Source organism: Nocardia sp. NPDC005746 (assembly GCF_040630785.1).
Taxonomy (GTDB): domain Bacteria; phylum Actinomycetota; class Actinomycetes; order Mycobacteriales; family Mycobacteriaceae; genus Nocardia.
Window position 1 is genome coordinate 55,868 of the sequence record NZ_JBEXYE010000021.1, and the last position, 57,671, is coordinate 113,538.

45 protein-coding genes, 3 tRNA genes and 1 pseudogene are annotated in these 57,671 nt (G+C 68.7%); 22 read left to right on the forward strand and 27 right to left on the reverse strand.

What is annotated here, in order from left to right; all coding sequences use genetic code 11:
- Positions 1 to 57 precede the first annotated feature (57 nt).
- Positions 58 to 1,191, forward strand: a complete 1,134-nt coding sequence (locus ABZ412_RS30215; RefSeq protein ID WP_357286869.1) for a phosphotransferase family protein — start codon at positions 58 to 60, stop codon at positions 1,189 to 1,191.
- Positions 1,192 to 1,239: 48 nt separating this feature from the next.
- The gene (locus ABZ412_RS30220) at positions 1,240 to 2,328 is read left to right on the forward strand and encodes a TIGR03857 family LLM class F420-dependent oxidoreductase (RefSeq protein ID WP_357286871.1); all 1,089 of its coding nucleotides are present in this window, start codon (positions 1,240 to 1,242) and stop codon (positions 2,326 to 2,328) included.
- A 33-nt stretch (positions 2,329 to 2,361) separates the two neighbouring features.
- Here the strand turns inward: ABZ412_RS30220 and ABZ412_RS30225 are convergent, their stop codons facing one another.
- Complete coding sequence (locus ABZ412_RS30225; protein WP_357286874.1) at positions 2,362 to 3,675, reverse strand: family 1 glycosylhydrolase; 1,314 nt, start codon at positions 3,673 to 3,675, stop codon at positions 2,362 to 2,364.
- 125 nt (positions 3,676 to 3,800) lie between these two features.
- Here ABZ412_RS30225 and ABZ412_RS30230 point away from each other — a divergent pair, with 125 nt between their 5' ends.
- Complete coding sequence (locus ABZ412_RS30230; protein WP_357286876.1) at positions 3,801 to 5,123, forward strand: DUF2252 domain-containing protein; 1,323 nt, start codon at positions 3,801 to 3,803, stop codon at positions 5,121 to 5,123.
- Here the strand turns inward: ABZ412_RS30230 and ABZ412_RS30235 are convergent.
- Together ABZ412_RS30235 and hrpB are read right to left on the reverse strand one after the other, a co-directional pair.
- Positions 5,107 to 6,090, reverse strand: coding sequence for a zinc-binding dehydrogenase (locus ABZ412_RS30235; protein ID WP_357286879.1), 984 nt, complete (start codon positions 6,088 to 6,090; stop codon positions 5,107 to 5,109). The two genes, ABZ412_RS30230 and ABZ412_RS30235, sit on opposite strands and share 17 nt — an antisense overlap.
- 245 nt (positions 6,091 to 6,335) lie before the next feature.
- Entirely contained in the window at positions 6,336 to 8,816 is a 2,481-nt protein-coding gene (hrpB, locus tag ABZ412_RS30240; protein WP_357286882.1) for an ATP-dependent helicase HrpB, read from the reverse strand.
- 145 nt (positions 8,817 to 8,961) lie between these two features.
- Between hrpB and ABZ412_RS30245 the strand changes: the two genes are divergently transcribed.
- Together ABZ412_RS30245 and ABZ412_RS30250 are read left to right on the forward strand one after the other, a co-directional pair.
- Complete coding sequence (locus ABZ412_RS30245) at positions 8,962 to 10,497, forward strand: DUF4185 domain-containing protein (protein WP_357286885.1); 1,536 nt, start codon at positions 8,962 to 8,964, stop codon at positions 10,495 to 10,497.
- A 159-nt stretch (positions 10,498 to 10,656) separates the two neighbouring features.
- On the forward strand, positions 10,657 to 11,736 hold the full coding sequence (locus ABZ412_RS30250) for a HoxN/HupN/NixA family nickel/cobalt transporter (RefSeq protein WP_357287004.1): 1,080 nt from the start codon (positions 10,657 to 10,659) through the stop codon (positions 11,734 to 11,736).
- Positions 11,737 to 11,762: 26 nt separating this feature from the next.
- Here the strand turns inward: ABZ412_RS30250 and ABZ412_RS30255 are convergent, their stop codons facing one another.
- Positions 11,763 to 13,136 carry a cutinase family protein gene (locus ABZ412_RS30255; protein WP_357286888.1) on the reverse strand — a complete coding sequence of 458 codons (1,374 nt, stop codon included), beginning with the start codon at positions 13,134 to 13,136 and terminating at the stop codon, positions 11,763 to 11,765.
- 267 nt (positions 13,137 to 13,403) lie between these two features.
- On the opposite strand from ABZ412_RS30255, the gene ABZ412_RS30260 reads away from it, so the two are divergent.
- From ABZ412_RS30260 to ABZ412_RS30275, 4 genes and pseudogenes are all read left to right on the forward strand, one after another.
- Entirely contained in the window at positions 13,404 to 13,958 is a 555-nt protein-coding gene (locus ABZ412_RS30260; RefSeq protein WP_357286891.1) for an anthrone oxygenase family protein, read from the forward strand.
- Positions 13,959 to 14,246: 288 nt separating this feature from the next.
- Positions 14,247 to 14,393: pseudogene (locus ABZ412_RS30265) on the forward strand (TetR family transcriptional regulator); the annotation flags it as partial.
- Positions 14,394 to 14,402: 9 nt separating this feature from the next.
- Entirely contained in the window at positions 14,403 to 14,846 is a 444-nt protein-coding gene (locus ABZ412_RS30270; protein WP_357287009.1) for a TetR/AcrR family transcriptional regulator, read from the forward strand.
- Positions 14,847 to 14,889: 43 nt separating this feature from the next.
- Positions 14,890 to 15,996, forward strand: coding sequence for an FAD-dependent oxidoreductase (locus tag ABZ412_RS30275; protein ID WP_357286893.1), 1,107 nt, complete (start codon positions 14,890 to 14,892; stop codon positions 15,994 to 15,996).
- 28 nt (positions 15,997 to 16,024) lie between these two features.
- Here the strand turns inward: ABZ412_RS30275 and ABZ412_RS30280 are convergent, their stop codons facing one another.
- The 5 genes from ABZ412_RS30280 to ABZ412_RS30300 form a co-directional block, all read right to left on the reverse strand.
- Positions 16,025 to 17,251, reverse strand: coding sequence for a serine hydrolase domain-containing protein (locus ABZ412_RS30280; protein ID WP_357286896.1), 1,227 nt, complete (start codon positions 17,249 to 17,251; stop codon positions 16,025 to 16,027).
- A gap of 211 nt (positions 17,252 to 17,462) precedes the next feature.
- Positions 17,463 to 17,536 (reverse strand) — tRNA-Met (locus ABZ412_RS30285).
- A gap of 407 nt (positions 17,537 to 17,943) precedes the next feature.
- Positions 17,944 to 18,017, reverse strand: a tRNA-Met gene (locus ABZ412_RS30290).
- 64 nt (positions 18,018 to 18,081) lie between these two features.
- Positions 18,082 to 20,067, reverse strand: a complete 1,986-nt coding sequence (locus ABZ412_RS30295) for a YhgE/Pip domain-containing protein (protein ID WP_357286899.1) — start codon at positions 20,065 to 20,067, stop codon at positions 18,082 to 18,084.
- A gap of 95 nt (positions 20,068 to 20,162) precedes the next feature.
- On the reverse strand, positions 20,163 to 20,906 hold the full coding sequence (locus ABZ412_RS30300) for a protein phosphatase 2C domain-containing protein (RefSeq protein WP_357286902.1): 744 nt from the start codon (positions 20,904 to 20,906) through the stop codon (positions 20,163 to 20,165).
- Positions 20,907 to 21,074: 168 nt separating this feature from the next.
- On the opposite strand from ABZ412_RS30300, the gene ABZ412_RS30305 reads away from it, so the two are divergent.
- Positions 21,075 to 21,506 carry an SRPBCC family protein gene (locus tag ABZ412_RS30305; RefSeq protein ID WP_357286905.1) on the forward strand — a complete coding sequence of 144 codons (432 nt, stop codon included), beginning with the start codon at positions 21,075 to 21,077 and terminating at the stop codon, positions 21,504 to 21,506.
- A 140-nt stretch (positions 21,507 to 21,646) separates the two neighbouring features.
- Positions 21,647 to 22,591, forward strand: coding sequence for a LysR family transcriptional regulator (locus tag ABZ412_RS30310; protein ID WP_357286907.1), 945 nt, complete (start codon positions 21,647 to 21,649; stop codon positions 22,589 to 22,591).
- Positions 22,592 to 22,919: 328 nt separating this feature from the next.
- Here ABZ412_RS30310 and ABZ412_RS30315 read toward each other — a convergent pair whose 3' ends face one another.
- Positions 22,920 to 23,225 (reverse strand): transposase, encoded by a 306-nt coding sequence (locus tag ABZ412_RS30315; RefSeq protein ID WP_357286910.1) that lies wholly within the window; start codon positions 23,223 to 23,225, stop codon positions 22,920 to 22,922.
- Positions 23,226 to 23,787: 562 nt separating this feature from the next.
- Between ABZ412_RS30315 and ABZ412_RS30320 the strand changes: the two genes are divergently transcribed.
- Positions 23,788 to 24,543 carry a hypothetical protein gene (locus ABZ412_RS30320; protein ID WP_357286913.1) on the forward strand — a complete coding sequence of 252 codons (756 nt, stop codon included), beginning with the start codon at positions 23,788 to 23,790 and terminating at the stop codon, positions 24,541 to 24,543.
- Positions 24,544 to 24,727: 184 nt separating this feature from the next.
- Positions 24,728 to 25,642 (forward strand): Ig-like domain-containing protein, encoded by a 915-nt coding sequence (locus tag ABZ412_RS30325; protein WP_357286915.1) that lies wholly within the window; start codon positions 24,728 to 24,730, stop codon positions 25,640 to 25,642.
- Between the two features lie 435 nt (positions 25,643 to 26,077).
- On the opposite strand, the gene ABZ412_RS30330 is transcribed toward ABZ412_RS30325, so the two are convergent.
- Complete coding sequence (locus tag ABZ412_RS30330) at positions 26,078 to 28,021, reverse strand: cellulase family glycosylhydrolase (protein WP_357286917.1); 1,944 nt, start codon at positions 28,019 to 28,021, stop codon at positions 26,078 to 26,080.
- 34 nt (positions 28,022 to 28,055) lie between these two features.
- Entirely contained in the window at positions 28,056 to 28,661 is a 606-nt protein-coding gene (locus ABZ412_RS30335) for a hypothetical protein (RefSeq protein ID WP_357286920.1), read from the reverse strand.
- Positions 28,662 to 28,952: 291 nt separating this feature from the next.
- Between ABZ412_RS30335 and ABZ412_RS30340 the strand changes: the two genes are divergently transcribed.
- Positions 28,953 to 29,609: a TetR family transcriptional regulator gene (locus ABZ412_RS30340; protein ID WP_357286923.1), complete on the forward strand. Its 657-nt coding sequence runs from the start codon at positions 28,953 to 28,955 to the stop codon at positions 29,607 to 29,609.
- Between the two features lie 116 nt (positions 29,610 to 29,725).
- Entirely contained in the window at positions 29,726 to 30,589 is an 864-nt protein-coding gene (locus tag ABZ412_RS30345; protein WP_357286926.1) for an SGNH/GDSL hydrolase family protein, read from the forward strand.
- 34 nt (positions 30,590 to 30,623) lie between these two features.
- On the opposite strand, the gene ABZ412_RS30350 is transcribed toward ABZ412_RS30345, so the two are convergent.
- Positions 30,624 to 30,998: a nitroreductase family deazaflavin-dependent oxidoreductase gene (locus tag ABZ412_RS30350; RefSeq protein WP_357286928.1), complete on the reverse strand. Its 375-nt coding sequence runs from the start codon at positions 30,996 to 30,998 to the stop codon at positions 30,624 to 30,626.
- 122 nt (positions 30,999 to 31,120) lie between these two features.
- Here ABZ412_RS30350 and ABZ412_RS30355 point away from each other — a divergent pair, with 122 nt between their 5' ends.
- Positions 31,121 to 31,777 (forward strand): TetR/AcrR family transcriptional regulator, encoded by a 657-nt coding sequence (locus tag ABZ412_RS30355; RefSeq protein WP_357286931.1) that lies wholly within the window; start codon positions 31,121 to 31,123, stop codon positions 31,775 to 31,777.
- Between the two features lie 76 nt (positions 31,778 to 31,853).
- On the opposite strand, the gene ABZ412_RS30360 is transcribed toward ABZ412_RS30355, so the two are convergent.
- Both ABZ412_RS30360 and ABZ412_RS30365 read right to left on the reverse strand, forming a co-directional pair.
- On the reverse strand, positions 31,854 to 32,108 hold the full coding sequence (locus tag ABZ412_RS30360) for a hypothetical protein (RefSeq protein WP_357286933.1): 255 nt from the start codon (positions 32,106 to 32,108) through the stop codon (positions 31,854 to 31,856).
- Between the two features lie 384 nt (positions 32,109 to 32,492).
- A tRNA-Met gene (locus ABZ412_RS30365) sits at positions 32,493 to 32,566 on the reverse strand.
- Between the two features lie 532 nt (positions 32,567 to 33,098).
- Here ABZ412_RS30365 and ABZ412_RS30370 point away from each other — a divergent pair.
- Entirely contained in the window at positions 33,099 to 33,635 is a 537-nt protein-coding gene (locus ABZ412_RS30370; RefSeq protein ID WP_357286936.1) for a transglycosylase family protein, read from the forward strand.
- Positions 33,636 to 33,807: 172 nt separating this feature from the next.
- Here the strand turns inward: ABZ412_RS30370 and ABZ412_RS30375 are convergent, their stop codons facing one another.
- Positions 33,808 to 36,792 (reverse strand): UPF0182 family protein, encoded by a 2,985-nt coding sequence (locus tag ABZ412_RS30375; protein ID WP_357286939.1) that lies wholly within the window; start codon positions 36,790 to 36,792, stop codon positions 33,808 to 33,810.
- 180 nt (positions 36,793 to 36,972) lie between these two features.
- Between ABZ412_RS30375 and ABZ412_RS30380 the strand changes: the two genes are divergently transcribed.
- Positions 36,973 to 37,581, forward strand: a complete 609-nt coding sequence (locus ABZ412_RS30380) for a PPA1309 family protein (RefSeq protein ID WP_357286942.1) — start codon at positions 36,973 to 36,975, stop codon at positions 37,579 to 37,581.
- Between the two features lie 18 nt (positions 37,582 to 37,599).
- Here the strand turns inward: ABZ412_RS30380 and ABZ412_RS30385 are convergent, their stop codons facing one another.
- Positions 37,600 to 38,625: a PDZ domain-containing protein gene (locus tag ABZ412_RS30385; RefSeq protein WP_357286945.1), complete on the reverse strand. Its 1,026-nt coding sequence runs from the start codon at positions 38,623 to 38,625 to the stop codon at positions 37,600 to 37,602.
- Between the two features lie 85 nt (positions 38,626 to 38,710).
- On the opposite strand from ABZ412_RS30385, the gene ABZ412_RS30390 reads away from it, so the two are divergent.
- The 3 genes from ABZ412_RS30390 to ABZ412_RS30400 all read left to right on the forward strand — a co-directional run bounded on the left by ABZ412_RS30390 (position 38,711) and on the right by ABZ412_RS30400 (position 42,554).
- Positions 38,711 to 40,126: a zinc-dependent metalloprotease gene (locus ABZ412_RS30390; RefSeq protein ID WP_357286947.1), complete on the forward strand. Its 1,416-nt coding sequence runs from the start codon at positions 38,711 to 38,713 to the stop codon at positions 40,124 to 40,126.
- Between the two features lie 164 nt (positions 40,127 to 40,290).
- Positions 40,291 to 41,121, forward strand: a complete 831-nt coding sequence (locus ABZ412_RS30395) for a hypothetical protein (RefSeq protein WP_357286949.1) — start codon at positions 40,291 to 40,293, stop codon at positions 41,119 to 41,121.
- A gap of 44 nt (positions 41,122 to 41,165) precedes the next feature.
- The gene (locus ABZ412_RS30400; RefSeq protein ID WP_357286952.1) at positions 41,166 to 42,554 is read left to right on the forward strand and encodes an AarF/UbiB family protein; all 1,389 of its coding nucleotides are present in this window, start codon (positions 41,166 to 41,168) and stop codon (positions 42,552 to 42,554) included.
- 154 nt (positions 42,555 to 42,708) lie between these two features.
- Here the strand turns inward: ABZ412_RS30400 and ABZ412_RS30405 are convergent, their stop codons facing one another.
- The 6 genes from ABZ412_RS30405 to ABZ412_RS30430 all read right to left on the reverse strand — a co-directional run bounded on the left by ABZ412_RS30405 (position 42,709) and on the right by ABZ412_RS30430 (position 47,342).
- Positions 42,709 to 43,050, reverse strand: a complete 342-nt coding sequence (locus tag ABZ412_RS30405) for a WhiB family transcriptional regulator (protein ID WP_357286956.1) — start codon at positions 43,048 to 43,050, stop codon at positions 42,709 to 42,711.
- 113 nt (positions 43,051 to 43,163) lie between these two features.
- Positions 43,164 to 43,544 carry a hypothetical protein gene (locus ABZ412_RS30410; protein WP_357286959.1) on the reverse strand — a complete coding sequence of 127 codons (381 nt, stop codon included), beginning with the start codon at positions 43,542 to 43,544 and terminating at the stop codon, positions 43,164 to 43,166.
- Positions 43,545 to 43,649: 105 nt separating this feature from the next.
- Positions 43,650 to 45,806, reverse strand: a complete 2,157-nt coding sequence (locus tag ABZ412_RS30415; RefSeq protein WP_357286962.1) for an ATP-dependent DNA helicase UvrD2 — start codon at positions 45,804 to 45,806, stop codon at positions 43,650 to 43,652.
- A 212-nt stretch (positions 45,807 to 46,018) separates the two neighbouring features.
- Positions 46,019 to 46,483, reverse strand: a complete 465-nt coding sequence (locus ABZ412_RS30420) for a MarR family transcriptional regulator (RefSeq protein WP_357286965.1) — start codon at positions 46,481 to 46,483, stop codon at positions 46,019 to 46,021.
- Positions 46,480 to 46,923, reverse strand: coding sequence for an EVE domain-containing protein (locus ABZ412_RS30425; RefSeq protein WP_357286967.1), 444 nt, complete (start codon positions 46,921 to 46,923; stop codon positions 46,480 to 46,482). The genes ABZ412_RS30420 and ABZ412_RS30425 overlap by 4 nt, the downstream gene beginning before the upstream one ends.
- A complete protein-coding gene (locus ABZ412_RS30430; protein WP_357286970.1) occupies positions 46,920 to 47,342 on the reverse strand; it encodes an SRPBCC family protein in 423 nt (140 codons plus the stop codon). Before ABZ412_RS30430 ends, ABZ412_RS30425 begins: the two co-directional genes overlap by 4 nt.
- A 129-nt stretch (positions 47,343 to 47,471) precedes the next feature.
- On the opposite strand from ABZ412_RS30430, the gene ABZ412_RS30435 reads away from it, so the two are divergent.
- Entirely contained in the window at positions 47,472 to 47,723 is a 252-nt protein-coding gene (locus tag ABZ412_RS30435; protein ID WP_357286972.1) for a mycoredoxin, read from the forward strand.
- Between the two features lie 60 nt (positions 47,724 to 47,783).
- Here the strand turns inward: ABZ412_RS30435 and nudC are convergent, their stop codons facing one another.
- The 4 genes from nudC to ABZ412_RS30455 all read right to left on the reverse strand — a co-directional run bounded on the left by nudC (position 47,784) and on the right by ABZ412_RS30455 (position 57,551).
- Positions 47,784 to 48,704 (reverse strand): NAD(+) diphosphatase, encoded by a 921-nt coding sequence (gene nudC / locus ABZ412_RS30440; RefSeq protein ID WP_357286974.1) that lies wholly within the window; start codon positions 48,702 to 48,704, stop codon positions 47,784 to 47,786.
- 26 nt (positions 48,705 to 48,730) lie between these two features.
- On the reverse strand, positions 48,731 to 49,789 hold the full coding sequence (locus ABZ412_RS30445) for a potassium channel family protein (protein ID WP_357286977.1): 1,059 nt from the start codon (positions 49,787 to 49,789) through the stop codon (positions 48,731 to 48,733).
- Positions 49,790 to 49,908: 119 nt separating this feature from the next.
- Entirely contained in the window at positions 49,909 to 53,949 is a 4,041-nt protein-coding gene (locus ABZ412_RS30450; RefSeq protein ID WP_357286979.1) for an ATP-dependent DNA helicase, read from the reverse strand.
- Entirely contained in the window at positions 53,946 to 57,551 is a 3,606-nt protein-coding gene (locus ABZ412_RS30455; protein ID WP_357287007.1) for an ATP-dependent DNA helicase, read from the reverse strand. The genes ABZ412_RS30450 and ABZ412_RS30455 overlap by 4 nt, the downstream gene beginning before the upstream one ends.
- Positions 57,552 to 57,671: the final 120 nt, after the last annotated feature.

Below are 57,671 nucleotides of genomic sequence, written 5' to 3' on the forward strand. Positions count from 1 at the left end.
TGTGACGGGGAGGTCCACTGTTACCTCCAGCTTTCGCAATCCAGTCAGGAGTGACTCATGTCTCCGTCTCCCGATGATCAGGGCATGCGCCTGCAGCGCAGTAGCCGTGACACCGCCGCCCTGATTCCCCGCCTCACCGCATGGCTGGCCACGCAGCTGCCCGACGACGCGAATCCGGAGCTCACGCTGGGGTCCGGCATCGACAGCAACGGCATGTCCGCGGAGACGCTCACCCTCACCGTGCGCTGGCAGGAAGCCGGAACAGAGCAGATCAACGACCTGATCGCCCGGGTCGTCCCCGCCCCCGGCGACTTCCCGGTCTACGAGCGCTACAACCTGCGCGAGCAGTTCGACGTGATGCGCATCGTGGCCGACGCGAGCGACGTCCGCGTTCCCCTGGTGCGGTTCCTCGAACCGACCGGCGAGGTACTGGGCACACCGTTTCTCCTGATGGATCGGGTCGACGGCCAGGTGCCGCCCGATGTCATGCCCTACACCTTCGGCAACAACTGGCTCTTCGACGCAGATCCGGAGCAGCAGCGCAGCGTGCAGGAGAGCACGGTCGAAACGCTCGCGAAGATCCACGCGATCCCGGACGCGGCAACCACGTTCGCGTTCCTCGACCCCGCGCACCCCGGTGACAGCCTGCTCGAGCGGAACCTGAACCGCGCCCGGGCGTGGTACGAGTTCGCGGCACGCGACATCGGGCCATCACCGTTGGTGGAGCGAATCCTGAAGTGGCTCACCGACAATATCCCGGAGCCGTCGTCGTACGAGACCGTGCTGTCCTGGGGCGACGCGCGACTCGGCAACCTCATGTACCGGGACTTCACCCCGGTCGCGGTGCTCGACTGGGAGATGGCGACGATCGGCCCCCGCGAACTCGACGTCGCCTGGATCACGTTCGGGCACCGTGTCTTTCACGCCATCGCCGAGAACTTCGGCTTCCCCGGCATGCCGGACTTCATGCGCGTGGAAGACGTCCGGGCGAGCTACGCCCGGCACTCGGGCGTCGAACTCGCCGACCTCACCTGGTACACGATGTTCGCCGCCCTCAACTACGCCGTCGTCTTCCTGCGCGCCGGCGGCCGCCAGATCCATTTCGGTGAGATGGAGCGCCCCGAGGACATCGAGGTGCTGCTCCACCACCGAGCGATCGTCGAAGAACTGCTCACCGAACTCGGCGCCTGAAACCCGGCGTCCGCCTGTTTCGAAACCTATTAGGGAAGTACAACTCTCGTGACCGATCAACTGAACGAACTGTCCTACTACTGCATCACCCGGCATCCCGCCGACGCCCGCGTCCTGCTGCCCGAGGCCCGCGACGCCGAGCGAATCGGCCTCGGCTCGTGCATGATCGGCGAGCGCATGACGGTGAAGGACTCCGCCGTCCTGTCCGGCGGTCTCGCCGGATGCACCACCGACCTCGGAATCGCCGCCGCGGCAACCAATCACCACACCCGCCATCCCATGGTGACCGCGACCATCGGCTCGACCATGCAGGCGATGACCGAGGGCCGGTTCGCCATGGCCTTCGGGCGCGGGATGGCGGCGAACTGGAAGGCGATCGGGCTGCCCGCCGTCACCGAGGCGCAGCTGCGGGATTTCGTCGGCATCCTGCGCCGCCTGTGGGACGGCGAGACGATCGTGAATCACGATGGGCCCGCGGGCAAATGGCCCGTGCTGTACCACCAGAACGGCCTCGACGAAGCGCCGCCGATCGGCTTCGTCGCGGTGGGCCCGAAGACCATGGAACTCGCCGGTGAGATCGGTGACTTCGTCGTCCTGCACACCTTCTTCTCCGACGAGGCCACCGCGAACTCCGTCGCCGCCGTGCGGCGTGGTGCCGAGCGGGCGGGCAAGGACCCCGACAGCGTCCGCATCTGGTCCTGCCTGGCGACCGCGAGCGACGCGCTCACTCCCGAGGACCAGCTGCGGCGGCGGACCGGTCGCCTGGTGACCTATCTGCAGGCGTACGCCGACATCCTGATCAGCGCCAATGGCTGGGATCCGCAGGTGTGGGAGCGGATTCGCGGCACGCAGCTGTACCAGGACGCCGCGGCGGCGGGCCCCATCGACGCGTCCGCCTCGGTCGAGGTGCTGGAGCAGCTGGACGCGCTCATCCCGGACGAATGGCTCGCCTCGGCCGCCTACGGCACGCCCGAGCAGTGCGTGCGGAAGATCTCCCGCGAATACGACCTCGGCTGCCACTCGGTGATCATGCACGGGGCCAGTCCGCACGAGCTGGAATCGGTGGTGGACGCCTACCGGGCCAACCGGCCCACCCTGCGCCGGGCCGTGGCCGCCAACCCGGGAAAGTTCGCCTGAGACAGGGGTTCTCGCTGTGCGTCGAGCCGATGGTCAGCCATCGGCTCGAGGTGCGGCGACCGGGGTGGCGCAGCTGGCGGGTGGATCGATCAGGCGACAGTCGGCGACTGGACGCAGGGGCAGGTAGTCGGCGGAGACCCCGTCGTGCGCGATGATGGCGCGGTAGGTGACGACCGCGTCCGTGGGGATTCGGGTCAGGGCCGGATCAGTGCGCACGTTCACCGTGTAGAGACCGAATCTCGGTGTGTAGGAGCTCCATTCGTAGTTGTCGGTCAGGCTCCAGTAGTTGTAGCCGATGAGGTTCATGCCATCGGATCTCGCACGCTGGAGCCAGTAGACGGTGTCGCGGAGGTGATCCGAGCGGGTGTAGCCGTCCGCGCGGGGTCGAGCGTTCTCGGTCGGCATGCCGTTCTCCACGATCCACAGCGGCCTACCTGGAAAACGCTGTGAATAGTGCTGCAGCGCAAAGTAGATGCCCTCGGGACGGACGGGGAGATCCCACATGCCCGAGGGTGCGTTCGCGGCGGCGAGATCCGGCGGTTCGTAGCCGAAGTAGTAGTCGACGCCGATGACGTCGAGCCGGTCGCCGATCCGGTCCATCAGGGGTCCGTTGACCTGCGACTCCGCCCCGGCGACATAGCCGACATTGCTGGTCACGAGCGCGTTCGGCTGGATCTGGTGGATGTAGTCGTAGATGGCGTCGTGCGCCTGCGCCACGCTGTCGAGCATCTGATCGGCGTCGGTTCCGTTCTGGCGGACCTCGTGCATGATATACGCGATCGGCTCGTTGATGGTCACCCAGACCGGGTTGCGGGCGGCGTAACGGTCGACCACCTTACGCATGTTGGCGAGCCAGTCCGAGACCATGCCGGGATCGCGCCAGCCGCCGCGGTCGGCCGCCCAGCCGGGATACACCCAATGGTCCAGCGTCAACATCGGACGCATACCGGCGGCGACGATGGCCCCGATCACATCGTCGTAGTAGGCGAAGGCCGACGAATCCCACACGCCCGGTTGGGGTTCCAGTCGAGCCCATTCGATCCCGATACGGAAGACCTTGACGCCGAGGCTCTTGGCCAGGGCGATGTCGGACCGGTAGCGGGTGCGGAAATCGACGGAACCGCCGAGGCGATCCCAGCCCGGATCGGCGTCGATATAGCGCGTCCAATTGCTGTCGGGTGACTGACCCTCGGATTGGAATCCGGACGCCGCCACTCCCCAGAGGAAATCGTCCCCCAGCACCCCGGCGCGTTCCTCCGACGCGGTACCGGACACGCCGGGGACCAGGAGTAGTGCGGCGGCCGTGACGAGGGCGGACGCGACGAGACAGCGAAATCGAGTGCGCATGAGCACTTCCCCGGGACCAGTACTCGAAACGAGTGAATGCGGCTACTCACTCCTGGATAGCTGCGCATTGTTTCGAGCGCGCAGCGGGTCGATAGTGGTTTGGCACAATCCATTAGAGTCAGCCCATGTCGAGATCGAAGGCGGGGCGGGCGGTGCGCAAGCGGGTGCCGCGGCGGTCGCTGGGTGAGTGGAAAGCCGCGGTGGATCGGCCGGATCCGGTGGCGGTGCTGGAGCGGCAGGCCGCCACGCGGCTGCCCGAACTGATGGGGATCCGGTACGAGCGGATGGCGGCCGGACGGCTCCCGTTCTTCCGGGGCGCGCCCGCCATCATGGCCGGGGATCTGGCGAGCGGCGCGAACACCGGCCTGCACGTGCAGCTGTGCGGTGACGCCCACCTGTCCAACTTCGGGCTGTTCGCCTCGCCGGAACGGTCACTCGTGTTCGACGTCAACGACTTCGACGAGACGCTGCCCGGCCCCTTCGAATGGGATGTGAAGCGGCTCGCGGCCAGCGTGGCGGTGGCGGCACGGGCCAATGGCAGCGACGACGAAGAGGCCGGCGAGGCCGCGGTCTCGGCGGCGCGGGCCTATCGCGAGGCCATGAACCGGCTGGCCGAGCTCGGCGAGACCGACGTCTGGTACGAGATGGTCGACGCCGACAAGGTCGCCGCCCTGATGCGGCCGAAACACCGCAAGCTGACCGCCAAGGTGATCAGCCGGGCGCGGACACGGACCAGCCTGCACGCGCTGGACAAGCTCACCGAACTCGGACCCGACGGCGCACCGCGCATCAAGGCCGACCCGCCGCTGCTGCTGCCCGTTCCGAAAAAGGCACAGAAGCAACTGCTTTCGGTGCTGACGGACTACCGGGACACGCTGCCCGAGGAGCGCCGCATCCTGCTGGACCGCTACGAACTCCGCGACATCGCCATGAAGGTCGTGGGCGTCGGCAGCGTCGGCACCCGCTGCTACATCGCGCTGTTGACCGGCCGCAACACCGGCGACCCGCTGTTCCTCCAGGTGAAGCAGGCCGAGCCCTCGGTGCTGTCAGCACACCTGAGCCACAGCCAGTTCCTCCATCAGGGCCACCGCGTCGTACACGGGCAGCGGCTCTCCCAATCGGCCGGCGACATCTTCCTCGGCTGGGCCACCGGCCCCGACGGACGCTTCTACTACTGGCGGCAGTTGCGAGACATGAAGGGCTCCTTGAGCATCGACGACATGTCACCCGCCCAGTTGCGCGAGTACGCCGCCCTGTGCGGCCACACCCTGGCCCGCGGGCACGCCCGGTCCGGCGACCGGACGGCCATCGCGGCCTACCTGGGCGGCAAGGACACCTTCGATCGGGCCATGGGCGAATTCGCGCTGGCCTACGCCGACCAGACCGACGCCGACCACGAATCCCTGCTCACCGCAATCGAATCCGGGCGGATCACAACTGGGCGTTGACCGCCAGGACCAGTTTGCCCGTCGAGGAGCGGCCCGCCATCAGCCGATGCGCGTCGGCCGCTTCGGCGAGCGGGAACTCGGCGGTGATCGGCAAACGCACCTTGCCGGAGGTGGCCAGGTCGAAGGCGTGAGCGGAGATCTCGCGCAACACCTCCGGAGCCGAGCCGCTCAGGCCCAGGATGGAGAATCCGGCGACGGAACGGCCCTGCGGGAACAGTTCGGGCGCACCGACCTGCCACGGGGCCCCGCCACCGGCATTGCCGAATGAGACCAGGCGGCCGAAGCGGGCCAGCGACTCCAAGGTACGGCGGAAGGTGTCACCGCCGATCGACTCCAACGCCAGGTCCACCCCGCGGCCACCGGTGGCGGCGCGCACGTCGGCATCGAACGATTCGTTCAGGAACGCATCGTCATAACCGTATTCGCGCGCGTACTCGGCCTTGGCCGGGCTGGAGACCACGCCGTACACCGCGCCCGCACCCGCCAGCTTGGCGATCTGCGCGGCCACCGTGCCGACGCCACCGGCAGCGGCCTGCACCAGCACGGTCTCGCCCGGTTGCAGGCGGCCGACCGTGTGCAGCAGCGCGTAACCGGTCGGAAGCACCGTGGGAAGCGTTGCGGCAGTGCGTAAATCGACACCGTCGGGCACCGGGAAGACTGTCGTCGCGGAGACGACGACGACCTCGGCATACGCGCCACCGTCCGAGATCGCGGCCACCGCCTGCCCCACGCTCAGCCCCTCGACGCCCGCGCCGACCGCCCGCACCCGACCGGACAGCTCCAGCCCCGGCACATACGGCAACGCCGGAACCCGATACCCCACCGAACGAGCCTGCAAGTCAGCGAAATTCACCCCGACGTACGCCACCTCGATGGACACCTCCCCCGCGCCCGGCTCCGGCACTTCCAGCTGCACCGACCGCAGCACCTCGGGCCCGCCGTACTCGTCGAATCGAATCGCGCGCATACCGCCACACTCCCTCTCCGCCTGCTCACCAGACGCGTCGCCACATCGCCCGAACCCGGACGCACGAGTGCAGCATGCGCGACGCGCCGACTATTCCGCAGGCCGCGCGGGTGTCCCCTGTCGGCCACCGGTCGTCTTCGGCGCTGCCTACTCGCCTCATACCGCGGTCGTAGTGGGTTGTGGCCGTACATGTCTCGGATTCACCGAGGTTCCCGGCGTGCGGCGGAGGTGGCCTCCAACCCGGCCTATCCCGGCCGGTTGGAGTTGCGGGCGGTGCCGCGGTGGGCGACGACGGTGGTGGGGTCCTCGGGCCAGGCGTGCTTCGGGTAGCGGCCGCGCAGGTCGGCGCGGACCTGGAGCCAGCCGGCGCGCCAGAAGGACGGCAGGTCGGCGGTGACCGCCACCGGGCGCCGGGCCGGGGAGAGTAGGTGCAGGACAGGCGACACGCGGCCGTCGGCCAGGCGCGGCGTCTCCGTCCAGCCGAAGATCTCCTGGACCTTGACGGCGAGGACCGGTGGGTCGGTGGAATAGTCGAGGCGGACGTTGCTGCCGGAGGGCACCTCCAGGCGTTCGGGGGCGAGTTCGTCGAGCCGGGCGGCCTCGGGCCAGGGCAGCAGGCGGCGGAGGGCTTGACCGGCGTCCACGCGCTCCAGGTCGGCGCGGCGGCGGGCGGTGGAAAGTTCAGGGGCGAGCCAGGTTTCGATGTCCGCGAGCAGCGTGTCGTCGTCGACGGCTGGCCACGGCGCGCCCAGCGTGCGGTGCAGGAAGTCCAGGCGCTGCCGCAGGCTCCGGGCATCATCGGTCCAGCGCAACAGGTCGAGGCCGGTGGCGCGCAATCCCCGCCGCAGCGCAGCCGCGACCAGTTCCGGGCTCGGATCGCGCAGAGGCTGCTCCGACAACACGATCGCGCCCAACCGGCGCACTCGGCGAGCCACCAGATCACCATCGACCCAGTCGACCTCGTCCACGGTGGTGAGCAGATTGGCGGCAGCTCGGCGGGCCAGTTCCTCATCGGCCTTGGCCGCCAATCGGATTCGCCCCTCGGATTGCCCGGGATCTCGCCCCGCCACCGCGATCGCCAACCATTCGGCATCGCCCAATCCGCTTCCGGGCGGCAGGGTCACCGCGGTCCCACCCGCCATCAGATAACTGGCCGACCCGGAAGCGCGACGACGAGCGAGTCGCTCCGGATAGGCCAGTGCCGCGACCAGAGCCGGATCATCGCCACCCGAACGGGGTGTGGACCTCCGACCACTGTCGATGTCGTCGCCGACGAGGCGCGCCAGACGTTGCGCCTCCTGCTGCCAGCGGGCCGGGCGATCGCCGCGCAGGGCGCGCAGGGCGGCGACCAGATCCACGCCGGGGGCCAGTGCGTCGTCGTCGAGGAGGGCCACCACCTCGGCGGCCGCGCGGGCTCCGACCTCGGTCGCGCCGTCGAGAAGGGCTCTGGCCAATCGGGGGTGGAGGCCGACCGCTGCCATGCGGCGGCCTCGATCCGTCACCGCGCCATGGTCGTCCACGGCGTCGAGGGCACGCAGGACCGCGCGACCCGCGGCGAGGCCGCCGGTGGGGGGTGCGTCCCACCAGGCCAGGCCCTGGCCGTCGACGGTGCCCCAGCAGGCCAGTTCCAGCGCCAGCCGGGTCAGGTCGGCGGTGCGGATCTCCGGCTCGGGGTAGCCGGGGAGGGTGGTGTGCTCGTATTCGGGCCAGCAGCGCCAGGCGCGGCCGGGGCCTTCTCGGCCCGCGCGGCCCGCGCGTTGTTCGGCGACGGCGGCCGAAACGCGGACGGTGGCAAGGCCGGACAGGCCGCGGCGGTGGTCGATGCGGGGGACTCGGGCCAGTCCGGAGTCGACCACGGTGCGGACGCCGGGGACGGTGAGGCTGGACTCGGCCACCGCGGTGGAGAGGACGACTCGACGGCGGGCGCCCGGGCGCAGGGCGGAATCCTGCGCGGCGGCGGGCAGTCTGCCGTGCAGCGGGACGACGTCGACGTCGGGCAGGTCGGAGAGCAGGGCGGCGGTGCGGCGGATCTCGCCCGCGCCGGGGAGGAAGACCAGGACATCGCCGGGGCTGTCGGTGAGGGCCAGGCGGGTCGTGCGGGCCACCTGCTGCTCGATGCGTTCGCGGGGCAGCGGTGGCACGTAATCGAATTCGACCGGGTAGGTGCGACCGTGCACCTCCAGCACGGGGGCCGACGGTTCCGACTCACCACCCAGCAGGACCGAAAGGCGATCCGCCGCAACGGTCGCGGAGGTGGCCAGCACCCGCAGGTCGGGGCGCAGTCCGGCGCGGGCGTCGAGGAGCAGGGCCAGCAGCAGGTCCGCGTCCAGGTGTCGCTCGTGGCATTCGTCGAGGACGACCACGTCGACTCCATCGAGTTCGGGGTCCTTCTGCAAGCGCCGCACCAGCAGTCCCGAGGTCACCACCTCGATGCGGGTGCGGGGTCCGACCTTGCGGTCGCCACGCACCGAGTATCCGGCGGTCTCCCCGACCCGCTCCCCCAGTAACGCGGCCATACGCGCGGCGGCGGCGCGCGCGGCCAGTCGCCGCGGCTCCGCCACCACCACGCGGCCGGCGGTGGCGGCGGCCAGGGCCAGCGGGACCAGCGTCGTCTTACCGGTGCCCGGCGGGGCGACCAGGACGGCGGTGCCGTGCTCGGCCAGCGTGTCGGTGATCTCGCCGAGCGCGGCGCGCACGGGGAGGTCGGGGAGATCGGGCAGTTTCATTACCGTTCAGTCTGCCGCGTGGGCCGGATCGCGCCGCGACCACCTCACACGCGACGGATCTCGCGACCGGTTCACGGTGGTTCACCCTGCGACAAGATCGGTCTAAGGTGGGCGGGTCGATCGCGAACGAGGAGCCGCCTACCCCATGGGAATTCGATCCCGCCGTCGCTCGAGCCATGCCGAAATCCCTGCGGCGCTGTCGCTGTCGGCCGTGGTCACGCTGGGCGCGATACTGCTGCCCGCGACCCCCGCCGCCGCCGCGCCGCACCCGTGGGCGCCCGCGCCCGTGAACAGCTGTGGAGAAACGGGATTCGACCCGGTCAACCGGCAGGCCGACCCGAGCGGATCGACCTCGCAGCCGCCGCTGACCATCAAGGTGCCCATCCCGGTGCCGCAGATCGTGACGGTCAGCCAGTACGCGCCGACGCCGGACGCCAACCGGGTGGATGTCGCGTTGCCCGAGGACCCGTGCGCCAGCCCGTGCCCGGACGTCCGCGACACCGAGGCCCCGACCCCGGCCCCGCCGGGCGGCGGCAGCGCGTCGCTGCCGCAGATCGAGGTCGCCCCCGATCCCGAACCCATCCCGATCGTGGTGCCCGGCGGTGAACCGCCCGAGCCGCAGCCCGCGCCCACCCCGGCCGTCCAGCCGTCGGTGCCCGCGCCCGCGGCCGCCGCGGTGGCCGCGCCACAGGTGGATTCGGTGGAGCTGGTCAATCAGGTGACCGGGCGCGGGTCGGTCAACCGCACCGACACCCGCTGGTCGGTCGACGGCACCGACCTCGGGCTGATGTGGGAGAGCAAGCCCGGCCAGGTCGCGGTCGTGTTCGGTGACACCTTCGGCAAGGGCTGGAAGCCCGGCGGCGCGGGCACCGACACGCAGGACTGGCGCAGCAATGTGATCGCCTACAGCAGCACCCGTGATCTGTCGCAGGGCCTGGTCCTCGACGACTTCGTGCAGAACACCCGCTGCCACGCCACCGAGATCCTGGACAGCCGCAAGGTCAAGAACTACGAGACCACGACCATCCCCACCTCCGGCTTCGCCGTCGGCGATCGCCAGTACCTGACCTACATGTCGGTCAATCGCTGGTCCAAGATCCCCGGCATGTGGTGGACCAACCTCGGCGGCATCGCCTGGTCGGACGACCACGGCCGCACCTGGACCAAATCCCAATGGGCACGCTGGGACAACCTGTTCGGCGTCGGGCGCTTCCAGGTCGCGACGATGGTGCCGCACGGCGACTTCGTCTACATGTTCGGCACGCCCAACGGCCGGCTGGGCACCATCGGGCTCGCCCGGGTGCCCGCGGATCAGGTGCTCAACAAGTCCGCGTACCAGTACTGGGTCAAGGACGCCTGGGTTCCCGCCGACGGCGCCAACGAAATGCTCGCCACGCCCCTGATCACCGGCACGGCCAGTGAGCTGTCGGTCCACTTCGACGCCGAGTCGAACCGCTGGCGGATGGTGTACCTGGACACCGTGCGCGGGCAGATCGTGCTGCGCACCGCCGCCGACCCTCAGGGCACGTGGACCGAACCGGTCGCGCTGATCAATACCGAGGACTACCCGACCGCCTACGGCGGGTTCATCCACCCCTGGTCCACCGCCCAGGACCTGTATTTCACGATCTCCGCGTGGAACAGCTACAACGTCTACCTCATGCACGCGAAACTGAAGTAGCGCAGCTGTTTTGTATCCGGTCCACCCCGCGCGGGCCCGGACCGATCGAATCCATGCGCGATCACGCCGTGGTGCGGACGGTCGATCACGCCGGTCGGGGAACCTTTGACGTCGTCGGGCACCATGGGTGGTCGTGGAGAGGTGTGTGACGTGAGATCCATGCGGGTGACTCGGCAGGAGTGGGTGCGGCTCGGGGCGATGGCCGGGGTCATCGTGGCGCTGCACATCGTGGGATGGGTGACGCTGGTGGCGTTCGTCGCGCCGCAGCAGCTGAGCGTCGGGGACCGGACGCTCGGGATCGGAGTCGGGCTGACCGCGTACACGCTGGGGTTGCGGCACGCGTTCGACGCCGACCACATCGCGGCCATCGACAACACCACGCGCAAGCTCATGGGCGAGGGGAAGCGGCCGCTGTCGGTGGGATTCTTCTTCTCGCTGGGGCATTCGTCGGTGGTGTTCGGGCTGGCGCTGCTGCTGTCGCTCGGGGTCAAGGCGATCGCGGGGCCGGTGGAGGACGACTCCTCGGCGCTGCACCGCTACACCGGGCTGATCGGCACCACGGTGTCGGGGACCTTCCTCTACATCATCGCGCTGCTGAACATCGTTGTGCTGGTCGGCATTCTGCGGGTGTTCCGGCGGATGCGGAGCGGGGACTTCGACGAGGCCGAGCTGGAAGCCCAGCTGGCGCAACGCGGTCTGGTGAATCGGCTGCTCGGGCCGATCATGAGATCGGTGACCAAGCCGTGGCAGATGTACCCGATCGGGCTGCTGTTCGGCCTCGGATTCGACACCGCCACCGAGGTCGCGCTGCTGGTGCTGGCCGGGACCAGCGCGGCGGCGGGACTGCCCTGGTACGCCATCCTGTGCCTGCCGGTGCTGTTCGCGGCCGGCATGAGCCTGCTCGACACCATCGACGGGACCTTCATGAACTTCGCCTACGGGTGGGCGTTCGCGAACCCGGTGCGCAAGATCTACTACAACCTGACCATCACGTCGCTGTCGATCGCGGTCGCGCTCATCATCGGCACGATCGAACTGCTCGGTCTGCTGGCCGAGGAGTTCGGCTGGACCGGCGGACCGTGGGACACGATCAGCGGGCTCGACCTGAATCTCATCGGATTCCTGATCGTCGGACTGTTCGTCGTCACCTGGGCCGCCGCCCTGCTCACCTGGCGGTACGGCCGGATCGAGGAGAAGTGGGCGGCCGGATTACAGCCGCGCGCGGACACTCTCGACTGATCCATCGGCCGCAATCCGGCGAGGCGCTAGGAACCCGCCTGGGAGCCCAGGAAATCCAGCAGCAGTTCGGTGTCGTCGCCGTAGTCGACGTGGGCCTTGGAGGCGTAGAAGTTGGCCAGGTCGACGCCCTGACGCGTCATTTCCATCAGGTTGTTGACGCTGTCCGGATCGCCGAGGCTGATCAAGGTGCGCGCGGCGGCGCGGAGGTCGCTGCGGATGGCGGAGGTGAACGGGCCGAGCACCGAGCCCGCCAGATCGAGGCCGGCGGGGGTGAGGGTCACCAGTTCGGCCGCGGCGGCCAGCGCGTTGTCGTGGGCGAGGGCATCGGCCGCGCGCCACAGGCTGTCCTCGACGCGGCCCAGATTCGTGGCGATGCCCACGATGTCGATCTGGGTCAGCGCGTCGGCCAGAACACTTGTCGCGGCGGTCCAACCGGTCGGGTCGACACCGCCGGCCGCCCGGATCACCGAGGCGACCAACGGCAGGTCCACCCCGGCCGCGGCCTGGACGAGCGGGCCCAGCGCGGTATTGAGGTCCTTCGCGATCTGATGCGCGGCGGGGATGTTGCCCGCCTCGATCAGATCCTGCAGCCCGGTGAGTTTGGCGAGGATGGCGGGGATGTTCGCCGCGGTCGCCGACCAGCCCGCGCCCACCTTGATCGCCTGCGCGAAGACCGGGCCCGGATCGATGCCGGGCGGGATCACGGCCGCGATGGCGTCGGGGTTACCGGACACCACCTGGCCGAGCGCCGAAAGGAACGGCGACCCCGCGGCATTGAGCGAGCAGTACAGGTCACCATCGGCGCACATGGTGCGCACGCGGTCGGTCAGCGCCCCGAAATCCTGGGTCCGGATGCCGGCGATGCCGTGGCCCGGCTGCGGAGTCCCCAGCGGGAGAGCGGTTCTCGGGTCGCGGTGCGGGTCCGCCACCAGGCCGACGCCCACCACCCGGTCGGCGGCGATCGGGCCCTCGCCATTGCCGATCTCGGTCGCGAAGTCGCCGACGCCGTCCGCGCCCTGGCTGTACCCGGCGAGCATGACACGGGTCTTCGTGCACAGACCGCTCACCATCTCGCGCAATCGGGCCTCGAGGGTGCTCAGCGACTGCGCGTAGGTCAGGCCCTGGTCGAAAGCGCTTGCGGCATAGGGGGCGTAGAGGACGGTGATGTCGGATCCGAACTGCCGTTGCAGGCCGTCGCCGATCGGCCGGAGCAGGCCGACAGGGACGGTCGGATCGGCGTCGGGATTGGTCTCCCAGGTGCCCGGCGCGAGAATCGCGGTGTAGCGGGTGCACGGCTCCGGGCCAGGCGTTTCCGCCCGCGCCGCGCCGATACCCGGGGTCCCGACCGTGACGGCCGCGGTAACCAAGATCACCGCGCACGAGGTCGCCAGCCTGCTCATCGTTCCGATTCCTCTGCCGCCGAAGGGGTCCCGTTCCCGAGCCGCGAAGGACAGATCCGCAGCACAGTCATAGCTAATTCTCGCCGCTCGGCGGCGATTTCGCAGGGTTTTCAGACACATCGGCGTTTCAGTTGGTTGGCAATTTCCGCCATGCCGAATCGCTATCAATCACGCGGGCTGATCCGGCCATGCGCGAATCGCCGTTGATCGAATCACCGGATCGCCCGAAACTGAGTCGAACCCGAATCTCCCAGGAAGTGAAACGACATGCAGCACAGCACATTACTGGCCGACGAAGTCCTCGACCCGCCGCACGCGCCCCCGACCTTCGGGGTCATCTCCCTGATCGCCGCCACGGTGACGACCGGGCTCCTGGCGGGCGTGTTCTACGCCTACGCCTGCTCGGTCATGATCGGGCTGGGCAAGTTCGACGACAAGACGTACGTCGAGGTGATGAACAGGATCAACGTGGTGATCGTGAACCCGGTGTTCATGCTCAGCTTCCTCGGCTCACTGGGCTTCTCGGTGCTGGCCGGGGTGTTCTACCTGCGTTCGGACCTGCGCCCGGTACTGATCTGGATCGCCGTCGCCGTCGCGCTCAACCTGCTGAGCCTGATCATCACCTCCGGCTTCAACGTCCCTCTGAACAACAACCTGGCCACCGCCACCGACGCAGCCCCCGGCCTCGCCGACTACGCCGCCCTGCGCAAGGACTTCGAAACCCCGTGGCTGACATGGAACATCGTCCGCGCCCTGGCCAATACCGGGGCCCTGGCCACCCTCGCCTGGGCACTGGTCCAGCACGGTCGCCTGACCAGGTGATCTCGCTTCCACCAGGCGATTAGCGCCTTTATTGGGATCTCATCGATGAGCGGCGCGACCGTTGGGTCACTCCGCTCACACCCGAGGAATCCCATGAACCTCCGCCCCGCAGCCGCCGCCCTGGCCATCGCCGCCGGCGCCACCGCCCTGCCCACCACCGCCCAGGCCGCCCCTCCGAATGGGCCGGCAACGACAGCGCGAACCGCGGCTACTCCCCGCCACCCGAGCCGAACCAAGGCATTGGCCAATCGCTTGACCATCGGTGAAAAGTGAGGCACTCTACTGAACATGTTCACTGAACGTGTTCACTCTCGCGCCGAGGCGCGCGACGCGACGCGGCGAAAAGTGCTCGCAGCGGCTGAAAAGCTTTTCCGCACACAGGGTTTCGCTTCGACGACCATCCGGCAGATCGCCACTGACGCCGAGGTCAGCACGGGATCGGTGATGGCGGTCGGAGACAAGGACGCACTGCTGGTCGCGGTATTCGACGACTGGATCGCGGCCGTGCACCGCACTCGCGGCGAACGCGGCGACCTGCCGGAGACCCCGCGCAAGGCCATCATGGCGTTGTTCGAGCCGTTCATCGGCTACTTCGCGCAGGACCCGGCGCTCTCACGCGAATACAGTTCGATCATCGTGCGCGGCACTCACGAGTCGGCGATCTTCGCCGACCTCGCACTCGCGCTGGTCTCCGAAATCGAGAACGTACTCAGCGCGGCCGGGCTGAACAACGCGGAGGCGGCGCGACGCGCGCGGGTCGTGTACTTCGCCTACCTGGGCATCGTGATGACCACGGGAAACCAGGCGGCCAGCGGCGGATCACCGCTCGAGCAGTTGTACGAGGTCATCGACTTCGCATTGCAAGAAACCAGTGAGGGACAGCGCTGACCGCGCGACAAGCGTGCGGTAGTTCGGCATCGGGGAGGCAAGTATGAAAATCGTTGTGGCGGGAGCCGGGTACGCGGGAACGATCGCGGCGAATCGGCTGGCGAAAAGGGTGCGCGATGCGCAGATCACCGTGGTCAATCCTCGCGCGGAGTTCGTCGAACGGGTGCGGCTGCACGAGCAGATCTCAGGAACCGGCTCGGCCGCAACGCCCTTGAGGGCAATGCTCCGCGACGGGATCGGGATCCGCGTCGACTCGGTGGAGAAGATCGGCGACGGCGTCCTCACCCTGCGCGACACCCCGGAGCTCGCGTTCGACTACGCGCTACTGGCCGTCGGCAGTACCGTCCTCTCGCCGACCGGCACGGTTCCCGTAGGCACCTGGGAAGGCGCGCAACGGGCTCGAAAGCTGTTGGGCGAGTTGACCGAAGGCAGCACGGTCACCGTAGTCGGGGGCGGGCTGACCGGCATCGAGACCGCGAGCGAGATCGCCGCGGCCCACCCGGATCTACGAGTACGCCTCGTGGGCGCCACCATCGGCGCGAGTCTGTCCCCGGTCGCGCAGCGACGCGTGCTCGCCGATCTCGAGCGTCTGGGCATCGAGCTCGTGCTGGGCACGTTCGCCGAGGTGCGCGCGGGCAAGGCAGGCGACGCCGTCGTACTCGAGACAGGTGATGTGCTCGGTTCGGATCTCACGCTGTGGGCGATCGTGTCCGGGGTACCCGATCTCGCGGCCCGCAGCGGCTTGCGGGTCACTCCCGATGGCCGTGCGGTGGTCGACGACTTCCTGCGCAGCGTCAGCGACCCGAGAATCTTCGTGATCGGCGACTGCGCGGCCGTCCTGAACGCTCGATTCGCCTGTGCCACAGCCACTCCACAAGGAGCACACGCGGCCTCGACCTTGGCCCGACTGATCACGGGCCGCGCCCCGAAGCCCTTCTCGATGGGCTACACCGGCCAAGCACTGAGCCTCGGCCGCCGCAACGGCCTCGTGCAAGCCTCCCGGCGCGACGACACGCCACGCCGGCTTTTTATCGCCGGGCGACTGGCCGCGATCAGCAAGGAATCGATCAACCGCTACGCGAAGTATGGTTCTCGCACAGCCAATTACGCGTGGCTGCCGGGCGCCGGCACGTCGCATCGGCCGCGGTGAGGCCGGCGTCGATCGACCCCGAACCAGCTCAGCTCTGACTTCGGCCGCCCAGCACCTCGCGGAACAGGGCTTGCCGGAGCGCGAGCTCCCGCGGATCGCTCCACAGGTGAAATCCGTACCTGTTGGTCACATACGCGAATCCGATCCCGGTGTCCGGATCGGCCATCCCGAACGACCCTCCGGCGCCGGGTGTTCCGAACGCCCGATCCGACGATCCGAAAGTGAACGTCGGAAACGGCTTCATGAAGCCGAGCGAGAACTGCGAATCGCAATACAGAACCTGGTCGCGCAGACCCTTGACCGGCGGCGCGGCGGGGTTGATCAGCGCATCGAGAATGTCCGGCGCCAAACCGATTTCCGCACCGCCGGTGGCCGCGCACCCATAGAGAGCGGCAATAGCCCGGGCCGTGCCGATTCCGTTCGCGGCCGGCATCTCGACGGTGCGGGTCTCCTCGTGATTGAGATCGTCGAACTCCCGAACACCCGGTGTCGTGAACGCTCGCGCGGCCAGGCTGCGCGGATTGAGCAGCCCGAGCACGAACCGCGGCGGCATCGTATTGAGGTGCAGCATCGCCTCGTAGCGCGACCAGGCGTGCAATCGCGCCACCCGGTCTCGATCCACCGAATCCGGCAACCCGATATGGAAATCGAGGCCCAGCGGCGCGGCTACCTCCTCGGCGAAGTACCGCCCCAGCGTCCTCCCGTCAGGATCGGCATGCCGTATCAACTCGGATTCGTACCAGCCCAACGTAACCGCGTGATACCCGTGCCGCTCCCCCACCGGCCACGCCGGAGCCTGGGCCGCGATCTTCGCCGACAACCGCCCCGGATCAATCAGATCCGCCAGGGTCAATGCCCGGTCGAGAACGGGTAGCCCCGCCTGATGCGACAACAACTCCCGCACCGTCACCGAGCCCTTCCCCGCCTGGCCGAACTCCGGCCAGTACTCCGCCACCTTCGTGTCATAGGAGATCAGCCCCCGCGACGCCGCCACCGCGACCGCCAGCGACGAAACCCCCTTCGAGGTCGAGCACACCGTAACCATCGTGTCCCGCTCCCACGGCGCCCCACTGACCCCGTCTCGATACCCACCCCACAGATCGACGACCTTCACGCCACCCCGATACACCGAAACCGCCGCCCCGATCTCTCGCCCGCTGCACATGGTGCGGCGAAAGACATCGGCAACCTTCCCGAACCCCTCCTCGACCTCCCCCGAGATCAGATCGGGCGGCACCTTGACGCTGAGAACCATGGCTCACTCCGTCGCCGGCTGAGGCGGGCCCCGGCGAACCCCCCGCCTCGATCCGATCGTAGACCCGCGCTACCGCACGCCCGCCACGCCCTCCTCTACTCCGGCCGCAGGTAGGGGCCGTAGGGGACCAGTCCCGTCGACTTGGTCGCCAGATGGTCCCCGACAATACGAAAGCGGCCCGGAACCAATAGGTTCCGGGCCGCTTCGTTAGTAGCGGGGACAGGATTTGAACCTGCGACCTCTGGGTTATGAGCCCAGCGAGCTACCGAGCTGCTCCACCCCGCGTCGGGTGAAGACAACCGTACACAGGGGGCCTGCGATACACCTAATCCGCTGATCAGGGGATGTTTTCAGGCGTCGCCGGGGCCGCAGGTCAATCCGTCCTTGTTGCGGTCGAGGTTGTGGCGGTCGCGTTTGCCGTGGATGGGAAGGGAGGTGAGGCCACCGCGCATCGTTACACCCCGATCGAGGACACTCCGAAAAGAGTGCACTGCTCGAAAACGATTGTCGCAGTACATGTTCCGGCAACTCGAACTGGGCCGTCGGTATATGAACACGGCAGCCCCAAGAGCCTGTCGCGGACCGCGAAATTCATGATCAGCCGAATCATGGTGTGCCGGGCCGATGGCCGGATGGCCCGCGCCAGATGCGAGAACGGCCCGGAACCAGGAGGTTCCGGGCCGTTCTCGTAGTAGCGGGGACAGGATTTGAACCTGCGACCTCTGGGTTATGAGCCCAGCGAGCTACCGAGCTGCTCCACCCCGCGTCGGGTAATGACAACCGTACACAGGGGCGGAGGCTGCGCCTAATCGGCTCGTCAGGGGCTGTTTTCAGGCCGGAGTCGGGGTGGGGTGCAGGGGCTCGGGGGTGGCCGCGGGGGTGGAGCGGTCGGTGGTGGTGAGGTGGCGGGCGACGAGCATGAGGGCGAAAGCCGTGAGGAGCATGGCGACCAGGACGGCGATCGAGGTCCAGAACATGGTGTCGTACAGGGCGATGTCGGCGCGGATGACGGCACGGCGGGCGAAGGTCATCGGGGCGATGTCCTCGAAGGGACGGAACGCGGGAGGGGTTGTGCCCGCGGGGAATACACCGCCGAAGGTGAAGATCTGGAACATATAGAAGGCGAAAGCGGCGATCGAGCCGGTGACGCGGCCGAACACCACGATGAACAATTGCGTGGTGACCGCGGCCACCGCGCCGACCAAGACGATCACGGCCGCCATGACCGGCCACTGCTCTGGCGACCAGCCTGCCGAACTGCCGTAGCCGGCGGCCAGCGCGGTCAGGACGATGACACCGGCCGCGCCGACCGCGGAGCCCCGCAGCAGAGGTACGGCGGTGCGTCGCCAGGGGGTGCGGCCGGTCGCGGCTCCACGCCACGGGCGCACCAGCATCCAGAGCACGATGGCGGCCAGGAACGCGCCCATGACCACCAAGACCGGGCCCGCGCCGCGGGCGATCTCCTTGTGGCTGCGGTCGCCGCCGCGGACCAGTTGGCTCGGCTCCTGGTTGCGGACGTCCATGGTGACGGGCTGGGCGATCACGTCGGCGGAGGCCGTGGTGTCGGTGATGTGGGGGGCGGCGGAGGCGCCGTCGCGGAGGCCGGTGTCGAGTTGGGTGGCGCCGTCGTCCAATTGGGTGACGCCGGAGCGGAGTTCGTGGCCGCCGTCGGCGAGTTGGCGCAGGCCGGTGGAGAGTTCGGTGGCGCCCGCGCCGAGTTGGACCGCGCCGTCGCGGAGTTGGGTGGAGCCGTCGGCCAGGGCGAGGACGCCTGCGCGGTATTCGGCCTTGGGGTCGGTGAGCTGGCGGGCCAGTTCCTTGGTGCCGTCCCGCAATTGGGTGAGCTGGCCGACCAGGGAATCGGGGTCGCCGGGGCGCTGGCCGATCAAACCCTTCAGCTGGGTGGCGGCGTCGGCCACGGACGGATCGGGGTTCTTGCTCAGCTCGTCGAGCAGCGGGGTCAGCTGCGTCGCGAGCTTTCCGGCGGGTTCGACCACGTCGAGCAGGGGCGTGATGATCTGGTCGACGCCGTCGCGGATCTGGGTCGCGCCGGTGCCGAGCTGGTCGGTGCCGGAAACCAGCTCGTGGGCGCCGTCGGCGAGTTGCACGGTGCCGGTGTGGAGTTCGCGGGTGCCCGCGACCAGTTGGGAAGCGCCGGTGGCGGCCTCGTCGAGACCGGTCGAGAGTTGCCCGGAGCCGTCGGCCAGCTGAGCGGTGCCCTGCGCCAACTGGGTCGCGCCCTTCGACGCGTCACCGATGCCCGCGCCGAGACTGTTGACGCCGACCAGGATCTGCGAGGCGTAGCTGCGGCCGATGGTGGCGGCGATCTGATTCTGGGCGTCGGCGATCACGCTATTGGCGACGGCCGGGCCGAGGGTGCCGTTGAAGTCGTTGTACCAGACCGCGATTCGGGCGCGCTGCGGCACAGGATCGGTCACGCTCAGCACACTGCGTGTGAAATCCGCGGGGATGACGACCGAGAACGCGTAGCGGCTCTCGCGCAGGCCCTGCACGGCTTCGGCGCTGCTGACCCGATGGAACTGCAGCTCACCGCCGGACACCAGGGTGTCGAGAATCTCGGTCCCCATGTTCTGGGCCTTGCCGTCGGAGACGCCGCCCACATCGTCGCTGGCGACCGCCACCGGGATCCGCTTCAGATACAGCTCCGGGTCCCACATGATCCACATGTAGACCGCTGAGATGAGCGTCGGCACCACCAGGAACAGCACCACCAGGACCCGAAGCGGACCCGAGGCCCGGCGCGTCCGGAGCAGCTCGCCGATGCGTGCGCGAATGGATGTCGATCTGTCTGCCACGGCGAAACCCCGATGCTGCCCAGTGAAACGTTCGAGCCAAAGCTAGTTGGTCGCTCGTCCAGTATGTGGGGATTCGGGGAAATTGTCCTGCCGAGTCAGCGAATCGCGTCCACCACCAACGCGGTCGTGTTATCAGTGCCGCCGCGCGCGAGCGCCGTACCGACCAGACCCTCCGCGACCTGACCCACCGAGGAACCCTGCGCCAGGATCGATTTGATGAGCGGCATGCCCAGCTGCTTGCCCACCCCATCACTGCACAGCAGCAGCCGCCCCGCGCTCGACCCGGTGGAGGCGCGCCCGATATCGCCGGGGCGCACCGTGCGCACCGACGTGGTCACCAGATGCCGCATGCCAGGCAGCGGATCGTGCCCGCGCGCCCGGAAATATTCGGCCACGGTGTGATCGGTGGTCATGCGGTGCAGGACACGGCCGTTCCAGCGGTAGGCCCGGCAGTCGCCGACCCACGCGACATCGCACGGACCGTCCGGCTGCCCCTGATTCGGCAGCACTGCGACCACCAGCACACAGTCGGCGGCCGACTCGGGTAGCTCGTCCACCAATCCCTTTTGCGCCGCCAGGATCGCAGCCTGCGCACCCTCCGTGACCGCCACCTTCGCCCCGATCGAGGCCGCCAGCCGTGCCGCACGGGCCGCCGCCAAATGATCACCGACCCCGTCGGCCACCACGAAAGCGCTGCGCCCACTCCGCGTATCCGTGAACGTGGCGAAGGCATCGGCGTTGACGGTCCGACGCCCCAGTCGGGTCACCCCCAATCCCGCCACCCGGACGAGCAGCGCGCCGGCATCGGCTTCTTCCACCTCGATGGCTTCGGTGTGCACGACCCGACCTCCTGGGACTCGGTCTCACGGGGTGCTGACGACCAGCACTACCCATTCAACGGGCGAAACCCCTGCTCCGCTCCCGAATTGCCTGTGGGCTTGCTGAGGAACCGCCGAACCGACCCCGCGTATTCAGTGCTACGCCCTGTAACGGATACCATCGCATCCGTGGCCAAGCTCAAGGTTTCCGTAGACGTCCCGATCCCGCCCGACCAGGCCTGGTCGCACGCCTCCGACCTGCCCGAACTGGACAAGTGGCTGACCCTGCACGAAGGCTGGCGCGGACCGATCCCCGACGACCTCACGCCCGGCACCCGACTCATCGGCGTCGCCACCGTCAAGGGCTTCCGCAACCGGGTCACCTGGACGGTCAAGACCGCCGAACCCCCGAACCGCCTGATCCTCAACGGTTCCGGAATCGGCGGCACCAAATTCGGCATCGAACTGCGCGTGGCACCGAGTTCGACCGGCTCGCAGGTCACCGCGCACTTCGAACTGGGCGGCGCACCCCTGTTCGGGCCCATCGGCTCGGCGGTCGCGCGCGCCCTGCGCGGAGACGTCGAACGGTCCCTGGAACGCTTCGTCCAGCTCTACGGCTGAATATCGCTCGGCGGCAGGGGAATTCAACGCCCGAAGGAGTCGGCGCACTATTCCTTCCGATCAGAAACCACGAATTCCCCTCCACTGACAAGCGCAAATTGTAAATACGGATACAGCGATCGCATGTCTAGAATTCAGCCATGCAGGTGCATACCCAACAATTGCGCTGCCTCATGACGGTCGCCGAGGAGAAGAGTTTCGCGAGCGCCGCGCAGCAGCTGTGCATTTCCCAGCAGAGCGTGAACGCGCAAATGAGGCAGCTGGAGCGGGCGCTGGACATCGTCCTGTTCGCCCGCACCACACCCGCCATCGAGATGACGGCGGCCGGTTCGGCGTTCCTGCGGGAGATCGACCGAATCGACGACCTGGACACGGCGATCGAGCGCGCCCGCGACATCCAGCACGCGGAGCAGGATCGCCTGGTCCTGGGGACCCTCGAAGGTGCGGCGCTGACCCTCACCGAACCGATCCTGGACGCGTTCCAGCAGCGCCATCCCGGGGTCATCGTGCAGCAGCGGCAGTCCAGTTTCGACGACCCGACCGCGGGGCTGCGCGATGGCGCGGTGGATATCGCCCTCGTCCGGCGGCCCTTCGCCGACGACGGAATCCACTGCGAAACCCTGTTCACCGAGCCTCTGATGGTCATGCTCCCCACCGACCATCGGCTCGCCGATCGCACCCAGGTCCACGTGGCAGACCTGGTGCACGAGACCATCATCGGCGCGTCCTCCAAGGACCGGGAATGGAACGCCTTCTGGGAACTGGACGCCTACCGCGACGCTCCGGCAACGATCACCCACCGCACCGCGTCGGCGCTGGAATCCCAATACAAGGTGCCCCTGGGCCTCGGCATCGTGGTCACGGTGGCCGCCGCACGCTGGCTGCCGTTCCCGGGGATCCGGCTGGTGCCGATCACCGGCGCCGCCCCGAGCGAGGTCGCGGTCGGCTGGCGCGCGTCGGGCGAGAGCGCCCTGGTGCGCTCCTTCGTCGACGTGGCCACGAATATTCGAGACACCCGCCACGACCTGGTCGACCCGCTGCAGCGCCCCGACTTCACCGACCGGACGATGCCGTTCCGCCTGTGAACGTGGATCACCCAGACAACCGCAGGACAATTCGCCCTCTCGGCCGGCGTTCTTCCCGTGCTTCAAGAGAGCGAATTGCCTATCGGCGCATCAATTGATGCCGCGTTGGACGCGTACGGCCGAGGGCGACACCGCATATTGCCTGTGCGGCCAACAGCTTTCACTGAACGCAGTCGATGGGGTGGCACCGTTGTGTGGCGCCACCCCATCGACTCACTTCGAGACCCGATCCAGTGTGGGATGAGCTCCAGCCGAAGACGCTATCCAGGAACGGATTCAGAGAGAAGTCACTCTTTCCGATCCACCCACAAGCACGAATTATTGGTCATTACAGGCGCATTCGGTCGCCGATCGGCGCGACCGGCACCCTGGTGGCGCGCATGATCGCGATCAGCCGTTCCAGGTCCGCAATGCGCTTGCGGAGCCGCCTGTTCTCCTCCGCTAGGCGCTCGCAGCCACTCGATTCGCCCACGCCCGCTTCGCTTTCCGCCTGCCTGATCCACAGGCGCAGCGCTTCGTGATGCACCCCGAGTTCGGCGGCCATCCCGCGGAAGGTCGGCTTGGGATCGGACTCCCGGTACAGCCGGACGGCGTGCGCCCGCAGCGCATCGGGGTATTTTCTGGGTGGCGCCACGGGCGAACTCCTCTCTAGCTGATGACGAGAAACGTTAGCTCACAAGGGAACCCGGGTGAAACCACGATTTCGGGATCGTTCACAAGCGGAGGCTGTCAATCGCGCCGACTCGCGGACACCACAGCCGAGAGCACGGCAGCCACGGCATCTCGGCGGTTACCCGGTCATCGACCCTGACCGCCGCGAGTCCGGCGGCCGCCAGTTCGCCGGCCACTTCGCCGATCTGATCAGCCTGACCTCGGTAGTCCAGGACCAGTGGACCCAATTCCACATGCAGATGGAGATTTGGAATTAGAGCACTCATCGGCTCGCTCCCGTACTTTCCGGACCGACACCGAACACTACCTGACCTGCGATCTCTCGATAAATCAATTCTTGTTGCCGATTGTCACGTCCGACTTGTCAATCGCGGCAACGATTGACAGATCAGCCTTGTGAATGGACCCGAGATTCTGATTTTTCTTGTCCCCCTTGGTGTTCTAGCGTAATTACGGCATTCGGGCGCGAATACGAAGCCCCGAACACTCCCATTCAATGCCGTTTTTGCCGGAGGAGTACATCCATGAAGCCCAGCCTCGTGCGAGCGTCCGTCGTCACGTCCCTGGCGCTGCTGCCGCTCGGTCTCGCTGCCGGCCCCGCCCAGGCGGATTCGCAGGCTCCGACGACCATCGACTTCCAGTGCCAAGCCAAGCCCCCGATCGGAGAGGCGCAGACTTTCCCGATGGCACTGGGGGTATCGGGCGCCGCACCGAGTGTCGCGAGCGTCGGTGACGCGGTGGCGATTACGCTCACGCCGGCGGCCCAAGAGGTCCCCGACTCGGTCTCCGGCCATGCCCTCCGCAGTCTGCGCGGATTCAAGCTGTTCATGCCGGTTCCCACGAATTCGACGTATGTATCGAGCACGGTCTCCGGCGGCACGGTCGCCGCGACGGTCGGGCAGTCGGGTGGCCGGATCACCCTCGACGCGCCCGGGACCGCCACGGCCGGAGCCAGTTTCACCCTGCCCGCGGTGACCGTGAACGTCACCGCGTCCGCGGCCGGGACCATCACCAGCACTCTCGCGGGCACCAGCTTCGACGATCCGGGTCTCACCTTCACCGCATCGGTGGATTCGGGCACCATCCTCGGCGCGGTCGACGTGCCCGTGAAGTGCTATCCCGGTTCCGCGCCGACCCTGACCAGGACCACGGTGACGGCCGGGAACCCGGGTGGCAACCCCGGCGGCACTCCGGGCGGCAACTCCGGGTCCGGCAACAGCAACTCGGGGTCGTCGCGTCTCCCGGGTCTGGCGGCCCTCACCGGTTCCGCCGGGTCCTAGGCGAGACCCGACACCGCGAAAGAACGTGCGAGCCGATAGATCCCGGCTCGCATACGGCCCCTCCGCAGCGGGGGCCTGTCGAGCACCGCCGGCCGCCGGTTCTTCTCCCACAGCCGAATCGGCCGGCGGTGCTCGACGCATCGGACGGAGTTCCGAAATCCCGTCAATGACAAAGGACATCTCGATGACACACGCATCCGCCCGCGCCGCCGTCGGCGCGGCCGCCACCGTCGCCCTCGGTGCGATGACGCTGCTGGGTTCCGCCGCTGCCGGCGCGGCCCCCGCGACGATCAGCTGGGACAACGGCTCCAGCCATTACACCCGGACGGTGAGCAATTCGACTCCGAAGGCGGGCGAGAAGATCACCGTCAGCACCAAGATCGAGCGGTCCGGTTCCGAGGAGAAGATCAACTGGTTCAAGGACTTCCACGACGCCTGCCTGACCTATGTCGCGAATTCGGCGAAGGTGACCGATAGCAGCGGCGACCATCCTGTGGAGCCCCACCTGGAGATCCAGTCCACCTTCATCGCGGGTGATTTCACCGCCACCACCTACCAGGTGATCGCGAAGCCGGGCAACGTCTCATCGCCCACGTTCAGCGCCCAGTACACGGTCGGCACCGACTGTGCGGAGGACGTGGCGCTCGCAAGCGGCATGGAGTACCTGTCGAGCGCTGGGAAGGCCACCTTCACCGACAAGGGACCTTCGATCACCGTTACCAAGGCCACGGCCACATCCACCACCACGCTGGCTCCGGTGACCGGCGCGGTGGCCGGCAAGGCCATCACCCTGACCGCGACCGTCGCCCCGGCCCAGGCCGGAGGCTCGGTCACGTTCAAGGACGGCAGCACCGTCATCGGCACCCCCCAGGTCGACAGCACCGGCAAGGCGACCGTCCAGTGGACCCCCGCCACCGCGGGCCAGCACACCGTTACCGCCGAATACTCCGGTTCGAACGGCACGTCCGGCTCCCAGGCGACCGCGAGCGTCACTGTCGCGTCCTCGGGCGGAACGGGAGGCACCGGCGGTACAGGTAGCGCGGACGGCATTCTCGGCAGCCTCGGCTCCCTGCTCGGCGGCACCGGGTCCAGCCAGTAGCCACGACCAGCCGGCTGAACGCAGAGCGGCCCGGAACCACACGGTTCCGGGCCGCTTTCGTGTCTGGTTCCCAGCTTCGAGCACGTGGGCGTCGAGGTGCATCCCAACATCGCGGGGTGACCGCTCGCGTAGGCCGGTTGCCACAGCCGGTGGCGTGATCCAGGCCGCGGCCCAACGCCGCCCCACGACAGCGGCACTGGCGGCGACCTGGTCTCCGGGTGGCCGACACAAGAGCAGCTCAATTCGTCAGCAGGCGTAGCAGATCCGGTCGACCGCGACGGGCTAGCCCATCCGGCGACGATCCGAGCGCGCCCGGCCGGACCTGAACCCCGTGGGATCCAACAAGTCCCGGCATCGGACACGGCCCCCTCACCCTGACACGGATCGAGCCGCACCCGGTGGCCGGGTGCGGCTCGAATTACTCAGGAAGCGCGCCTACTTGAGCTTGCGGCAGTAGAGAGCGTCCGGGTGACCGCCTCGAGCGTTGGCCCAAGAGAAGCCGATGCCCGCGGCATACTCGTCGGAATTGCACTGGCCCTTGTAGTGATCCTTGGCGTAGTCTCCGCCTTCGCCGGAGGCCGGGCGGTTGTCGCCCTTGTCGTCCCACACGGTGCGACCCGCGCCGGCGAGGGGGATGCGGCCGGGGGCGCACAGGATGGCCGACATGCCGCCGCCGTTCAGGCTGTAACCGATCATGAACTGCCCGTTCTGGCACTGGTACTTGGTGAAGCCGTTGGCCCAGTCGGTGTCCACCCGCTCCTCGTTCACCTTGTTCGCGAGCGTGCCGGGCTTCCACAGGTCGCCCTCGTTCGAGTCGGTGCACAGACCTCGCCTGCCCGTCGCGCTGATCCCGATCAGGCGCTGGTCATCGGGGCACACCATTTTCGTTGCGCCGGAATCCCAATCGTTGCCCGCCCGCAGCGACGCGTTGTGGTCGGAGTTGGTGCCGTAGAGCATCGACCAGGTGCGCATCGGCGTGACCTGCCCGGACTTGCCCTTCTCGCCCACCAGTCGACGGAAGTACCCACCGCGCCAGTCACCGCCGTTGGAGGTGACGCTGCTCAGGTTGCCGTCGGCGGCGTAACGCAGCAATCCCCAGTTGTCGCCTTGATCCGGGGTCTGGTACCCGACCATCGGCCAGTAGGCCCAGTCCAGGTCGCGGCTGATCAGGTAGTCGACCATGTTCGCGAACCAGGCTTTGTCCTGGTCGGTGGCCTGAGTTCCGACGCCGAATTCACTGACCCACACCGGTGCGGTGAAGTGCTTGTCGGGCGTGGTCGCCACGTATCCGGCCAGCTCGTCCATCGACCGGAACAGGTCATCGCGGGACATTTCGCGGAAGCGAGTGTCGTGGGTTTCGCCCAAGCCGGTCGCGCCGGTGTGGTTCGGGCCGATGTAGCCGTAGAAGTGCGCGCTGTACACGACCTTGTGCGAGCGAGTGAGCGTCGAGCTCAGCCAGACCTGCGGCTTCAGCATGGGGCGTTGGTGCGGGAACAGGTCGGAGGGAATTCCCTGCCAGTTCAGGCCCTCGATCATGATGAGCAGATTCGGGTTGGCGGTGGTCAGGATTCGATCACCGGCCTGACGGGAGGCCGCCTCCCAGTCCTGGTCGTCGCCCCAACCCACGTTGGGGTCATTCCAGGTGGTCCGCCGGATCTCGTTGCGCAGGTCCGCGCCGATGACGCCCGGGTTGCCCTTGTACCGGGCGGCCATGAACGCCCAGTCATCCACCCATTTGCCGGTGGACTGGCCCGAATTCCAGAATTCGTTGCCGTCGTTCGAACAGCACCACTTCGTGGTGGTGGTGTGGTTGTTGAGGATGACGCCGAGCCCGGCATCGGTCAACGCCTGCACAGCCCGGTCGTACACCTCGAGCGGCTTCAGCCCGTTGAGCGAGGGATTGGCGGTCAGGCCCCGCACCGGCCGGTCGTCGGTGATCATCTCGTTCGAGAACGGCAGCCGGACGCTGTTCAGCCCCAGCGCCTTGAAGTCCTTGACCAGCTTGTCCATCGAGACGCGCTCCAAGCCGAGCGGCGCGCGATGCCCGACCTCGCCACCCGAGTTGTTGGCCGGATCCTCGTCGTCGCCGCTGCCGTTCCAGGTTCCACTGGAGCCGTGCCAGTTACCGGATTGCAGCTTGACCCGGTTGCCGTTCGCGTCGACGATATAGCGCCCACGGGTGCTGAGCGGGCCTTTCAGATCCGATCCCCCCGAGCCTGAGCCTCCACACCCGGCAGATCCGGTGAAAAGGCATGGCCAAGCTTCGCTGGTAGGCGCGAAATACATCCCCAGGGCCAGCAGCATCGCGGAGACCAGGGTGAATGCCGACAGCGCCTCCCACCCCGGCCGTCGCCGAAAACGGCTTTCAGTCAACGTCATTCGAGTTCCTCATCCGAAGGTCGATCACCGGGTGCTACTTGCTGGACCCGGTCCCGAGCAGCGAACCGAGGCTGCCGGTGGAGACGCCACCCCCGTCGCCGTCCTTGGCGACAGTGATGAACGGGCCGTAGCTGTTGTAATCGCCCTTGCCGAGCGAACCCATATAGGACGTGCCGCTCGAGAGGGGGGTGCCGCGGGTGCAGCTCGCGCCGACCGTGTACTGGGCAGTGAAGGTGACCGGGGCAGCGGCCTTGACGAATACGCGATAGCTGGTGGACATGAAATCTCCCGCGATGAATCCGGGCCTGATCTCGAGATACGGCTCGACACCCTTCGCACCGGTACCGTCGTCGAGCTTGGCCGAGTCGCTGACGTAGGTCAGGCACGCGTCGTGGAAGTCCTTGACCCAGTTGAGCTGGAGGTCAGGGCTGGTGCTGCGCTCGAACTTGGTGGTGACGGTGATGGTGTCGCCGGCCTTCGGGGTGGCGTCGCTGACGGTGCGGGTGACGCTCGCGACGCGGTCGGTCCACGTGACGGAGTCGGGTGCGGCGTGCGCCACGCCGGTACTCAGCAGAGCCAAGGCCGCCGCGGCGGTCGCGGTGCCGACGGCGATGCCGTGCCGAGTTGCTCGGTGTGTCATTGAATTCCTTCGGACGCAATGCGGTTGATTAGAACGTCGATCCGGGTGCGGCCGACTCATCGGCAGAACTGTAAGACGATGTCTTTTCACTGTGAAACGCTGATTTCGGATGGATCCACAGGTTTTGCTTGTGAAAACATTTCGCCCGGTCAGCGCCCTGGTTCAGGGCGGTGCGCCCCTGCCGGTTCCCCATTCGCGGTCGGAGAATTCGCCGGCCGCAGCTCGGCGGCTAGAATCTGGGCATTCGCACAGGATGCCGGATGTCCGTGCGCCGAACAGGGTTTGGGAGGCATGGGCGGTCCCGCGCGCGAGCAACCCCGACAGGAACGCAGCCGGCTGAGGCGCGAGGCGCTGGTCCGCGCGGCGCTGGAGTTGATCGCCGAGCAGGGACCCGCGGCGGTGACCCATCGCAAGGTGGCCGCCCGCGCCGAGTTGCCCGGCGCGACGACCGGATACTTCTTCGCCTCCGTCCAGGATCTGATCGACGAGGCGCTCGCGCTGCAGGTCCGGGACCGCATCGCCGAATTCGGGCCGATGTTCGAGAACGCCCTCGCCGACCGTCCCACCCTCGACGAGCTGCTGCGGCTCATCGCGGTCACCGCGGCTCGATCCCGCACCGCGGTGATCGCGCAGTTCCAGCTGTACCTGGACGCCGGGCGGCGACCGGAGCTCGAGGGTCCCGTCACCGAGGCGCTCGAACAGTTCGAAGCCCTCGCCGCCCGGGTGCTGCGCGCCTGCGGGGCCGTCGACCCCGAAGAAGCGGCGGGGCAGATCGTGGCCATGATCGACGGTTTCCTGCTGCATCGCCTCGGCCGTCCGCGCACCCGGGCGGTGGAAGCCGATTCCCTGCATCAGGCATTGCGCGCGCTGACGCTGTCGCATCTCGCCGGGCCCGAACGCGACGCGGCCGACCGGCTGCTGCAGCGACGCGTCGGGGCGGAACCCTAGTAGCTCCCCGAAACCCCCAGCGGCGCAGCGAATCACCAAAGAATCCTGTACAAACGCACAGATTCGAATAACCTGTACATTCGCACAGATTTCAGCCTCGATCGAGATGAGGACATATGCGTTCCGCACTGACCAGCCTCGCAGCCGCGGCGGCTTTCGCGACGATGCTCACCACGCCGGCAGCAGCCGACACGAGCCCGCACAGTTATGGGGAGTACGTCGCCCTGGGCGACTCGTTCGCGGCCGGACCTCTGGTACCGGCACAGGGCGGCGACTCGGCGAGCTGCCTGCGGTCGGTCGACAACGGGTATCCGGCACGACTGGCCGCCACCCTGGGCATCCGGAACTTCCGGAACGCGACCTGCTCCGGAGCCAAAGCCCAGGACTTCGACAAAGCCGGCCCCGGATGGGGACGCGGCACGACACCGCAGTACGACGCCCTGAGCGTGAGCACCGACCTGGTCACCCTCACCATCGGAGCGAACGACGCCGGACTGTTCCAGGACCTGCTCGGCTGCTTGAGCCCGGCGCCGGACAACGCCGCCCGCGCCTGCGTGGACCGCTTCACCGGCGGCGGCGTCGATCAACTCGCGGACAAGGTGGACGCCGCCGCCTCGACCATCGGCGCCACCCTCGACGAGATCACCCGCCGCGCACCCCGCGCGCGTGTCGTGATCACCAGCTACGGCCAATACCTGCGCCCCGGCGGATGCCCGGAACTCGCGGCCCCGATCACAGCCCGCGACGCCGACTACCTGCAGACCACCATCGACCGTCTCGGTGACCGCATCGCCGAACAGGCCGCCACGCACAACGCGACCTTCGTCGATCTGCGTCGAGCGAGCTTCGGACACGACTCGTGCGCCGCCCCACAGGACCGGTGGATCGAGCCGCTGCTGCCCGCCTCCCCGGCCGCGCCGTTCCATCCCAATGCCCAAGGCGGACAAGCGTTCGCGAACCTGATCGCAGCGGCGCTGTGAGGAGGTAGCGGGACAGGGTCGAACCTGCGGACGATCAGTCCGTGACCAGGTTCATGCGGAGGAACTCGGTGATGCGGAGCAATTTCGGTGGACGCACCGCCTCGTTGAGGAAGGCCTGGATCGCCTCGCCCGCTCCGACCAGGCGCGGTGCGGTGAGTTCCACGTCCTTCCCGTCGATCCGGAGGCTGGCCCCGCCTGCCGCGAGGACATTGCGCACCCAATCCGAGCGCGATCCGTACACGGGGACGAACAGGTAGCCGCCGTCGACCGGGTAGGCGTCCATCGGGGTGCGATACGTCGCGCCGGAGACGCGGCCGACGTGTGTCAGCACTGGCCACTTCCCGCTCGCGATCGCGCGCGGGTTGAACACCCGCTTGTTCACGTGCCCCCACCATCTCGGCATCGGCATGGTGCATCTCCTTCTGACGGTAGTGCGCATGACCGCGGTGTCTTACAGTTGTAAGTCACCCTTACATGCGTAAGGGTGACTTACGATCGTAAGCCTGTCAACATCTCGTCCAGGGAGCCGCTGTGTCGCGACCATCGCAACCACTGAGCAGGGAACGCGTGCTGGAAGCCGCCATCCGAGTCGCGGATCGCGGTGGCGCGGAAGCGATCACGATGCGGCGGGTGGCTCAGGAGCTGGGCGTGGAGGCGATGTCGCTGTACCACCACGTGCCCAACAAGGACGGACTCCTGGACGGCGTGGTCGACGCGGTGTTCGCTGCGATCGAACTCCCCGCCCCCGGAGGCGGGGACTGGCGTGACGCGATTCGCGTGCGCGCCCGGTCCGCCCGAGAGGTTCTCTCGCGGCACAGCTGGGCGCTCGGACTCATGGACTCCCGGCGCAACCCGGGACCGGCCACGCTCCGCAGCCACGACGCGGTGCTCGGCGTACTCCGCGCAGCGGGCTTCCCGCTACCGCTCGCCGCGCACGCGGTTTCGCTCATCGACAGCTACACCAGCGGATACGTTCTCCAAGAAGCGAACCTGCCGGCGACGACGCCCGCCGACGTCGACGATGTCGCGGGCGGGATCCTCGAACGCCTGCCGCCCGATCAATTGCCGTACCTGCGGGAAATGATCGTCGACCACGCCCTCGGGACGGACTACGACCACACCGGCGAATTCGCCTACGGCCTAGACCTGATCCTCGATGCGCTCGAGGATCGCCGGAAGCAGCCCTGATCGACGCGGCGACGCACCGATCACCCTCGACCAGGTCCTCACCGCCGGCGGGGCGCTCACCCCATTGGACGCTCCGTCAGTCCCAATCGAACCAATCGAAGAACTCGAACGGCAGTAGATGCTTGTACCAACCCGGAGGGATTCCCCAGCCCGGAGGGAACAAGAAGTGCTTGCTGTCCCTGACCTGGTCCGAGTGCTGATCGACAGGGGTGGGGGCGTAGTTGGTGACCACATCGGCCTGGGTCGGGACGGTCACGGCGGTGACCGGAGCCACCGCAATAGCACCGGCGAGGATGGCCCGAGCCACCGTTTGCCTGGTCATTGCGAACATTGCTGAACCTTTCTGATGATCGAACGGTCGCATCATCGTGATGCTCCCGAATCCCGCACTGCAGGCGGTGTACGCCGAGGTCGACCGCGCGCGGGGAATGCCACGAAGGCCCAAGGGCAATGCCGAGGGGTCTGCGCCCCCGCAGAGGGGGCCGACGTGCGCCACGGTAGGCATTCAAGGTCAACGGCGGGCTACGTTCGAGCCGATTCTCGGAGTAGATCAAGCGCGACATCGACCCGTGCTGGGCGCGGCGCGCAGCTTCGAGACCAAGGATGCGATCTGGGCGGGCGACGCCAACCTCCGGTTCCTGGCGAACAGTTGGCGCGTACTCGTCCGTAGACGCGAGAAAGGCCCGGAACCTGATGGTTCCGGGCCTTTTCGTAGTAGCGGGGACAGGATTTGAACCTGCGACCTCTGGGTTATGAGCCCAGCGAGCTACCGAGCTGCTCCACCCCGCGTCGGTGAACACAACATTACACACGGCCGAGCAGATGCACCAAATCGACTGGTCAGGCGGGATTTCGAGGGCGATTCGGGCCCGCTGGGCGAAGGTCGCGGAGCGAATCGGACCGGACGGTTGCCCATAAGCGGAGCAATCGAAGTGAAAATCTCCCATTTGAGAGCCTCGCGCACGCGTATGGCCGCCGGCATGCGCCAGAAACGTGACCGGTGTCACAAATTATCGGTGATTCGAGTCACATCACGGTGAGATAACAGACCGTTCCGGCTTGGCATTTACAGCATAGCCAACCTGCATCAATGCCGATTTTTCAGTCATTCGCTTCATGCAATTCTGACGTTATCAAGACGTGATCTACCGAGATTTCCTCGTTATCGTCAGTCGCGGCCCGGACCAAACCTGCGATGGGCTCCGACTCGAACCGCTGCACTCCGGAAACCCTGTCCCGCGGTCGAGCACCCCGACTCCTGGGGACAGGGACACGGCGGAGCATCCGCGCCGGGCCGGTCGGCACAGGGAGGGAAAAACACATGAAACAGAACCGGAAGATCAACACCCGCGCCCTCGGCCTCGCCGCCGTCACCGGCGCACTTGTTGCCGTCCCGTTCGGCTTCACCGCGACCGCCTCCGCCGCTCCGGCCCACGACTGGGACGGCGTCGCCCAGTGCGAGAGCGGCGGCAACTGGGGCATCAACACCGGCAACGGCTACTACGGCGGCCTGCAGTTCTCGCAGAGCACCTGGGCCGCCAACGGTGGTTCCGGCAACGCCGCCAACGCCAGCAAGGCCGAGCAGATCCGGGTGGCCGAGAACGTGCTCGCCTCCCAGGGCGTCGGCGCCTGGCCGGTCTGCGGCCAGTACCTGCGCACGGGCATCTCCGAGCCCGAGCCCGCCCCGGAGCCCGCCGCCCCCGCGCCCGTCGCCCCCGCGGCCCCCACCGACCGCCAGGCCCTGATCGACCAGGCCAAGGGCGTCGCCAACACCGTCGCCGAGCAGCTGGGCGTGCAGGATCAGTACAACCAGATCCTCGCCTCGAACGCCGGCCTCATCGAGACCTGGGGCAAATAGCCCGAATCTCCTTCCTTTTCCGGAAGATATGGAAAGGTGCTGCGTCAATGGCGACGCGGCACCTTTCGCTATTTCGAGGCAATAATTCTTATTGTGCGACAGTAATTTCCGTGTCGCGAAAAGCGAAAGGCGCTGTCATCCAACGGATGACAGCGCCTCTCACGTCAACGGATCAGCTACCGGCCTTCTGGTAGTTGTTCACCGCGGTCTGCAACTGCTCGAGCGCCTTGCCCAGCGCGCCCAGATCGCCCGACTTCTGCGCGTCCTGCACCTGCCGCAGCGCGTCGTCGAGCTGCTTCACCGCCGCGTCCTTACCGGTGGATCCGGTCGGCGGAGGCGGATTGGCCGGCGGCGTCGCGCCCTGGGTGGGCGGCGTGGCCGCTTGTCCCGGTTGGTCGGTCGCGGCATTGCCGGCGGCCGGCAGGACCTGGTCGAGGGCTTCCTTGACCGTCGCACCGTAGCCGACCTTGTCGCGGTAGCTGGCCAGGACCTTCACCAGCTGCGGGAAGGACGGTGCGTTCGGACCGCCGGTATTGCGTTCCAGATACCAGGGTTCGACGTAGAGGATGCCGCCGTCACCGACCGGCAAGGTCAACAGGTTGCCGTACTTGATCTTGTTGACATTGCCGCCCGTCAACAGGTTCCGGTCCCGCGACACTTGATCGGCCGTCGTCATGGACGTCTGCGTCTGGCCCGGGCCCGCGGTCTGTGAATCCGCGGGCAATCGGAGCACCGTCAGCTTGCCGTAGTTCGCCGGATCCGAATTCGCCTGCAGGTAGGCGGACATGTAGTTCCGCTTGTAGCCCACGATGGCGCTGGTCAGATTGAACTGCGGCTTACCGGTTTTCGGATCGCCGAGCAGCACGTAGTACGGCGGCTGATGGGCGCTGCTGGCCGCGCCCTCCTGGGTCGGATCATTGGGCACCGACCAGAAGGCGTTGCCATTGAAGAACTCCACCGGATCGTCGACGTGGTACTTGGCCAGCATCTCGCGCTGCACCTTGAACAGGTCCTCGGGATACCGGAAGTGCGAACGCAGCTCGTCGGAGATCTCGCTCTCCGGCTTCACCGAGTTCGGGAACACGCCCATCCAGGCCTTGAGCACCGGATCGGTCTTGTCCACCTCGTACAGGCTGACGGTCCCGTCGTAGGCGTCCACCGTCGCCTTCACCGAGTTGCGGATGTAGGAGACTTCCTTGCGCGGTAGTAGACGCCCCGTGGCCTGGTCGATGCTGTCCTCGACCGCGCCGTCGAGCGGAGTCTTCTGCGCGTACGGGTAGTTGTCGAGGCTGGTGTAGGCGTCCACGATCCAGACGATGCGGCCCTTCACCACGGCCGGGTACGCATCGCCGTCGGCGGTCAGCCACGGCGCCACCTTGGTGACGCGCTCGCGCGGACTGCGGTTGAAGATGATCTTCGAGTCCGACCCGATGGCGCCCGAGAACAGGATGTTGCGCTCGGCGTACTTGGCCGCGAAGGCCAGCCGGTTGAACCAGTTGCCGATCTTCACGCCACCGGCGCCGTCGTAGGTGAACTGGTCGGTGGGGGTGTCGTATTCACGCGCGGTCTGGCCGTTCGCGCCGACGATGGCGTAGTCGGCGTCGGTCTTGGAGATCAGCTCGCCGTAGTAGATGCGCGGCTGATCGACCGGAATGGCCTCCTTGAGCCCGGCCTTCTTGGTGATCAGGTCGCTGACCGTGGACAGGTCGCCCACGGTGAACACGGGATAGCCGTAGCCGCCGTTGGAGTCATTGCCCGCGCTCTGCCCGGCCTGCTGGGATTCCTTGGGCGGGGCCGCGTTCACCTTGTTGGCGGGCGAGGCCACGAAGCCGTTGCCGTGCGTGTACACGGTGTGCTTGTTGAGCCAGTTGGTCTGGTTCTCCGACAGGTTCTGCGGCTGGAGTTCGCGCGCCGCCACCACGTAGTCGCTCAGTTCACCGTTGACGGTGTAGCGGTCGATGTCGAGCGGGTCCGGGAAGCCGTAGAAGTTCTGCAGCTGCTGGTTGCGCTGAATGAACGTCTGGGTCAGCAGGTTCGGGTCCAGCAGGCGGATGTTCTTGATGGTCTGCTGGTCCGCGGGCGAGGAGACCTGCTCATTGGTCGCCACGCCCTTGTAGTTGACGTATTCGACCTTGTCCGGGGTGAGCCCGTACGCGGCGCGGGTGGCCGCGATATTGCGCTCGATATAGGTGCGCTCCTTGGTGGCCGCGTTCGGGCGCACCGAGAACTGCTCCACCAGCAGCGGCCACACCGCGCCCACCAGCACCGAGGACAGCACCAGCAGCGCCGCCGCCATGGCCGGAATGCGCAAGTCGCGCAGCACGACTCCGGCGAAGAAGGCGATGGCGCAGATGACCGCGATGGACAGCAGGATCAGCTTGGCGGGCAGCACCGCGTTGATGTCGGTGTAGGAACCGCCGGTGAAGGTCGGCTCCTTGCGGGTGCTCGACAGCAGCGCGTACCGGTCGAACCAGTAGGCGACCGCCTTGAGCGCCACGAAGATTCCGGCCAGGATCGCCAGCTGCACCCGCGCGGAGTTGCTCAGCGTGCCCTCCCGCCCCGACAGCCGCAGCCCGCCGAAGACGTAGTGCGCCACCAGGTTCGCGAAGAACGCGATCACCACCGCCACGAACAGCCAGTTCAGCACCATCCGGTAGAACGGCAGGTCGAAGGCGTAGAAGCCGACGTCGAGATGGAACTGCGGGTCCTGCACCCCGAACTGGCCGCCGTGCAGGAACAGCTGCACCGTCACCCAGTTCGACTGCGCCACCAGACCCGACAGCACGCCGATGAGCACCGGGATGCCCAGGCCGAACAGACGCAGCCGGCTCATCACCGTGGTGCGGTAGCGGGCGATCGGATCGCCGGGACCGCTCACCGGCACGAACACTGGCCGGGTGCGGTAGGCCAGCAGCAGCGCCAGCCAGATGATCGCCGCCACGACCACCGCGACCACCAGGAACAGCAGCACCCGGGTGAGGAGCACGGTGTGGTAGACGTTGCGGAACCCCACCTCCCCGAACCACAACCAGTTGGTATAGGCGTCGGTCAGCCGGGGCCCGACCAGTAACAGCGCGGCCAGCACCAGGGCCGTGACGAGCAGAATGCGGCTGCGTCGCGACAGCGAAGGTAAGCCGGTCGGGGGGCGCATGCCCACGATGCCACTCTCCCAGGGTCCGGCGACGTCCGAGCCGGGAAACCGGCGCCGAACGTCGCAGTCCGATGATGCGAGCTGGTCCCAGGGGACCGTTCGCGCCCCACTCTACGTAAAACGCCCGCCGCGCGGCCCAACACCTGCCGCGTCGGACAGGTATTCACGAGATGCGAGGATGACCGGGTGAATCCAGAGCAGTGGGCGGCGTCGGCCCTGTACCGGTGCATTCGGGAAGTCGCGGAGTATGCCGACGGTGAAGGCTGGGATCGACCGCCGCAGATGTTCGCGCTGGTCCCGACCGCGGACCTGGTCGCCGCCGAGCCCGCGCTGCTCGATCAGCTCGACGAGAAGGACGCGCTGACTCCCATCGCGCAGGAGCCGTTCCCGGAGGACATCGCCGGGGAGGCCGACGCCATGGCACTCGACGAATTCCTGGGCACCACCAGCTGGCCGGCCTCGGTCGAGGGCTGTGTGCTGGTGCAGCAGATCGTGGTGCTGCCGCCGACCGCCGAGCAGTCGCTCGACGACGCCATCGCGCCGCTGCTCGCCGACCGGGACGCCGCCGATCAGGCCGGTCGCCAGGCGGCGCTCACCCACGCCGAACGCCGCGACGCCCGGCTGTTCGTCGGCGTGCTGCGCGACGGCACCTCGCTGTCGCTGCTGCAGGTGCGGCCCAGCGAGGAGGAAGAGGACCCGTTCGGCGACCTCGACCTGCGCACCGCCCCGAACCTCGCCCCGAATCTGGTCGAGGCGCTGCGGCACACCCTCGAGAACGACCCCGACGAGTTCTGACCCCGCGCCGGGCGAGGGTCAGCCGCAGGTCGGCGCGTCCTTGCCCGCATTGATGTCGTCGAGAGCCTGGACCGCGCCGGACAGGTTCTCGACCTTCACCAGGCGCAGGCCCGCGGGCGTGCGTTGCGCGGCCTCGTTGCAGTTGGCGGCCGGGACCAGGAAGGTCTCGGCGCCCTTCTCGCGCGCGGCGATCATCTTGTACTGGATGCCGCCGATCGGGCCGACCTTGCCGTCCGGATCGATGGTGCCGGTGCCCGCCACGAACTTGCCGCCGGACAGGTCGCCGGGGGTGAGCTTGTCGATCAGGGCGAGGGTGAACATGAGTCCGGCCGAGGGGCCGCCGATCTCGCCGAGGTTGAACGCCACCTTGATCGGGCCCTTGGAGATCTCGTCCGGGGTGATGCCCAGGTAGCCCTTGCCGGAGTCGTCGGGGCGCGGGGCCAGGGTGATCTCGGCGGTCTGCTCGACGCCGTCACGGCGGAAGACCACCCCGATGGCGGTGCCGGGCTTGACCGAGGAGACCGCGGCGACAACGTCTTTCGCGGTGACGATGTGCTTGCCGTCCACCATCACCAATTCGTCACCCTTGCGCAGCACATCCTTGGCGGGGCCGTCATCGGAGACATTCGCGAGCTGGACCGCGGTCGGCAGCTTCAGATAGTTGAGCGCCGCCAATTCGGCGGAGTCCTCGGAATCCTTGAACTGCTGCTGATTGGATTTGTCTACATCGTCACGTGTCTGCCCCGGGGGATACACCTCGGCGCGCGGCACCAATCCGTGTTCACCGCCGATCCACAGCCGGAACGCGTCGAAGATATTCAGCTGATCGCGAACGGACACGGTCGTCATATTGAGATTGCCGGAAGCGGATTTCAGCTCCGCGCCCTGCACGTCGACCACCTGTTTGCCGTCGAATTCGCCCAGCGTATTGAAGGTCGGACCTGGTCCGAGCGCCACGAACGGCACCGTGACGACACTGCCAACGATACCCAGCGCCAGAATCGGGATCAGAGCGGCGAGCAGGGTGAATATCCGACGGTTCACGCGGCCAAGGGTACTGGTCATCGAGGCCATTGCCGCGCTCCGCTCGGCGGTTCGTGTGATCCGCGGCTCCAGTACCGTAGTGGGTATGAGTGATTTCCCGTTCGGATTCTCGAATCGCGACGACGACCCGGAGCGCAAGCCCGGCGACGAGTCCAGCGGTTCTGGTGCGAACAACCCGTTCGGATTCGGCATGGCCGGTCCGGGCGGTGGCGGATTCGATCCCTCGCAACTCGGCCAGATGCTCTCGCAGCTGGGCGCCATGTTTTCCAGCATGGGTCAGCCGGGCGCGGCCCAGGCCGGACCGGTCAATTACGACATCGCCAAGCGGCTGGCCCGCCAGCAGCTGGGCGCGAACGTCACGCCGGTCTCCGCGGGCGCGCAGAAGGCCGTGACCGACGCCTCGCACCTGGCGGAACTGTGGCTCGACGCGGCCACCACCTTCCCCGCCGGCGCGAGCAAGACCGTCGCCTGGACCGCCAACGACTGGATCGAGGAGACGCTGCCCACCTGGAAGCGGCTCTGCGACCCGGTGGCCGAACAGGTTTCGGGCATGTGGACCGCGACGCTGCCGGCCGAGGCCCGCGAATTCGCCGGGCCGATGATGGGCATGCTGGGCCAGATGGGCGGGCTCGCTTTCGGTTCGCAGCTGGGCCAGGCCCTGGGCCAGCTCGCCAAGGAGGTGCTGACCTCCACCGACATCGGCCTGCCGCTGGGTCCCGCCGGCACCGCCGCGCTGCTGCCCACCGCCATTTCCGAATTCAGCGCCGGGCTCGAGCAGCCCGAAAGCGAGATCCTGGTCTATCTGTCCGCCCGCGAGGCCGCCCACCAGCGGCTGTTCGCGCACGTGCCGTGGCTGCGCCAGCAGGTGCTGGGCGCGGTCGAGGACTACGCGCGCGGCATCAAGATGGACTTCTCGGCCATCGAGCAGGCCGCGGCGGGCCTGGACCCGATGACCCTGGCGCAGGATCCGTCCAAGCTGGAAGAGCTGCTGTCCCAAGGGACTTTCGAACCGCAGACCACGCCCGAGCAGAAGGCCGCGCTGGAACGGCTGGAAACCCTGCTCGCCCTGATCGAAGGCTGGGTGGAGACCGTGGTGAGCGACGCCGTGGGCGACCGGCTGCCCGGCGCGGGCGCGCTGGCCGAGACGCTGCGCCGCCGCCGCGCGACCGGCGGCCCCGCCGAGCAGACCTTCGCGACCCTCGTCGGTCTGGAACTGCGGCCGCGCAAGGTGCGCGAGGCCGCCGCGCTGTGGCGGCGACTGACCGACGACACCGGCCTGGAGAAGCGCGACGGCGTCTGGGCACACCCGGACCTGCTGCCCGACTCCTCCGATCTGGACTCCCCCGCGGGCTTCATCGACTCGGTGCTGGGCGGCGGCTCGACGGTGTTCGACGATCCGCTGGCGCAGCTGGCCGAGACCGAGGCGCGCGAGCGGGCCGAGAAGGAGGCCCGGGGCGGCGACGCCGAGGCCGGAACCTCGGACGGGGAAGACGCGAAATAAGAGTTGTGGATAACCCGCGAAAGCGCTGATCAACAAGCGTTTTCGCGGGCTTCCGCATTTCCGGGGACCCGCAGACTGACGCTATGACGGCAATGACATCCCCACCAGCAACAGCCCCCGCCCCAACCGCGACGCGCGGGGCGACCCCCTATACCCGCGGACCGATGTTGCATCCGCGAATCGCGGTGCTGGTGCGGCCGAACGGCACGGTGCAGCTCGGGTGGAGTCCGGAGCGTGCGGTCATCGTGCGACCGCCTGGTCCGGTCGAATCGGGGCCTGCGCTGGTTCGGCTGCTCGACGGGTCGCGGACCGAGTCGGAGATCCTCCGGCAGGCGCGGGAATTGGGGTTCGAGGTCGAGGACACGCGGACGCTGCTCGGGGAGCTGGCGGATGCCGGTTTGCTGGCGGCGGCGGAACCTCGGAGCCGGCTGCGGGCGGTGCGGGTGCATGGGCGTGGGCCCTTGGCGGACGCGTTGCTCGATGGGCTGCACCGGATCGGACTGCGGGCCAAGCACTCTCATGGGCGTCCGGGCGCGCCGGGCAGCGGCGGGCCGTGGCCGGAGCGGCCGGATCTGCTGGTGCTGTCCGACACGCTGGTGCCCGATCCGGCGCTGGTCGCCGACCTCATGCGGGCGCGCGTCCCGCACCTGCAGGTGCGGATCCGCGACGGGGCCGGGATCGTCGGCCCGCTGGTGCTGCCGGGCGAAACCGCGTGCCTGCGTTGTGCGGACCTGTACCGCACGGCGGCCGAACCGGCCTGGCCGCACCTGTCCGCGCAGCTGCTGGGCCGGGTCGGGTGCGCCTCCCCGGCGGTGGCCACGCTCACCGCGGCGCTGGCGCTGCGCGAGATCGAGACCGTCGCCCGCGGCCGCGCGGAGCGGCCACCCGCGAGTTTGAACGCCACCCTGGAGTGGGACCCGGACATCCCGCGGCTGGATCGGCGGGCCTGGACGCCGCATCCCGACTGCGGTTGCGGCGCGGACGCGGTGGTGTGATGGAAACCACTCCCCCTCGTCACCCGGCAGAACACGCGAATCCCATGGCGGACCGTCTGGGACATCGGCATGATGGGAACGTGTCAGAGATTGTGAGCAAGCGCTCTTCCCGCAATGCCAAGCTGGCCAAGATTCCGCTCGGCATCGCAGGGCGGGCGGCCGTCGGATTCGGCCGCAAACTTGCCGGGGGAGACAAGCAGGAGATCAACGCCGAGCTCAATCAGAAGGCCGCCGAACAGCTGTTCGCCGTGCTCGGGGAGCTCAAGGGCGGGGCCATGAAGTTCGGACAGGCACTGTCGGTGATGGAGGCCGCCGTCCCCGAGGAGTTCGGCGAGCACTACCGCGAGGCGCTCACCAAACTGCAGGCCGCCGCGCCGCCCATGCCGGTCGCGGCCGTGCACCGGCAGCTCGACCAGCAGCTGGGAACCGGTTGGCGGCAACGGTTCCGGGAATTCGACGACCAGCCCACCGCCTCGGCCAGCATCGGCCAGGTGCACAAGGCGATCTGGTCCGACGGCCGGACCGTCGCGGTGAAGGTGCAGTACCCGGGCGCCGACGAAGCGCTGCGCGCCGATCTCAAGACACTCAATCGGATGGCGGGCATGATGAGCGCGCTGATCCCCGGCGCGGAGATCAAGCCGATCCTCGCCGAGATCAGCGAACGCACCGAGGAGGAGCTGGACTACCGGATCGAGGGCGGGCACCAGCGCCAGTTCGCCAAGGCGTTCCACGGGCACCCGCGCTTCCTGGTGCCGAAGGTGGTGGCCAGCGCGCCGAAGGTGATCGTCACCGAGTGGCTCGACAACGCCACCCCGGTCTCGCGAATCATCCAGCAGGGCATGGCCGATCCGGAGGGGACGGTCGAGCTGCGCAATCGGGTGGCGGCGCTGATGGGCGAATTCCATTTCAGCTCACCGGCCATCGCGGGACTGCTGCACGCCGATCCGCATCCGGGCAACTTCATGGTGCTCGAGGACGGGCGGCTCGCGGTCATCGATTACGGCGCCTGCGCGCCGCTGCCCAACGGCTTCCCCAAGGTCCTGGGTGAACTGGTGGCGCTGGAGGTCGAGGAGCGCTTCGACGAGCTGGTGGCGCTGCTGCACGACCATGGCTGGGTCATTCCCGGAAAGACGGTGAGCATCCAGGAGATTCAGGACTATCTCCGCCCCTTCACCGACCCGATCAAGACCGAGACCTTCCATTTCACCCGCCGCTGGATGCAGCGCGTCGCGGGCAAGGCCACCGACATCTCCAATGCCGAGATGATGAAAACGGCCCGCTCCCTGCAACTTCCGGCCGAACACGTGATGATCTTCCGGGTCCTGGGCGGCTCGGTCGGCATCTGCGCCCAGCTCGACGCCGAAGTGCCCTTCATGAAACTGATGAACGACTGGGTCCCCGGCTACGCCGAAACCCGCCGCGCGGCTTCGTAGACAAGGGTTTTCGGGGAAGCCCCCGGCACTCTGGCGAAAAGGGTTTCAGGGGAAGCCCCTGAGAGCTACGAAAGTTGTCCCCACACGCAAAACGACCCGCCTACCTCCAGGTAAGCGGGTCGTATGCGTTCCATTCCCCCGGAAGCCGGGGCGGTCATGCCACCGTGACCTTGCGCGGGCGGCCACGCGGGCGCTTGCGGGCGATCACGACACCCTGGTCGAAGATCTCACCGCCCCAGACACCCCACGGCTCGGCGCGATCCAGAGCGGCCGACAGGCAGCCCTGACGGATCGGGCAGCTGGCGCACAGCGCCTTGGCCTCTTCCAGCTGAGCCGGGGACTCGGCAAACCACAGGTCGGGGTTGCCGGCGCGGCAGGGGACATTGATGGTGACGGCCCGGCGGGTGCGGGCGGTCGTGTTGGCCACGGTGTTGCGGCATGTCACTCGTTCACGGATGACCGTGGTGGACACGTCGTTCTCCTTCAGCTCGTGCATCGGTCGTTCGTAGGTTTCGCGAAACCGGTGCCGGTGGCTGGAGGCCGATAAAACTATGGCCACGGTTTCGCGTCTGTCGCGATCCGTGGCCAGGAGGTCTGGGAGGTGAATCCCTACCTGAGTCGACTTCTGTGTCGACTCCTGTTCACGGACGCTGGGTCGGTGGTGTTGGGGCGGGCTGCCAGCAGATGCACCGGTCGCTCGGATCCGGTTGCGCCTGTGACGGTTTCGACGGCCGAGCCGGTGACGGTGTCAACGACTGCGGTTGCCGGGTACCAATTGCCCTTGGGCTTGTCCTGCTTGATCACGATCTGCTGATCCGCTTGGGCTTTGCTTGCAAAGACCTGAAGACCAAGATCGCCACTGAGGCTGGACATACGAATCCCCTGCGAAGCGAGGATTCCCAGGGAGACGGGCGCAACGGACATGACTGACGCCATGCTGACGCGGCCGGCGGTGATGCCGGTCGTCGCGATGCCTGCGTTGCTGTTCATTGGTCTGCCTCCCTCCTTCACTCGTTTGCGATCAGTGCTTGTCGCGCACGGGGTCTTCCCCTGTGCACCTGAACCACATTAGGTATCCATACAGATACGCACAACCTATTTTTGACCTGCGGTTTTCGACCTCACAACGGCGAGCACCTCCGCGCCGTAGGTTTGGAGCTTCTTCGCGCCGATCCCGGGTATCGCGACCAGGGCACGATCGTCGGCCGGGCGTTGTTCGGCGATCGCTGTCAAGGTCGTATCGCTGAACACCACGAAATGGGGCAGTTTGAGCTCGTCGGCTTTGTCGCGGCGCCATTCCTTCAGCGCCTCGAGCAGTCCGGTGTCGATGTCGGCGGGACAGCGCGAGCAGCGGCCCAGCATGGTGGCCTGGGTATTGAGCAGCGGGCGGCCGCAGATCCGGCAGGTCGGGTGGACCCGCTTGGGGCCGCTGGGCCGCTCGGTGGTGTGGGTGGCGATGCGCGAGGCCGGGGAGTCGTCGGGGACCAGGCCGATGAGGAACCGGGAGCGGCGGCGCACCTTGCGCCCGCCCGCGGAACGGGCCAGCGCCCAGGACAATTGGAGGTGCTCACGCGCCCGGGTGACGCCGACGTAGAGCAGGCGGCGTTCCTCCTCCAGCGCGGCCTCGTCGGACACGGTCGCGTCCGGGCCGAGCACATGCTGGATGGGCAGGGTGCCGTCGGCCAGGCCGACCAGGAAGACGGCGTCCCACTCCAGGCCCTTGGCCGCGTGCAGCGAGGCCAGCGTGACGCCCTGCACGGTCGGTGGGTGGCGGGCCTCGGCGCGGGCGGCCAGCTCGCGCAGCAGGCCGGACAGATCGAGTTCGGGTTCGGCCTCGGCCAATTCCTCGGTGAGGGCGACCAGCGCCACCAGCGAGGCCCAGCGCTCCCGGGCCTGGACGCCGACGGGCTCCTCCTTGGTGAGCCCGACGCCGGCCAGCGCCGCGCGCACCAGGGTCACCAGTTTCGGGCCGCGGGCATCGGGCAGGTCGTCGCGATTGGCGGCGGTGCGCAGCGCGGACACCGCCTGCCGTACCTCCGGCCGCTGGAAGAAGCCCTCGCCGCCGCGCACCTGATACGGGATGCCCGCCTCGGTGAGCGCCTGTTCGTAGACCTCCGACTGCGCGTTGATGCGGTAGAGGATGGCGATCTCCGCCGCGGGCACGCCATTGCTCAGCAGTTCGGCGACCGCCTTGGCCACGGCGGCGGCCTCGGCGGGCTCGTCGTCGTATTCGGCGAAGGCCGGTTCCGGACCGTCGGGACGCTGGCCGATGAGCTGCAACCGGGTGCCCGCGATGCGGCCGCGGGCCGCGCCGATCACCCGGTTGGCCAGCGACACGACCTGCGGGGTGGACCGGTAGTCGCGTTCCAGCCGGACCACGGTGGCCTCGGGAAAGCGGCGCGAGAAGTCCAGCAGGAACGTGGGACTCGCGCCGGTGAACGAGTAGATGGTCTGGTTGGCGTCGCCGACCACGGTCAGGTCGTCGCGATCGCCGAGCCAGGCGTCGAGCACCCGCTGCTGCAGCGGGGTGACGTCCTGGTACTCGTCCACCACGAAACACCGGTAGCGGCCGCGGAACTCCTCGGCCACCGAGGAGTAGTCCTCGAGCGCGGCGGCGGTGTGCAGCAGCAGATCGTCGAAGTCGAGCAGCAGGCCGTCGGGGGTGTTCTTCAGCGCCTCGTAATAGGTGTAGACCGTGGAGACCTTCTTGGCCTCGTAGGGCACGTCGCGGTGGCGGCGGGCCGCCTCGCCCGCGTAGTCCTCGGGCGCGATGAGCGAGCCCTTGGCCCATTCGATCTCACTGATCAGATCGCGCAGGCTGTCGGTGTCGGTGGGCAGGCCCGCCCGGCCCGCGGCCTGGGCCACGATGGGGAACTTGCCGTCGATCAGCCGCCACGGCACGTCGCCGACCACCTGCGGCCAGAAGTACTTGAGCTGCCGCAGCGCCGCGGCGTGGAACGTGCGCGCCTGCACCTGCCCGGCCTCGCCGCTCAGACCCAGCGCTCGCAACCGGTTCCGCAACTCCCCCGCCGCGCGGGCGGTGAAGGTCACCGAGAGCACCTGATCGGCCCGGACGTGCCCGGCCGACACCAGGTGCGCGATGCGATGGGTGATGGTGCGCGTCTTGCCGGTGCCCGCGCCCGCCAGCACGCAGACCGGTCCCCGGGGCGCGCGCACGGCCGCCGCCTGCTCGGCATCGAGGTCGTCGAGCCGGAGCTGGGCCTGGGTGGTCGCGGCAGTCACGCGCTCCATCATGACAGCGCCGTCCGACAGGGATGGCGGCCATCCGCGTGGCGGCGCGAAATCGGCACCGCCGCCCGGGTGCGAGTCGGCACCCGCCCGGGGCACAAGTCGACGCAGCGGTCCGGGGCGAAAGTCGACACCACCGCCCGGCAAAAGTCGACGCGTCCGTTCGGGCGCAACGTTGGCACAGCCACGGCGTCGTGGTGTCGCGGAATCGCGATTCAGTCGCGGTCGCGCAGGCGGCGCAGCGCCTCGGTGAAGCGCGGGGTCTGTGCGCCGAGCGGGTCGAAGAAGTCGCGGTCGCAGGCTTCGACCGCGCCGATGGCCCGATTGACCAGGGCGGCACCGGATTCGGTGGGGCGCAGGGAGCGGGCGCGTTTGTCGGTGGGGTGTTCGTGGCGTTCGAGCAGGCCCTTCTGTTCCAGGGTGCGCAGGACCTGGGAGGTCATCATGGGGTCGGTGGCGGCCTGGTCGGCGACGTCGCGCTGGGTGACGGGGTCGCCGCCCGACCGGGCGGTGAGCCAGGTCAGGGAGGCGAGCAGGACGAACTGGACGTGGGTGAGGTCGAAGGGGGCCAGGGCGGCACGCTGGGCGGCCTGCCAGCGGTTGGTCACCTGCCAGAGCAAGAGGCCGGGGCTTTCGTCGGCATGCTCGAATTCGGTGTGCAGTCCGTCATTCGCCGTCACCGGCCGACCATAGCGCGGGAGATGACGGCGAAATCGTGGGCGGTGAGTTCGATCAGGCCGCGTCGCAGCACGATGCCCCAGTTGGGGACGCTGGTCAGGTCCAGTTCGCCGCGCAGCGTGTCGATGGGGGTCTGGCGGGCGGTGTGGTCGTAGTCGACCGCGCGCCGCCACGGACGGAAGCAGCCGCCCCCGGCTGCCGGATCGGGCACGGTCTCGACCTGCCAGGCCGGGCCCTCGGCGATGGTGCCGAGGGCGGTGAAGGCCTTGATCGGTTCGCCCTCGCGCATGCCGGTGCGAGGCGAGTAGTAGACGAGTCCGTCTCCGGCGTGCATGCGTTCCACGGCGGCGCGTTTGCCGTGGTTGGCTTGTGCGAAGCCGAGTTCGACGCCGCGGCGGACGTGGTCACGGGAGACGACGCCGAGCCAGTACCGGGTGCTCATACCAGCACCGCCTCGGCGGCCGCGACCAGCGCGTCGACATCGCGCTGCAGCGATTCGCGCAGGCCGGCGCCCATGATCTTGATCCACAGAGCACGCAGCGGGCCCTCCATGGTGACGCGGACGGTGACGGTGGTGGCGCCGGCGATGGTGGCGACCTCGTGGGCGAAGATCAGCCGCGCGCCGAGCAGCTTGGACGTGTCGATGAATTCGGAGTCGGTGAGCTTGGTGATCACGAACTTGGTCTTGGGGCCACCCTTGGGCTTGAGGACGCCGGTCGCGCCCTGGACGAACGGGCCGTCGAGGGTGACCCATTCGGTGTCCTGGTTCCACTCCGGCCAGGTGGCCATGTCGGCCCACTTGGTGAAGAAGGCGGCGGGAGTGGCGGTCGAGGTGGCGGAGGCTTCGGCGATGAACGTCATGAAATTAGTATGCGCGCTTACTATTTATCCGTCAACCCCCGGTCCGCGATCGGTTCCGAGCCACCGTCGATCCGCTCACAATGACCCCGCGGCAGGAACACGATCGGCGGTGAGTATGTTGCATCGACCGTGACTGCTACCGATCTGACCATGTACTCGACGACCTGGTGCGGCTACTGCCGTCGCCTCAAGACCCAGCTCGACGAGGCCGGGATCACCTACGAGGTGATCGACATCGAAGACCACCCCGAGGCCGCCGAGTTCGTCGGCAGCGTCAACAACGGCAATCATGTTGTGCCGACGATCAAGTACCGCGACGGATCGACCGCCACCAACCCGAGCCTGCATCAGGTCAAGGAAGCCCTCGCCGCCATCGGCTGAGCCCCTTGGATACCGAAGAAGCCGCACACCGGTAGGTGTGCGGCTTCCTGTTGCGCCACCTCAGTTCTCGGCGGCCCAGGATTCGACAATGGTCCGGGCGATCGAGATCGAGCCCGGCAGTAGCAGTTTCGCCTCGCCGCCGGTGGCTCCGGTGGGCGATCCCCATGCGCCCGCGGCGAGCGCGTCGCGCACCTCGGCCCGGGTGAACCAGTACGCCTCGGCGATCTCACCGTCGCTGAAGGCCAGAGGCTGGTCCGGGTCGCCGACCGCGGCGAAGCCGAGCATGAGCGAGCGCGGGAACGGCCAGGGCTGGCTGCCCAGGTAGCGGATCTCGCGGACGTCGACACCGACCTCCTCCTTGATCTCGCGTTCGACGCAGCGTTCCAGGGACTCCCCCGCCTCCACGAATCCGGCCAGCAGTGAGAACAGGCCCTGCGGCCAGGTGTGCTGACGGGCCAGCAGGACGCGGTCGCCGCCGTCGTGGATGAGGCAGATGACGGCCGGGTCTGTGCGCGGGAAGTCCTCGTGCCCGGCTTCGCTGATCCGGGACCAGCCGCCATTGGCGGATGTGGTGGGGCTGCCGTCGACCGGGCTGAAGGCGGCCTTGTCGTGCCAGTTCAGGACCGCGATGGCGGTGGCCAGCAGGCCGGTGCCGAAGTCGTCGAGGTCGAGGGTGGCGCCGAAGGCGCGCAGATCGGCCAGTTCGCCCTCGATGGTGTTGTCGCGCACCGCCCACAGGTGGATGTCGCCGTCGACGCCGAGGAAGACGGCCTCGGGGGCCCGTTCGGGGGAGAGGGTGAGCGCGGCCTCGAGCACCACCCCGCCCTGGTCGACGCGGACCTGGCCGCGCTTGTTCATCCGGAGGAGTTTGGCCTGGGGCCAGCCCTCTTTCAGCGCCTGTTCGTCGGAGCGGAGGTGTTCTGCGCGGTCGAGCGAGGTCCGCGACAGCACCGGAACGGCATTGAGCTCAAAAGCTGACACACCCCGAGACTAGACGGGCGCGCCGCTCAGGCGTGGACGCGCCGCAGATACAGCAGCTTGTCGTGCGCCTCGAGGGCGTCGGTCTCGGGATCGCCGACCCGGATGAGGTTGCCGTCGCGGACCACGCCGAGCACGATGTCGCGCAGGTGGCGCGGGGAGCCGCCGATCTCCTCGGTCTCCACGTCGCGTTCGGCGATGGCGAAACCGGCGTCGGGGGTGAGCAGGTCCTCGATCATGTCGACCACGGTGGGCTTGGTGGTGGCGATGCCGAGCAGCCGGCCCGCGGTCTCCGAGGACACCACCACCGAGTCGGCGCCGGACTGGCGCAGCACGTGGGTGTTCTCGGCCTCGCGGACGGCGGCGGAAATCCTTGCCTTGGGGTTGATCTCGCGGGCGGAGAGGGTGACCAGCACCGCGGTGTCGTCGCGGTTGGCGGCGACCACGACGGCCGACGCGTGCTGAACCCCGGCCAGCCGCAACACATCCGACTTGGTGGCCGAGCCCTGCACGGTCACCAGTCCGGCGTTAGCGGCGAATTCGAGCACCTGCGGGTCGGTGTCGACGACGACGATATTGCTGGGCTGTTCGCCGTCGGCGAGCATGGCGTCCACGGCCGTGCGGCCCTTGGTGCCGTAGCCGACTACCACGGTGTGATTACGCACGGTGCGCCTCCATCGCTGAATCTTGAACGCCTGCCGGGATCGTTCGGTGAGCACGGACAGGGTGGTGCCGACCAATACGATGAGGAACAGGATCCGCAGTGGCGTGACCACGAGAATATTGATCAGCCGCGCGGACGGGGTGACAGGGGTGATGTCGCCGTAGCCGGTGGTCGACAGGGAGACCGTCGCGTAGTACGCGCAATCCAGCAGACCCATGTGCTCGCGAGCGTTGTCGTTGTAGCCGTCGCGGCCGACGTACACGACCAGGGTGGCTCCGATCAGCAGCAGCACCGCCAGGCCGAGCCGCCGCAGCAGCGAATACCAGGGGCTGGACTGCGCGGACGGGATCCGCAGCACACCGACGAGCGCGAAGTCGGGCCGATCGGTGAGCCCGGCCAGTCCGCGCGAGGAATCACCCAACACGCGAATCACCGTTCATTTCTGGCATTTCTGGCAGCGGCACAGGTCCGGAGCGTACCGGGCGAAACAGGGCGCGGCGGTTCCCAGCGGGGCGCGTCGCGAACTCGGACCGCGACCAGGACTCATCCCTGGAGGTCGGGCGGCAGGTATTCCGGGTCCGGCGGCGGCTCGAAATCCGGTGGGAAATCGAAGTCGGACAGCGGGATGTCGAAGTCGGGCAAGGGATCCCGGAGTGTGCCGGACCGGGAACCCGTGTCCGCGTCCGCGGGTGGCTCGAAGTCCGGCGGCGCATCCGGGCCGAGTGGCGCTTCTGAGCCCGGGCGCGCCGAGGGTGCGGCGCCTTCCGGCGTTCCGGGACGCGCCGAAGCGGGTCGGGGGCGCAGCAATTCGACCTCGACCGGTTCGGTGGGCCCGGGGTCGTCGTAGTCCGGTTCGTCCGGCAGCGGGGGTTCGTCCAGCAGCGGCGGTGCCTGCGGCGCGCGACGGGGAGCCGCGGTGGTGATGATGGCGGCGAGTTCGGCCGGGCCGGGCAGGTGCGCGGGCGCGATGGTGCGACCGGAGCGGACGTAGTGGAAGGCCGCGAAGGTCTCGGCCAGCACGTCGGCTTCGGGGCGGCCGCTGCGCGCGGCTTCCAGCCGGGCCCAGGCCAGCCGGTAGACGGCCAGCTGCACGGCGACCGAATCCTCTTCGCCGCGCCGGGGTTCCGCGCCGGTCTTCCAATCCACGATCACCCAGGCCCCGTCAGGGCGGCGGAAGACGGCGTCCATGCGGCCGCGGATCACGGTGCCCGCGATGGTGGTCTCGAAGGAGATCTCCACTTCCACGGCATTGCGGTCGGCCCACGGGGAGGCGAGGAAGGCTTCCTGGAGGCGCATCAGGTCGGCGTCGGTGTCGGCGGTGTCGGCCGCGCCGGGCAGGGTTTCGAAGCCGAGCAGGCGGGCGCCCGCGAACCAGCGTTGCAGCCAGGCGTGGAAGGCGGTGCCGCGGCGGGTGTAGGGGCTGGGCGGGTAGGGCAGCGGACGGCGCAGGCGCGCAGCGAGTTTCGCGGGATCGGCGCGCAGGTCGACCAGGGCGGTGGCGGCGAGCTGGCCGGGGAGTTCGACCTCGCGGATGGATTGTTCGGCGGCGCGGTGCTCGGCGATGAGGGCGTCGACGTCCTCGGCCCAGCCCTCGGGGTCCTCGTCGTCGGGGTCGTCCGACGCGCCGGCGGTGGTCTCGGGATCGGTTGCCGTGGCGCCGAATCCGGGGCCGAAGTCGAGTTCGATCTGTTCGGGCCGGGATTCGTCGCGCAGCACGTCGAGGGCGGCCTTGACCAGGGCCGCGCCCTCTTCCACGAATTCGCGGCGGGCGCCGAGCGGGTCGCGGGGCCAGGTGGCGGTCTGCGGATTGTCGGTGAAGGGGTTGGGTGTGCCGGGCAGCGGCGGGTCGTCCCAGCGGTCGATCTGCACGCCGCCGGACAGCGAGGAGCCCGGCGTCTCGGTCTCGTTCTTCAGTTCGAGCAGGAACCCGGAGGCGCCCTTGGGTTTCGAGCCGGTCTCGGCCCAGTGGTGGGCGGAGACGAACAGGGCGCGTTCGGTGCGGGTGAGGGCCACGTAGAACAGGCGGCGTTCCTCGTCGAGGCGGCGGGCGGCGAGGGCCTTCTTGTGTTCGTCGAGGGCGCGTTCGAGGTCGGCGCGGTCGTAGAGGTCGGTCAGGTCCAGGACGGGCACGCCGTCGGTGGCGTCCTCCTGGGCGCGGTCGCCGCGCAGCGAGGTGGGGAGTTCGGCGAGCGCGCCCATCCAGGTGGCGGTGCCGGTGCCGGAGGGGAAGGTGCCGTCCACCACGTGCGGGACCGCGACCACCTCCCATTCCAGGCCCTTGGCGGCGTGCACGGTGAGGACCTGGACCCGGTCGTGGGCGACCTCGACTTCGCCCGGCTCCAAACCGTTCTCGACCTCCTCGGCGGCGGCGAGGAAATCGAGCAGCCCGGTCAGGGAGGAGCGGTGGTCAGCGGTGTAGCCGGCCACCACCTCCGCGAAGGCGTCGAGGTGTTCGCGCCCGGCGGCGGCGTGGGTGCGGCGGGCCTGGGTCTCCACGCCTACGCCGATGGTGCGCTCGACGTCGGCGACCAGTTCGGCCAGCGGCTGTCCGGAGCGTTCGCGCAGCGCGCCCAGTTCCCGGCCCAGCGCCACGATGCGGGCGAAGCCTTGCGGCGAATACTGTTCCGCCTCACCGGGATCCGCGATGGCGTCGCCGAGGCCCGCCTTCTCGGCGGGTTCGGGGGCGACCTCACGCAGCGCCTCGTCCAGGGTGGCGGTGTCGGTGATGGCGTCGGTCTGCCCGGCCGGGCGGCGAATGGACAGCTCGCGGGCGCGGCGGGACAGGGCCGCGATATCGGAGACGCCGATGCGCCAGCGCGCGCCGGTGAGGAGGCGCACCGCGGCGCTGCCCGCGGCCGGATCGGCGATCAGGCGCAGGGTGGCGACGATATCGGCGACCTCCGGCGTGTGCAGCAGCCCGCCCAGGCCCACGATCTCCACCGGCAGCCCGCGCTCCCGCAGCGCCTCGGCGAGCGGCGCGGCGTCGGCATTGCGCCGCACCAGTACCGCGGAGGTCGGCGGCGGGTTCTCGGCCTCGGCCGCCTCGGCCCATTCGGCGGCGATCCGTTCGGCCACCCATTCCCGTTCCATCGCGACGGTTTCCGCCAGCGCCAGCGCTACCAGGCCGTCGGTGGCGTCGGGCCGGGGCCGCAGCGCGTCCACCGTCACTCCCCCGCCCCGCGCCGCCCGCTCGCGCAGCGGATCCGACACCAGGTTGGCCAGATCCAGCGCTTCGGGCGGATTACGCCAGCTGGTGAGCAGCGGCAACACCGGCGCGGGAATCCCTGGCGCGCTGGGGAAGTCGGTGGTGAACCGCGGCAGATTGGCCGCCGAGGCGCCGCGCCAGCCGTAGATCGACTGCATGGGGTCGCCGACAGCGGTCACCGCCAGCGGCTGCCGCCGTGCTCGCGCGGCGGTCGAGTCGGCCGGTTCGCCGGGGCCGGTGGCGTCATCGGCGCGGGTGGGCCGCCGCACCGGGTCTCGACCGTTCTCCCGACCCCGCTCCGGGTGCCCCGCGCCGCCGGCCGGCGCCGCGGCACGGTCGTTCGACAGCGCGACCGCATCACCGGACAGCGGGGCCGTGGCCGTATCACCGGACGGGACAGTGGATTCCGGGCCCATGGCGGCCGCGCCGAACAAGGAGGAAAGCAGAATGCGCTGGGAGTGGCCGGTGTCCTGGTACTCGTCGAGGAGGACCAGGCGGAAGCGGTCCCGTTCCGCCACACCGACTTCCGGGTGGGTGGCGGCGAGGCGGGCGGACAGCGACATCTGGGCGCCGAAGTCGAGGGCGCCGCGGCGGCGGAGTTCCTCGGCGAGGCGGTCCACCAGTGGGAGCAGGGCCACCCGCTCCCGCTGGGCTTCGACGATGTCGGTGAGGGCGCGTTTGGGGCCGCCTTTCTGGCGGGGCCCGGCGGGGAGGGTGTGGACCAGGCGCTCCAATTCCAGGTGGGCCGTGGCCAATTCGCGGGGATGGACCAAGTGTTCGGCGAGCTGGCCGGTCAGGGCGAGGACGGCTTCGGTGACGCCGACGGGGCTGCGATCGGTGTCCAGATCGCCGTCCCAGGTGGAGACGACGCGGTAGGCGAGCTGCCACAGCTGGGTCTGGGTGAGCAGGGTGGCGGTGGGTTCGACCGGCAGCAGCAGACCGTACTCGGTGAGCAGGCGGCCCGCGTAGGAGTGGTAGGTGCTGATCTCGGGTTCGGCGGCGGCGAGCTGGGCGCGCAGGTGCCCGGTGGGGTCGAGGTCACGGACGACGGGCGCGCCCGCGAGCCGGGCGAGGCGGGTGCGGATGCGGGTGGTGAGCTGCTGGGCGGCCTTGCGGGTGAAGGTCAGGCCCAGCACCTGATCGGGTTCGACCAGGCCGTTGGCCACCATCCACACCACGCGGGCGGCCATGGTCTCGGTCTTGCCGGCGCCCGCTCCCGCCACCACCAGGGTGGGGCCGGGCGGGGCGGCGATGACGGCGGCCTGTTCGTCGGTGGGCGGCGGCAGGCCCAGCGCGTCGGCCAGTTGGCGCGGGGTGACGCGGCCTCCGGCGGCCCGGTCGTCGCCCGCCTCCGGTTCGCCGTTCGATGCGGTGGTCACTCGTCGGTCACCTGGCGGCCGCGGTCCTGCACGGGGCAGCTGCCCGCCACCTTGCAGTGGCGGCAGCCGTCATTGCGCATGGCGAGGTAGCTGGGACCCTTCGAGGCGTCGGCGGCGTGGTGCACGATGTCGCGCCAGCTGTCGACGCCCGCGGCGTCCAGTGGCGGCTGGGTGCGCTGGGTGGCGCCTTCCTTGGCATTGGGTTTGGCGACGTAGACCAGGCGCGCGCCGCCGGGTTCGCCCTCGCCGAGCGCGCCCTCGGCGGCGGCGACCTGGTAGGTGGCCAGCTGCGCGTGCTCCTCGGCGGCCTGTTTGGAGATGGGGGTCTTGCCGGTCTTGACGTCCACGATGACGAAGCGGCCCAGGGCATCTCGCTCCACCCGGTCCACGCGGCCGGTGATCCGCACCGGCACCTCGCCGGGGCCGCGGGCGGGCAGCACGCAGTCCACCGGGACCTCGACGCCGATGGCGGTGAGCTCGTCGCGGGTATTGCGCAGCCAGGCCAGGAAGGTGTCGACCATGGTCTCGGTGCGGCGCAATTCCGCCCGGGAATGCCAGTTCTCGCCGTCGCGGGCGGTCGGGTCGACCTTCTTCCACGCCTTCACCAGGGCCTGCTTCACCTGGATCTCGCTGACCTGCCCGGCCAGCGCCTGCACCAAGGTGTGCACCAGATTGCCCTTGAGGGCGTGCGGGTTCTCGGCGTCGCTGCCGCCGTGGCGTTCCAGCGCCCAGCGCAGCGGGCAGGTCTCGAGCTGGTCGACGGTGGACGGGGACAGGGAAATGACACCGGATTCGCTGTCCCACAACGGATTCACCGAGGAGAGTTCGGCGGTGCCGTACCAGTCGTCGGGGTGCGCGCCCCGCACGCCCGCCTGGGCCAGCCGCGCCAGTTGCCGGGCCGCACGGGCGCGGCGTTCCGGCGCGGACTCGGGATCACAAGCGGCGGTGCGCAATTCGGCGATCAGGGCGTGCATGGCCAGGGCGCGGCCCGGGTCCACGGCCGGTGGAATCTTGCCCGGGCGTCCGTCGGCGGCGTCGGCGTCCAGCTCGCCGAGGAAGCGCGACGGCACCAGATCCTGGTCCCCCGTGACCGATTCGACCGCCGTGACCAGCAGCGACCGCCGGGCCCGGCTGCACGCGACCAGCAGCAGCCGCCGCTCCTCGGCCAGCAGCGGCGCGGACCGGCTGACTCTCTCTCCCGAGCCGCCCACGCCCGCGAGCAGGTCCACCAGTTCCTCGACGCCCAGCAGGGTGCCGCGCAGCCGCAGGTCGGGCCAGATCCCCTCTTGGACGGCGGCGACCGCCACGGTGTCCCACTCCTGGCCCGCGGCCGCGTGCGCGCTGCAGATGGTCACCGCCTCGCCCGGGTCGGTGATCGGCGCGTTGTCCTGCGGAATCACCTGCTGCTCGAGGTATTCCACGAAGCCCTCGACGGTGGCGCGCGGCAGCCGGTCGACGTACGCCGCAGCGGCCTCGAACAGCCCGACCACCGCGTCGAGGTCCCGATCGGCCTGCATGCCGCCCGCGCCGCCGCGCTCGGACTGACCCACCCAGTGTCGTTCCAGGGCGGAGGCAGTCCACACGCCCCACATCACGTCCTCGAGACCAGCTCTTTCGCGCCGCAGCTTGCGCGCCCGGCCCAGCGCCTTCAGCACGCGCCGCAGGGGCGCGGCCTCCACGGTGGTCAGCTTCTCGAGCAGGACCCGATTCCCGGTTCCCACCAGCAGATCCCGGAGGATCTCGGCTGACGACCGGTCCAGATCGGCGAAACGATCGGCACCCCCGTCGAAGTCAGCGGCGAGCCGTTGCGGCGGCGCGGCGGGTCGGGCGGCCGGGTCGGCCGGACCAGGCGTGTCGGAGGGCTCGCGCTCGCGGCTCGAATCAGACTCCACCACAACAGGTTCCGCCGCTTGTTCGGGCGCTGTGGCTGCGGCGTCCGCGTCGTCATGCTGTGGATAGCCGAGCTCCATCACGGTGCGCCGGATGCCGCGGCGCAGCCGGCGCAGACTGATCTGGTCGGCGCCGCCCAGGGGGCCCGCGAGCAGGTCGAGCGCGTCGTCGGCGGTGAAGGCGATGGGTCGCGGGCGCCGGACGGCGGTCGGGTCACCGGCGGTGATCGCGCGCAGCGCCAACAACATCCAGGCCGCGCCCCGTCGCCGGGCGAGCGGGACATCGGCGGGCGGCTGCCGGACCGGCACCCCGGCAGCGAGCAGGGCCCGGCGCAGCGGGGCCAGGGACAGCGGGACCGACCGCACGATCACGGCCATCCGAGACCAGGGCACGCCGTGCGTGAGGTGGGCACGGCGCAGGTGGTCGGCGATCAGTGCCGCCTCCTTGGCGGGTGTGGTGAGGACCTGCACCCGCACTTCGCCCTCGATGTGCGCGGCACCCGAGTGCATTTCGGGCATTTCGGGCGCGGTGATGGTCCGCGCGCCGTTCGAACGCCCTGCCCCGTCGCGAGTGGGTTCGGCGTGCGGGCCGGGCGGAGTGCGATGGGTCGCGGAGCCTGGGAGGCGGGAGGCGATGCGGTCGGCTACTTCTTGGACAGCGGTGGCCGAGCGGTGGTTTCGGCGGAGGATGATGCGACGGTCGGCCGGGGTGCCGGGATCGGCGGCGAAGCGGGGGTCGGCGCCGCGGAAGGTGTAGACGGCCTGGTCCGGATCGGCGGCGATGATGGTGGTGGCGTTGCCGGAGCCGAGCAGGCGGATCAGTTGGGCGGCATGGGGATCGAGATGCTGGGCATCGTCGGTGAGCACGCAGTGCAGCTGATCACGTTCGGCTGCAAGGAGTTCCGGGTCGGCACGGAAGGCGTCGAGAGCGGCGGTGACGAGTTCGGCGGCATCGAGGGCGGGCGCGCTGGCCTCGGGCACGTCCATGCCGACCGACCAGCGCAGCATCATGATCTGCTCGTAGCGTTCGGCGAAATAGCCGGCGGCGACCCATTCGGGGTGACGATGTTCGCGGCCGAGTTCGATCAGATCCTCGGGTCCCAGACCGCGTTCTGTGGCCCGCAACATGAGGTCCCGCAATTGTTCAGCAAACCCAGCCGCGGTGAGGGCCGGATGCAGGCGTTCGGGCCATCCGGCGGCGCCGTCGGCGAGGTCGCCGCGCAGCAGTTCGCGGATCACGATGTCCTGTTCGGATCCGGTGAGCAGGCGCGGCGGAGGATTGCCGTGGGCGGCCGCGAAGGAGCGCAGCAGGCCGAAGGCGTAGGAGTGGACGGTACGCACCAGCGGCCCCCGGGTCGCGCCGGGCACGCCGGCCACGTCCGGATCGAACGCGGTGGAATCGAACCCGGCCGGATCGCCGGCGGCCGCGGCGACGCGGGCGGTGATGGCCGCGCGCACGGCGGTGGCGGCCCGCTTGGTGTAGGTGAGCACCAGCACCGATTCCGGCGCGGCCCCGGCCAGGATGCGGGCGGCGGCCACCTCGGCCAGCAGCGTGGTCTTCCCGGTGCCGGGCCCGCCGAGCACGTGCCAGGGTTGCCAGCCGGGGTCGGCGCCGAGCTCGTGGAAGAGCGGCCGGAGGGCGGGGTCCCACTCCCGGGGGAGTGTCTCCGCCTCGGCTCGGCGCACCAATTGCACCGAGCTATCCGATCGCATCACGTCGGCTATTTCAACAGACCGGCCCGACAGTCTTCGTTTGCCATGAGTTGTCCGTGCCGCCTGTCACATTCCACGAGGCGTTCATGATCAACCAGGGCGGGCACGGACCGCGATGTC

Excerpts from the sequence above, each read along its gene's own strand:
- ABZ412_RS30215 (WP_357286869.1), top strand. The coding sequence starts at position 58 with ATGTCTCCGTCTCCCGATGATCAGGGCATGCGCCTGCAGCGCAGTAGC.
- ABZ412_RS30225 (WP_357286874.1), bottom strand. The coding sequence starts at position 3,675 with ATGCGCACTCGATTTCGCTGTCTCGTCGCGTCCGCCCTCGTCACGGCC.
- ABZ412_RS30230 (WP_357286876.1), top strand. The coding sequence starts at position 3,801 with ATGTCGAGATCGAAGGCGGGGCGGGCGGTGCGCAAGCGGGTGCCGCGG.
- ABZ412_RS30235 (WP_357286879.1), bottom strand. The coding sequence starts at position 6,090 with ATGCGCGCGATTCGATTCGACGAGTACGGCGGGCCCGAGGTGCTGCGG.
- hrpB (WP_357286882.1), bottom strand. The coding sequence starts at position 8,816 with ATGAAACTGCCCGATCTCCCCGACCTCCCCGTGCGCGCCGCGCTCGGC.
- ABZ412_RS30245 (WP_357286885.1), top strand. The coding sequence starts at position 8,962 with ATGGGAATTCGATCCCGCCGTCGCTCGAGCCATGCCGAAATCCCTGCG.
- ABZ412_RS30250 (WP_357287004.1), top strand. The coding sequence starts at position 10,657 with ATGCGGGTGACTCGGCAGGAGTGGGTGCGGCTCGGGGCGATGGCCGGG.
- ABZ412_RS30255 (WP_357286888.1), bottom strand. The coding sequence starts at position 13,136 with ATGAGCAGGCTGGCGACCTCGTGCGCGGTGATCTTGGTTACCGCGGCC.
- ABZ412_RS30260 (WP_357286891.1), top strand. The coding sequence starts at position 13,404 with ATGCAGCACAGCACATTACTGGCCGACGAAGTCCTCGACCCGCCGCAC.
- ABZ412_RS30270 (WP_357287009.1), top strand. The coding sequence starts at position 14,403 with ATGGCGGTCGGAGACAAGGACGCACTGCTGGTCGCGGTATTCGACGAC.
- ABZ412_RS30275 (WP_357286893.1), top strand. The coding sequence starts at position 14,890 with ATGAAAATCGTTGTGGCGGGAGCCGGGTACGCGGGAACGATCGCGGCG.
- ABZ412_RS30280 (WP_357286896.1), bottom strand. The coding sequence starts at position 17,251 with ATGGTTCTCAGCGTCAAGGTGCCGCCCGATCTGATCTCGGGGGAGGTC.
- ABZ412_RS30310 (WP_357286907.1), top strand. The coding sequence starts at position 21,647 with ATGCAGGTGCATACCCAACAATTGCGCTGCCTCATGACGGTCGCCGAG.
- ABZ412_RS30320 (WP_357286913.1), top strand. The coding sequence starts at position 23,788 with ATGAAGCCCAGCCTCGTGCGAGCGTCCGTCGTCACGTCCCTGGCGCTG.
- ABZ412_RS30325 (WP_357286915.1), top strand. The coding sequence starts at position 24,728 with ATGACACACGCATCCGCCCGCGCCGCCGTCGGCGCGGCCGCCACCGTC.
- ABZ412_RS30330 (WP_357286917.1), bottom strand. The coding sequence starts at position 28,021 with ATGACGTTGACTGAAAGCCGTTTTCGGCGACGGCCGGGGTGGGAGGCG.
- ABZ412_RS30335 (WP_357286920.1), bottom strand. The coding sequence starts at position 28,661 with ATGACACACCGAGCAACTCGGCACGGCATCGCCGTCGGCACCGCGACC.
- ABZ412_RS30340 (WP_357286923.1), top strand. The coding sequence starts at position 28,953 with ATGGGCGGTCCCGCGCGCGAGCAACCCCGACAGGAACGCAGCCGGCTG.
- ABZ412_RS30345 (WP_357286926.1), top strand. The coding sequence starts at position 29,726 with ATGCGTTCCGCACTGACCAGCCTCGCAGCCGCGGCGGCTTTCGCGACG.
- ABZ412_RS30350 (WP_357286928.1), bottom strand. The coding sequence starts at position 30,998 with ATGCCGATGCCGAGATGGTGGGGGCACGTGAACAAGCGGGTGTTCAAC.
- ABZ412_RS30360 (WP_357286933.1), bottom strand. The coding sequence starts at position 32,108 with ATGTTCGCAATGACCAGGCAAACGGTGGCTCGGGCCATCCTCGCCGGT.
- ABZ412_RS30370 (WP_357286936.1), top strand. The coding sequence starts at position 33,099 with ATGAAACAGAACCGGAAGATCAACACCCGCGCCCTCGGCCTCGCCGCC.
- ABZ412_RS30390 (WP_357286947.1), top strand. The coding sequence starts at position 38,711 with ATGAGTGATTTCCCGTTCGGATTCTCGAATCGCGACGACGACCCGGAG.
- ABZ412_RS30395 (WP_357286949.1), top strand. The coding sequence starts at position 40,291 with ATGTTGCATCCGCGAATCGCGGTGCTGGTGCGGCCGAACGGCACGGTG.
- ABZ412_RS30400 (WP_357286952.1), top strand. The coding sequence starts at position 41,166 with ATGGCGGACCGTCTGGGACATCGGCATGATGGGAACGTGTCAGAGATT.
- ABZ412_RS30405 (WP_357286956.1), bottom strand. The coding sequence starts at position 43,050 with ATGCACGAGCTGAAGGAGAACGACGTGTCCACCACGGTCATCCGTGAA.
- ABZ412_RS30410 (WP_357286959.1), bottom strand. The coding sequence starts at position 43,544 with ATGAACAGCAACGCAGGCATCGCGACGACCGGCATCACCGCCGGCCGC.
- ABZ412_RS30415 (WP_357286962.1), bottom strand. The coding sequence starts at position 45,806 with ATGGAGCGCGTGACTGCCGCGACCACCCAGGCCCAGCTCCGGCTCGAC.
- ABZ412_RS30425 (WP_357286967.1), bottom strand. The coding sequence starts at position 46,923 with ATGAGCACCCGGTACTGGCTCGGCGTCGTCTCCCGTGACCACGTCCGC.
- ABZ412_RS30430 (WP_357286970.1), bottom strand. The coding sequence starts at position 47,342 with ATGACGTTCATCGCCGAAGCCTCCGCCACCTCGACCGCCACTCCCGCC.
- ABZ412_RS30455 (WP_357287007.1), bottom strand. The coding sequence starts at position 57,551 with ATGCGATCGGATAGCTCGGTGCAATTGGTGCGCCGAGCCGAGGCGGAG.